The following is a 57,671-nucleotide window of genomic DNA, read 5'->3' on the forward strand; positions in this document are numbered from 1 at the left end:
CCTGATCTATTCGGCAGTTGTTTACACGAAGCGAATCGAGAAGGCTCCTGCCCTGACCCCTCAGCCCATCGACTGGAGGAGAACAAGCCTGATCGCGATCATGGCCTTTGTCTGGGTCTATTGTTCCGGCATTGGCGGCTACACCAACCAGGACTGGGATCATCATGGCCGAAACGCCATTTTTCACGACCTGATCACCTTCGACTGGCCGATTTACTATGATTTTCCGGTCGATTACCACTTTCGGGAATTAGCCGGGAAGCACTCGTCCTTAAATTACTATTTCACGTTCTGGCTGCCTGCAGCCTGTATCGGGAAAGTGTTTGGCTATCCGGTGGCCAGTGCGTTTTTAGTACTCTGGACGTACATCGGTATTCTGCTTTCATTCTACTACCTGAATCGCTTGTTCAGTTTCAACTACGCGCTGGTCTGCGTTGGGCTGTTTATTCTCTGGAGCGGGTTCGATCTGTTCGGGTACCTGCTGATCCGGCGGAGTCTGCCGCCCATTGATGCGCTTTCCGAAACGTACTACTATTATTTCTACACCTCCTTTACCGCCGATCTTTATAATCCGTTCAATCAGGCTGTTCCGGCCTGGCTGTTGACCCTGTACATCCTGAACGACGCCAAAAAATTACAGGTGTTACCCCTGGTTATTCTGTTCGCTTATTCGCCCTTCTGCTTTGTTGGGCTGGTGCTGGCGCACGGATTGTATTACCTGCTGGCAACGTACCGGGCCGGCAAAACCGTACAGGATTACGGCCAGGAAATTTTTCAGGCACTTTGGCGACCCGATACGCTGGGTGTACTGGTGATTCTGATCAGCTACGCGCTGTTTTACCAGGCGCATTCGGGCGCGGTACAGAACACTGTTTTCTGGGCCCGTTACCTGACTCGTGGCCCCGTTCTGAACACGCTACTGGTCGGTAGTTATGTCGTGACGTTTTTTCTGGAAGTGGGTGTCTATCTGGCGTTTATCTATTTCTTCGCTAAGTCGACCTATCGCGCCTATAGGCTCTGGTTCTGGCTGATTTTCGTAGTGCTTTTTCTGCTGCCCCTCTGGGTGATTGGCACCTGGAATGATTTAGCCTCGCGCGGGTCGATACCTTTCCTGACAGTGTTGCTCATCATGACGCTGACGGCTCTGATCGAGTTTTACGAAAAACAAGGTCGGCGTACGCAATTTTATGGCGTTCTATGCGTGCTCGTGCTTTCCTTCCAAACCCCCATTTACAGTCTGATTCGTAGCCTTTCGTTTACCGACAAGCCCATATTGCTCAACGCGGTCGGTTCGCTGGCCGACCCCCAGCTCGACGAAAATAACGATCCGGCGCACATGCTGAGCAGTGTCAATAATTTTTACTCCCACGATCCGAAGCAGTTTCTCTTTTATCGCTATCTGGCAAAGCGTTGATAGCAAAGTGACTAATACAAGGTGGTTTTGTACGACCCTGTAGGGGTCGAATATGTATAGGTAATCTCGCCTTCTATAATTATTCGACCCCTACAGGGTCGCACTACATCATTATAGCTCTAGTATGATAGTCTCCGCCGAAAATAAGTACTAGCAGCACCAACTGATCTTCAGTTGCCAGAGTGTATATTGTGGCATTTAATCTGTAGAAAATATGACTAAACCCACTCGTCGTAAGTTTTTAGAAAGCGGTGCGCTGGCCACTGCCGGTTTTTTGATCGTGCCGCGGCATGTGCTGGGCGGAAAAGCGTCGGATGGAAAGCGGATCATAGCGCCTTCCGATAAACTCAGTATCGCGGCTGTCGGTTGTGGCGGTAAAGCGGATGTAAACATCAGGCTGGCGTATAACAACGGTTCCGACAATGTCGTAGCCTTGTGCGACGTCGATGACCGACAGGCTAAAAAATACCGGGCTCAATTCGCCAGCGCGCCTTATTTTCAGGACTACCGGGAGATGTTCGATAAGGCTGGAAAGAGTTTCGATGCCGTTATCGTCAGCACGCCCGATCATATGCACGCACCCATCGCAATGGCGGCTATGCAACTGGGTAAGCACGTTTACGTAGAGAAACCGCTGACGCACGATATCTACGAAGCCCGCATGCTGACCGAAGCCGCCCGCAAATACAAAGTAGTGACTCAAATGGGTAACCAGGGTAGTTCGGGCGATGCGACGCGGATCATCGAAACGGCCATCGAGAAGAAGATGATCGGCCATGTGCACACAGTTTATTGCTGGACGAATCGACCGGTATGGCCGCAGGGCGTTGCATCACCAAAAGACAAAGGCGAATCGCAGCCCGTTCCGCCTGAAGTAAACTGGCCACTCTGGCTCGGTACAGCTCCGACGCGTCCGTATCACGACGCGTACATGCCTACCCGCTGGCGGGGGTATTGGGATTTCGGGACTGGTGCACTCGGCGACATGGGCTGTCATTTCATGGACGTGCCGTTTCGGGCGCTCAAACTCAAATACCCTACGTCGGTGGAGTGCAGCGTCGGGTCGGTGTACGCAGACTTCTTCAAGGAAGCGTTTTACGACGATGTCTGCCCGCCTTCGTCGGCCATCCACCTGACGTTTCCCTCAGACGATAAAAAAGTAAAAGAGATCAAGTTTTCGTGGTTCGATGGCGGAATCCGGCCCCAACTACCCGAAGGGGCCGCCTACGATGAAGTCTTTCGCGAAATCGATGGCGGCATCCTGTTCATCGGCACGAAAGGCATGCTGACGGGCGGTCTATTCGGTAACAATCCCAAACTACTACCGTCGGACAAATTTGCCGACAAAGCCCTGCCCGCACCCGAACGGCCACCGGTAGAAGGAAAAACGGAAGGACACCAGCAGCAGTGGGTAAAAGCCTGCAAGCAGGGCTACGGGGCTTATACGTCTTCGTCCTTCGATCAGTCGGGACCGCTGACGGAGACGGTGCTGATGGGTAACCTGGCAACCCGTTCGTATCTGGCCCGGGAGGACGGTAAGTTCACGGGCCGCAAAAAGCTCTTCTGGGATGGCGACAACATGAAAATCACCAACTTCGATTATGCCAACCAGTTCGTCAGGCGCCAATATAACGGCGGGTATACGTTGTAGGGTATGGGGAAAGGGCATGGGGCATAGGGAAATGGATAGGGTAGGGGGAGCAGAGTTTAGTATAACAACGGGTTCATCCTATCAATCCCCGCCCTATGCCCTGTGCTCCTTGCTTCTTAACCTGCCACCCTCTACATTAGTGGTTCACTCGTCCGCTGATGAGACGCTTTGTCCAACTTTTGCTGTTTCTGATAGGCAATTGCCTGTTGGCGCCCTGCCTGCTGGCTCAGCCATTGAGTAAGCAACCCATTGTATCGTTACCGGCCGATCAGGGACAGGTTTGGCTACAGGGCTATTTGGCTTATCTGCGGGATTCATCCGGTACGCGCACTCTTACGGACGTGAGCAGCCCGGCTCACGAAGCGACTTTTCAGCCTATAACTTCACCCGTTCCTAATTTCGGCGTCGTCACTGGCATACAAACGGCGAAGCCCGTCTGGTTACGCTTTCGATTGAAGAATTCAGCCCCACAACCACAAGCGTGGCTGGCCGAAATCGACTTCTGGTGTTTCGACGAGCTTCAGCTGTTTGTGGTCGACAGCGCGGGACGGGTATTGTCGACTTCGCCGGTCATGGGCTGGAAAATCCCGTCCACGCAGCGCATCCGGCACCATCGAAACTTCTGGTTTCCGTTTACCGTACCTGGCCAGCAAAGTGTAACGGCCTATCTGCGAGTGCTCAAACACCGCGGTACGCAGGTTGTTCCTGTCTCACTCGTGCGAGAATCGGCTTATGAGTCGACTGTTCAGAAGAGCTACCTGTTCTGGGGCGGCATTCTCTTTACACTAACGTTCGTAGCGTTGATGAGCCTGATTTTCTTCTTGAACACATTCAACCCCATTTATTCCAAATACATTTTCTGTCTGCTGGGGCTGGTCGGATTTTTCGTGATCAACAACGGCTTTTTGAATCAGTTTGCTTTCGAGGAGCAGTTCTGGATGCCCCGCCAGAACGTCTATTTTTTGTTTCCGCTGATTCTGTTCTACTCGCAGCTTGTCTTCGTGCGGGCTTTCCTGCCGCTGAAGCATACGCCCTCGCGACGTTTACACAAGATCGGAACGATTGTGCTTTGGTGTGGGCTTGTTTGCCTGATCGCCCTGACGTCTGAGTGGTTTATGTCTTTGTCGCCAACGCAGGAACTAGCGCTGATCCGTCTGTTTACCCTGCTTTACTGGCTGCCTATGCCGGTCATCGTGGCCTTCATCGTGATCAGTATTATCCGGAAATACCACGTTCAGGAAGCCTGGCTGTATCTGGTAGCCGTAGCGCCTTTTTACGCCCTGAACCTCGGGCTGGTGTTTGCCAATTTCGGCATCCTGCCAACGTATAAAGCGCTGGCTAATTTTGCGTATTATGCGCCGGCCGCTTTGTTCGAAGTGCTGGTACTGACCGTCGGGCTGGCTTACCGCTATAAAATAGACCGCGACCAGACCGAGCGACTCATCAAAGACCAGACCATTCAGCAGCAGCGAACCTACCAGGCCGAAGTACAGACATTGGCCCTGAAAAATAATCTGCTGGTCGAGAAAGAGCGTATAGCGCGCGATCTGCACGACAACGTGGGTGCGCACCTGGCTTTCGTCGTGACCAACCTGACGCATATCAGCGATCAGGCCGAAAAGCAACCCATGCTCAACGGTCGCCAATGGTCGGGCCAACTGCGAACGATCGTCAACTACACGCGCGAGGCCGTCAAACTCCTGCGCGAAACCATCTGGGCCATTCATCAGGAAAGCTTCACGGTAGAGGAGTTTTCGGATCGACTGAATCAATACATCAACCGGTACGTACACGAAACCGACGGCCTGCACGTCGACGTCGAGGTGACCGGTTCGCAGGTACAGCGGCTCAGTTCGACCCAGGTGCTGAACCTGTTCCGGATCGTGCAGGAAGCTCTCAACAACGTGATCAAACACGCACAGGCTACCCAGGCCAACGTCCGTCTACACGTTCATGCCAACGGGCATATCGACCTGCGCATCCACGACAACGGCCGGGGCTTCACCTGGCCGAATGCCACTATTTCCGAACCCCACTATGGCCTGCAAAACATGCAGACCCGCGCCCAGGAACTAGGTGGTACTTTCCGGGTCGTCGCTCATGAAGGCACGACCGTGGAAGTGCTGGTCTAGTGAGTAATCCCGTTGCTCTAAGGCCTCATTTTCGGTAAAATCTCCCCCTCAAAAGTTGGCTGAAGACACATTTTGTAATGGTTTTGGCTGTTCAATAACGCACTGGCCCTATGCACCTTAAGGAACACCCGCTTCAGCATCAACATATATAGCTTCAGCTGATGAGAGACGAGGCCCTGTCTTATGACCTCTGAGGTGGGGAAAGTGAGCCTTACATAGGCCCACCAGCCGATCCTTCACTAGCAACTACAATTCCAGGGGTTAGGTGGATGCCTATTAGGTCTGATTATCCTAAAGGCCCTTGGGGTGACTTGTGGTACAAGATAGATCGGATTATGGCGGTCAATGCTTTGTTCCCGGGAGTGGGTGTCTTACGAGCCTCCTCGGTAGCCTTCAAAGCAACAAATTTCAGAATAAGTCTAAGAGCTTTACAAGGAGCACCTCCAGCAACAAAAGCATACCATGCTCATCATATATTTGCCCGAAAATTTGAAGCACAATTTGCTCAAAGAGGAATAAATATCCATGAACCTAGATTTGGGGTTTGGTGGGAAGCTAGACCTCATCTCGATGCAGCAGCATACAATAGAGAATGGGAGAAGTTTTTCAGGACATACCCCAATGCTACAAGGGATGAAGTATTCCAGTTCAGCAAAAGTTTGATGGCTAAATACGATTTACAATTTCTTGGTTCTAGCTATATTCTCAAATGCGACCAGCGGATTTTTCACAATATGATGGGTTTTACGTTCTTTCAGATAAAACTGATAGGGGGGCAATTTTTGTCGAACCTGTTGAGAATGCTTCAACTTTTCCTTATCTGAAAATCATAAGAAATGGTCCTAGTACAGAGGAGCCCGTCCCGTTTACTATCAAAAAAGATGGAAAGTGGAAAGATCTGATATTCGGGGGATGGGCTAGCCTTTACTTTGTCAGCCCTAAATTTTACGATGTACTGAAGGATATGTCGGGAATTAGGTTCTATTCAACGCTTATCCTAGGCTCAAAAACAAAGCCAACGAATAGCACTTACCTCGGTTTGTCTGCTACGGGAAGAAGTGGCCCAATTATTAAAGAATGGTATACTGAGGAAGTAGTTACCCCCAGGATTTATTCCCGAACGGAAAGGCGTTTACTTTTCTCTTGAGAGTTGGGACGGAAGTGATTTCTTCATTCCAGAAGACACAGCAATGATTGTGACAACCGAAAAAGTGAAAACAGTTATTGAACAGAATAAGCTGACAAACGTCTCACTAACTAAGATTAGTGAATTTACTAATTTGGTTTTCTAGAGTCAGAGCAGAGTTTCAAGACTGTATCTTATGCTTAATTAAAGACTAACTTCCTGAATGGTGGATTGCACAGCATTATTCAGGAAGTTAATTTAAAGAGCTAAATCAGGTTTCTATACAAAGGTTTTGACTTACACAAACACGCGGCTCTTACTCTCCTTTATTCGTCTGCTTTACGAATAGGGAACCGTATTTTTTCGGAATTTTCAGCGTAACATCGACCTGATACGGAGCGCGGTCACCGCCAAGGATATGACGATAGAAATGCTGGTGTAGCATTTGGTAGAGATGAGTTATCTGACTCATCTCAAGTGACATAGCTTTCGATTTTGTCGGATAGACAGTTACTTTCTCTTCTTTCCCTTGTCATACTGCCATTGCTTCAGCCTGCGAAAGGCTCAATCAATGACTTGCATTTGACAATCCAATCCTACATGCTACTATTCCTATGAACCGATTCCATTCTGCTATCCTATTGAGTTGTTTGCCGCTGGCTGTAGGATTGACCATCCTGGCCTGTAATAGCAGCGACAGTGTTAATCCATCGACCGGTACGTCGACTAATCCGGGCAGTACGACTACTACAACGAGCACGACTGCAACTGTTGGTACGGGTGTTCCGGATGTGTATAAGAAAATTTACGGAGCGTCTCAGATTTACCTGGAGGGCGATTATGTCGTTATCAAATCGACAGGGCTACCCGACCATAAGACTCCTTATTACAAAGGAACCCAGTGGGAATCGACTCTGTACGTAAACGATACCCGTTCCGGTTTCAAGGCCAATTCCAACACGATCACATCCTTCAGTTACACGTTTAAGATTCCCAAAAGTCCGGCCGTGGCCGCTACGCACAAAGCCCTGCAGGCTGCTACAATTGGGGTTGCCATCAACGGAGTGCCTCTGTTCAACCAGTACCAGATGGAAAACCAGCTGCTGACCCCCGGCGCTGGCGAATATGTTTCCTTCGACCTGTACGGTGGGCATCCAACGCCTTTCAGTGAATACCATTACCATATCGAACCCAGTTATCTGACCGCCACCAAAGGAAGCAGCTCATTGATCGGATTCCTGCTGGATGGTTTTCCGCTCTATGGGCCCGTCGAGAACGGTAAAACTCTAACCAGCAGCGATCTGGATGCTTACCATGGTCATACGAGCGCAACCGCCGACTACCCCAATGGTATCTATCACTATCATACAACGGCCGACGCTCCGTACATCAATGGGAATGGTTATTATGGGACGGCGGGTACCTGGTCGAAATAAATGGTTAGGGCTGCTGGCGGGTGCCTGGATCGCCTGCCAGCCATCGCCCGAAGTAAACCACTACATCGATGCCCGTACCGTGCAGATTGAATCCAGAGAGGGGAGTAGTTTTATTCAAAACAAGCCCATCACGGGTGTTCTATTCTCAATCAACACCCAGGGCGATACGCTTTTCAGGGTGCCTTTCTTCGGGGGTAAAGAAAACGGGAAGGCTTTGTTTTTTTACCCGGGCAACCGCATTCGTGAGGAGCGCTTTTTTGTGAACGGATGGAAAGAAGGAACCCACCGGGGCTGGTACGAAAACGGCCGGCCTATGTTCGAGTATCATTTCCACGACGATTTGTTCGAGAGTAGTTATCGGGAGTGGTTTCCGAACGGAAAACTATTCCGGAACATGCACTACGAAAAAGGCCAGGAGTCGGGTGTACAGCAGAGTTGGTCTGTGACCGGAACGATAAAAATGAACTACGTTATCAAAAATGACAGGCGGTATGGCCTACTGGGTACCAAAAACTGCAGAAATATCTCGGCTGGCACAGCTGGTCAGTAGTTTGTTGGCAATGACTTTTTTTGCTATAGCCTGTCAGTCAGCTACGGACCGGTCATCTCAGGCGCTGCCCTACTATAATTCGCCGGATTTTACCCCTATTTTCCCTGAATCACAAACTGACCTGAAGAAAAAGGTTACCCACACTATCGGTCCGTTTTCCTTGACGGATCAGCATGGCCAGACGATCGACCAGCACGCTATTGAAGTCAAGATTCACGTTGCCAATTTTTTCTTTACGACTTGTGGTGCCATCTGTCCCCGCATGGTCAACAACATGAAACTGGTTGACAAAGCGTTTGGCCATGATCCGAGCCTGGTATTGCTTTCCTATAGTGTGATGCCCTGGACTGACGATGTCGCCCGGTTACAAAAATACGCGCTGGCTAAGGGCATTCGATCGCCCAACTGGCATCTCCTGACTGGTCCCAAATCAGCAATTTATCAATTGGCCCGTCAGTCGTATTTTGCCGAATCGGAATTAGGCTATACCAGAGATAGTACCGAATTTTTACATACCGAACACTGCCTGCTGGTCGATAAGCACAAGCGCATACGCGGTATTTACAATGGCACGCTTGAGCTGGAAATGCACCAACTGATCGCGGATATCCGGACCTTACAGCAGGAGGAGTGACTGGTTATCAGTAAACGTAGAGCAACAACCCTTCTGAAAAATGCCTGTAAACAATCTCATATGGACTAGTTTTTACCTATCTCGGCCAACACATCGGGGAAACCGTTAGTTGTCAGGATAACCATTTTCCCGACATCAGTCTACACGGTATGAATCAGGCTTTACTTAGCCATCGGACGCTGGGGGTTACGTTCTCCGGCGATACGACCTGCGTGCGCGTCTGGGCACCGCTTGCCCAGACCGTTGCCCTGCGCATTTTCAACAAAGACCTGACGGTGCCGCTGCAAAACGATGGCCACTACTGGCAAGCGTCCGTCGATCAGCTGGAGCCCGGCGATACCTACAAATTCATATTGAACGGAACCCTCGAACGGCCTGATCCGGCATCGATGGCGCAACCTGAGGGGGTGCATGGACCATCACAGGCGCTGGATACCAACCAGTTTAGTTGGACCGACACCGACTGGCGCAACCTGCCCCTGGAAGATTACCTGCTGTACGAACTCCATACCGGCACATTCACGCGCGAAGGCACGTTTGCAGGAATCGAAAACCGGCTCGATTATTTAGTAGAATTGGGGATCAATGCCATCGAAATCATGCCGGTGGCGCAGTTTCCAGGTACCCGCAACTGGGGCTACGACGGCGTTTGTCCGTATGCGGTACAAAATTCCTACGGGGGCGCTGCGGGTCTGCAACGGCTGGTAGACGCCTGCCACCGGCGGGGGGTAGCGGTGGTGCTCGATGTGGTATACAACCACATGGGGCCGGAAGGGAATTACTTCTCAGACTACGGTCCGTATTTTACGGCCAAATACCAGACGCCCTGGGGCCACGCACTCAACTTCGACGGCGACTACAGCGATAGCGTCCGGCGGTATTTCATCGAAAATGTGCTGATGTGGTTTCGGGATTTTCACATCGACGGGCTCCGCATCGACGCGGCTCACGCCATCCACGACGATCGGGAAACGCACCTGCTGCGGGAAATAAAAGAGTATGTCGATGAACTGATGCGGCAGACAGGCCGACCGCATTACCTGATCGTCGAGACGGATCAGAACGAAACTCGGTTTATTCAGACGCTGGCCGATCAGGGATATGGCATGGACGCCCAGTGGAACGACGAATTCCACCACGCTCTGCGCGTCACCGCCGGGGGCGAGCGAAAAGGCTACTATGCCGATTATAACGGCATTCAGCACCTGGCCAAATCCTATAAAGATGCATATGTCTACGATGGCGCTTATATGCCCCGCCGGGCACGCATCGTAGGGAAATCGACAGCGGGTCACGCGGGGCGGCAATTTGTGGTATTCTCACAGAACCACGACCATATCGGTAATCGCATGCTGGGCGAACGCCCAAGTCAGCTGGTCAGTTTCGAGATGCAGAAGCTAATGGCCGGTGCGGTGATGAGCAGCCCCTACCTGCCGATGCTGTTCATGGGCGAGGAATGGGGTGAACTCAATCCGTTTCTTTATTTTGTCAGCCACTCCGACCCGGCACTCATCGATGCGGTGCGGGAGGGCCGGAAGCGAGAATTCGCAGCTTTTCAGGGCACAGTCGAAGCGCCCGATCCGCAGGACGAACAGACGTTTGAGCGGTCGAAGCTGCAGTGGAAACAACTGGCGCAGGAGCCGCATAAAACGCTGTTTTGCTACTACCGCACTCTGCTTCGGCTCCGGAAAGAGTCGTCGTTGCGGCACCCCAACCGGGAGTCGGTAGCCGTTGTCGTCGACGAGACCCGGCAGACGCTTACCCTGTTTCGGCGGCATGAAGCGCTCCCTACCACGCGGGCTGCGGAAGGGCCGGAAACAGTAGTTTGTCTGATGAATTTTTCGAAAGAACCACAAACTATCACCCTGCCACTCAGCAATCAGCCCTGGCAGAAACTGATGGATTCTGCCGACCCGCAATGGCGTGGTCCTGTAGCCGCTCCCGCAACGGTTGTGGGCAATGAGTCGGTGGTGATCCAGGCCGAATCGATTCTCATTTATACCAACAAGTGAGTTTCGGAGAATTGACCCCTACTGATTCGGAAAGAGGATGGATCGGTTTATACACGGTTTCGATTTTGGGCACTGATCAGCCGCTGGATCACCACGATATGGCTGAACAACACGACCGGAACCACAAAGCCAGGCAACCAGACGTAGGGCCATTTCAGCAGACCGACATTAGGCTGTTCGAAAGCCAGCTGCTGAAAGGGTAGGGGTAAGGATAGAATTGCCTGAACAACGATATTTAGTACTAAGCCCAGTGCCAGCACGTTCCAGGTCAGTAGCCAGCGCCGGGCCAGTCGTTTCTGACCAACGAAATAATGAGCCACCAATGGCGCGGTCAGACCTGCCAAAATATCGTAATTGCGGCCCTCAAAGGTCATCAGCTGAGGAATTTGCTGCTGCATATAAAGACCATACAGCGTTAGCTCAACCGGCACGCGTACCGTGTGCAGCCGTGTGAGGTCTGCTAACAGAAGCTGGTACAGCCAGGCGCGGCTTTTCGGGTTAGTCAGTAAGCCGATGATGAGCAGGAGTGGTGGGGTCAGCACCAGTGCAAAGCCCGGCGGACGAGCATCGAGTTGCTGAAAGAAGTGATTGTAGGCCAAAACGCCCAGGCCCGCTAGCCAAAGTAAACTCAGGCCAAGGAATAAGCTGGCCTGTCGGATCGAAAGCCGGCGGATGGCGACAAACAGCAGACCCAGAGTTAGCATCGTGGTTGCTGTGAAAAATACATCCAGCCAGGCCGGTGTATCGTCCAGAAGGTGAGAAAGATTGGGGTGCATAAAATTCCTGATTACGGCAGGCGATGATGCCTGGCATGGCAAAGGAAAAGCCCCTGGCTTATCTGGAGAAGGCTGGCTATGGTTTCGTCGATGAATGGTACTGAAAAGCCAAATGAATGGTCAGGAGTTGGCCGAGGCTTCCAGCCAGTTTCTAAAATCAGCACTCCGATATCGACTGACGACAACCTCCTCATGGGGTGCCTGCCGGTGCAGGGCCGGTATCAGGGTAACGACGAGCTTGCGGTTACTGTCGCTCTGCACGGCCCGGACAGCCCCCAATCCAACTATAAACTGCCGACTAAGCTGAAAAAAATAATGCGGATCTAAGTTGGGCGTCAATTGGCTAAAGGCGGAATAACGTGTGGTGATCTGTTGACCATCGGTTTTAACCAGCAAAATCAATCCACCTGTCGAATAGAAATAAGCAAGTTGATCCATCGGCAACCGAAGGCGGCCATTGGGTACGTCGATATCCAGCAAAGCAGGCGTAGTGCGCGCAGGTATGTCGATCTCAGACTGACTGGTCTGTTGGGTAAAGAGGGAGTCGGTACGTTTTTGCCGTTCCGAGAAAGCCCGCAACAGATACAGCCCGGAATAGCCACCGTTTACGAGCGAGGCCAGGGTAACGCAAACGACGACTCCCTTGAGTACCGTGTAGGGCTCGGGCCAGTGCTGGGTATACACCCGTTGGGCCAGTGGGAAAACAAAGGCAAAGGTCAGCAGCGTAGCCACGCCCCCCAGCAGAATCTGGCTCATCAGCCGACGGGTCGGGTGCTGCCAGAAAGGCAACCGTTCATCGAGCCAGCGATAAACCGCCAGATTGACTTCCCAGCAGGAAAGCATCACCGTCGCAACGGTCAGAAAATACGGCCACGGAAATCGATAGCCTGGCTGACCCGGAAGTAGTTGGCTGAACACGACATGTGAAGCCACGAACGCAGCCACAGGAACAATCGTCAGCCGAAAGGCAAGGTGCTGCTGACGTGTAAGTGGGGACATGAGTAGTTGTCGAATCGGACTAAGCGGACTTGCTTTTGCACCACAAAAGTAGGCCTGATACGGGACAATTCGTTTAGCCATGGCGCCTTTCGATAGCGGCTGGATCACCGGATGCCCCGTCGGTGCGCTTCCGGGGAGCGGCCTGAAAGGTACAAAAGGGGGCTCATAGGATTCGATTTATACTTGATCGGCCTATACCTCACTTTTAAGGCCACCTTAAAGCATAGTAGAACAATTAGACTATTTTATTGTACATTTAACTTACTGGTATCTAACCATTACGGAGTGATGAAGCCCTTATCCCTGCGCATCGTGCTGGTAGACGATAACGAGGATTATCGTCGGTTACTACGCTGGTCCCTGAGCCGTGTGCTGGAGCGGATCACTATCGAAGAAATGACTACCGGTGAGCAACTCCTGGCTTGGCTGGCTGCTTATCGGAAGCGATCAGCTACGGAACCAGCCCACGACCCCTGCCAGGTGACCATCATTCTGCTGGATATGCACATGCCAGGCTTAAATGGACTGGAAACGCTGCAGTCCTTAGGCGACATGAGTGATCTGGTGACTATGCCGGTACTGATGCTGACCGCATCGACGGATTCGGCCCTCAAACAGCGAGCCTATCATCAGGGTATTCATCTGTATATCGTCAAACCCACCGGGCCTCATGGGTTCCACCGGATTATCGAAGCGGTTAAGCTCTGCTACCGGGACACGCTTCAACTGCGGGAGCAACTGACACTTCCCCGCATCGACATCAACCCCAACCTTAACTAGCAGTTTTGCTCATACCTGCGCTCGTTGAGCAAATACCGCTGTGCGTTTATACTTCGGCCTTCACGGTCAGTTAACAAACTGAATGCACCACTTTAGGAGCAATAAAAGCAGTTTGGGCCAAAGTAAATGCGACAAAATCCCAGACTGAATGCAAAGATTTGTTTTATGAGGCAATAAAGTTCTGATGTTAGCTTGTTATGATGGCAAAATACTCTTTCGGCTCGCGCGTGAGCGTTTTCATGAGACCATTCTATAGGCAACATAGCTATTCAATATGCCTGTCTTTTTAGGTGCAAAATCCTACAACAGTTAGTAAAAGCAACTTTTACATTTCGTTAGCATTCTTTTACAGGTCATTAACAGACGGCAGGATAGAAACTTTTAGCTTTACGGACCATCGCGTGGTTGAAATCCTTGAAAACAAAAAGTGTACTGATTAAGCCTACAAAAAACATGAAAAAGATCATTTATGCCCTAATCTTACCGCTGGTTGTGGTAAGCGGACTGGTATTTGCTAATCGTGAAATTAAAAATGAAGCTTCTAAAAAGTCAACCTCAAAGCCACTCTCGGCTGCTGACAGGAAAGCTGCATTGAAAAAATGGGAAGCTACCCCTGATGGTATAAAGTACAAAAAATGGGAAGCGTCTCCCGAAGGTAAAAAAGTGTATGCCGGTGAAGCTAAGATAAGGAAGCATATACGTGCTTTTACCAATATGGAGGGAGTTGTAACCTCTCTTTCTCTTCCGCCAGGCTCACGATTAGGTTTCGGAGTGATGGTGAAGATCGATGGTGACGATTATATTCTTAGTTTCGGGCCGGAAAAATCTGACAGGAATTTTTTAAACTTTAACAATGAATTTAAGCAATTGCATAGCCTGAAAGTTAACGACAAAATAAGTATAAAAAGCCATAGCGTATCGCACGCGCCCAAGTATTCATATCCAATAATATCAGGCGATTATATAGAACGAGATAGTGAAGTAATTTATAAACGTGCCCCTCGCAAAGGTGGTTGCTAAGTAAATTACATAATACATAGATGCTTTATTCTTACCGGTTGTTTTTTTACCTCCTGTGGGCAAAACCAAACAGGAGGTAAAAAAATATTATTAAATCTGAAACTAAAGACGTATCCACTTCCATGGTTCGACCCCAAATGTGAGTATACTGATTCTAACGGTACACGCCTGGTAATACAAAACAGCTTTCCCAAAGGTGGACTAGATACGCACCCAACGGGTGTACGATTTGGAAGGAGAATATTCTGAACACGCGTCATTAACGAAACAGATACTCTCGGTATGATGGAAAGAGCATTACCGACTTTAAGAAGTAAAGAACTACTTGGTGGCGCACTTACTTGAGAAGCTGACACGCTCTAACTACGGGAGCGACAGGCCCATCCCCGCATCGATATAGACCCAACCTTAACAGCGTTTTTGCTCATACCCGCGCTCGGTGAGCAAATATCGCTGTGCGTTTATACTTCCACCTTCACGGTTTCAAGCTGGCTACGTTCAATCGTTAAGTTGACTGAGCGGTCAGTTTTAGGCCGGGTTCTGTGAACGGTGTTTTTAGGAATAGTGAACAACTGGCCAGGCATCAGCTCGACTGTTTCGGTTTCCAGATCGATCAGTAGAATGCCCTCGACCTGGAGAAAGGTTTCATCCGAATCGGGGTGATAATGCCAGAAATAATTTTCGGTCATGACACTCACTTTCACCACATGGTCGTTGACAGTGGCTAGCGAGAAATTCGCGTAGGTCGTTACCGCCTGGGTGAGCGCTCGAATATCAATTGGGGTAAGTGAGGAAGCGGCCATATCGATGCATTAACGTTTGCTAAACATTAAACATACGGCAATTCATTCAGTAATTCGCTGAAACCGGCCTATACCCTCAAAATCGTAACCTTCGGTATCCCTTTATTACATGGCCATGGGCCTAATTATATATACGTCGGTTTTTCTTCGGCCGTGGTTTCGAAGAGGGTTACTCTGGGAAAGCGGGACAGGTCGATAGGTTTGTAGACAAAGCCGATATAAAATCCCCAAAACGTGACCAAAACGCCTGTGTAGGTAGCGATTCCCGGTAGGTTCAGGTCGGCCATGAAAACAACGTCCATCAGGCCATGAAAAAGTGCGCAGGCTAGCACGTTGCCGCGGGAGGAATTATACAGCCAGGTAAACAACAGGCCGCCAGCGAGTAAACTGAACAGCCATCCGATAAAACTGCCCGCTTCCATCTGGTTATACGTACCCAGCGGATTCAGAAAGAGCGGCCAGTGCCAGATGGCCCAAAAGAGCGTAAGGAGCAGGGTCGAGGTAAAAGCAGAATAATGAATCTGTAGCCGGGGTAACACAAACCCTCGCCAGCCGACTTCTTCTCCTAATCCAACAATGGCGATGTTGACCACTACATATATACTCGGTGGAAGAAAACTGAACTCGCCCGACGAAAATAGCCGATGCCAGTCGGGCGTTCGATGCTGGGTAACACAGACAAAGCCCGCGATTAGCAGGAGCATCATAAGGGGCGCCAGGAAAGCGACGCCCAGCCAGCGCACGTAACCGCGTCGGGACGTAACGCGCCCGAATAATGCCCGGATGCCACTAAACCCCCTTGTATGGATGGTTACCAGCAAAGCCGCCAACATCGGTCCCAGGCTGCCCAGCAGGTGAACGTAGGGTAGTTTGTCGACGGCTATACCCAGTGGTAGAAAATAAGGCGACCAGATGAGCCAGGTCAGGGCATAGGTCAATCCGAAAAAGAGCAGGAGCTGCCGATGAATTGAGTACGGAGATAGGTCTTCTTTCATAGCAAAGCACGCTGAACGCTGGCAGTCGGGACAAGGTCAGACGTCGGTGTTATTGACCGGAAAGTTAGGGGCGTATCCGGGTTTGCAGGCTGATAACCATCAGGCTGACAACTGACCTTACTTAGAATCCGGTACCTGCCGGACTCTCATCTTTGCTCGTCCTGCTCCCACCTTTCTGGCTTATGCTTGGCTATCTCACCGACAACGTCATTCATCACCTGCTCACAAGCCAGCGGTTCGGCCGCTTAGCCTGCGCTGTAAACGATGAAATCTCACTGGTTCCGGTCAACTGTCTGTTCGACGGTCAATTTGTTTATATTCATACCCGGGAGGGGACCAAAACGCGCCTGATCCGCCAGAACCCATCCGTATGCTTCGAGGTAGACGAACTGCTCTCGCCTTCACTGTGGCGGAGTGTGGTTGTTCGGGGCGTAGCCGAAGAGCTGACCGGCGACGATCGATTGTGGGCGCTGCAGCGATTAGGGGTCCGCCAGCTCCCGCTTTTCAGCGATGAAACACCATTGACCGACGAGAACCCGTCAGAAGCGACAGAGCCTCATCCGCTACCCGCGACTGTATTGTATCGAATTCATATCCAATCCAAAACGGGTCGGCACATTCAGCGTTAACTAATTTAACTGCATCGAAGCAATTCTTTTCCCAATAAGGTGATGACCACAAACCAGACCGACCCTCGCTCTACGATCAGCCCGGAAACCCTACAGGGTATCGATGCCTACTGGCGGGCCGCTAACTACCTGTCGGTGGGGCAAATGTACCTGCGCGACAACCCCCTACTACGGGAGCCGCTGAAGCCGGAACATATCAAAGCGATGCTGCTGGGCCACTGGGGTACCACGCCCGGCCAGAATTTTATTTATGCTCACCTGAACCGATTGATTCGGGAACGCGACCTGAACATGATCTACCTGTCCGGTCCTGGGCATGGGGGGCCGGCGCTGGTAGCCAACACCTATCTGGAAGGTACCTATAGTGAAGTGTATTCGGCCATTACCCAGGACGAAGCAGGTCTGAAAAAACTGTTTACCCAGTTTTCGTTTCCGGGCGGCATTCCCAGTCACGTTTCGCCGGAATGCCCGGGTTCCATCCACGAAGGGGGTGAGCTGGGCTACTCGCTCAGTCATGCCTTCGGGGCTGTTTTCGACAACCCGGACCTGATTGCGGCCTGTGTCGTGGGCGATGGCGAAGCTGAAACCGGTCCGCTGGCGACGGCCTGGCATTCAAATAAGTTCCTGAACCCGGCGACCGATGGGGCGGTGTTACCCATTCTGCACCTGAACGGGTATAAAATCGCGAATCCAACCGTTCTGGCCCGTATCAGCCACGAAGAGCTTCAGCAGTTGTTTCTCGGCTACGGCTGGACCCCGTACTTTGTCGAGGGCGACGACCCGACCGCCATGCATCAGGCGATGGCTGGGGTGCTCGACGAGATTTTCCGGTCAATTCACGACATTCAGCGAAACGCACGGGAGCAAGGGCAAACCGACCGGCCGCGCTGGCCCATGCTGGTGCTGCGCTCACCGAAAGGCTGGACTGGCCCCAAAGAAGTGAACGGTCTGCCGGTCGAGGGCACGTTTCGGGCGCATCAGGTGCCCATTACCGACCCCGCCACCAACCCAGCTCATCTGTCCCAACTGGAAGCCTGGCTGAAAAGCTACCGCCCTGGTGAACTGTTTGACGACACCGGTCGCTTAATACCCCAACTGCAGGAATTAGCTCCGGTTGGAAACCGGCGGATGGGCGCGAATCCGCACGCCAACGGGGGCCTGTTGCTCAAAGACCTGCGCCTGCCCGACTTCCGGGATTATGCAGTTGCGCTGACAAAACCTGGCAGTGTCAGCGAGTCCGACACGACGATCGTGGGTAAATTCCTGCGAGACATCATCGCCCTCAATTCAGCGCAGCGCAACTTCCGAATTTTTGGTCCCGACGAAACCCTGTCCAACAAACTGAACGCCGTTTTCGAGACGACGAACCGGCAGTGGGAAGGTGAGCAAATTCCTTCGGACGAATTTCTGGCGTCCGACGGCCGCGTGATGGAAATGCTGAGCGAACACCAGTGCGAGGGCTGGCTGGAAGGCTACCTGCTGACGGGCCGACATGGGCTGTTCAACAGCTACGAAGCCTTTATTCATATCGTGGATTCGATGTTCAACCAACACGCCAAGTGGTTGAAAGTAACCCTGGGCATTCCGTGGAGACGCAAACTGGCTTCGCTCAATTACCTACTGGCTTCGCACGTCTGGCGACAGGATCACAACGGGTTTACGCACCAGGACCCTGGCTTTATCGATCTGGTGGTCAATAAAAAAGCGGAAGTGGTGCGGGTATATCTGCCGCCCGATGCCAACTGCCTGCTGTCGGTGATGGACCATTGCCTGCGCTCGCGTCATTACGTCAACGTCGTGATCGCCGGCAAGCATCCGGCTCCGCAATGGCTGGATATGCCCTCCGCCGTTACGCATTGCACTCGTGGTATCGGAATCTGGACCTGGGCCAGCAACGATACCGGCTACGAACCCGACGTGGTCATGGCCTGCGCCGGCGACGTCCCTACGCTGGAAACGTTGGCTGCAGTTTCCCTACTACGCCGGGCGGTGCCAGATTTGAAAATTCGGGTCGTGAACGTAGTCGATCTGATGCGGCTTCAATCGGCCAGTGAACACCCGCATGGGCTGGATGATACGGCCTTTGACTTACTTTTTACCGAGAATAAACCCGTTATCTTTGCTTTTCATGGGTATCCGTGGTTGATTCATCGCCTGACCTACAAACGAACCAACCACCGGAACATTCACGTTCGGGGGTACAAGGAAGAAGGGACCATCACAACGCCGTTCGATATGACCGTGCTCAACGAGCTGGATCGCTATCATCTGGTACAGGATGTGATCGACCGGCTGCCTCTGCTCAGAAACCGATTGGCGTATCTGAAGCAGGAAATGCAGGATAAACTGATCGAACACCGGCAGTATATCAATACCTATGGCCAGGATATGCCCGAAGTGCGCAACTGGACCTGGAGCAATTGAAAAAGTTTTCGACAGGATTAGCCGCATTGACAGCATCTAGAACTAACCTACAGCCTGTCAATCCGGTTAATCCTGTCGAAAGCACGTTTAAGAGCGTATTATGACGAAATCCGTATTTATCGCGTCGGTAGAGCCGTACACGGGGAAATCTTTACTGGCGCTGGGGTTAGTGAATAGCCTGCTGGGAAAAACGCAGAAAGTGGGCTATTTCAAACCCATTATTACGCAGCAACTTCCGGGGCAGAAAGAAATTCACATCGAAGCCATTCTGGACTATTTTGCGCTGCCGCTCACTTACGAAGATACCTACGCATTTACCCGGCAGGAAGCCCTGCAGCATATGGAGTCGGAAGGGCGGGGCGAGATGTTGAACACCATCATCAGCAAGTACAAGAAACTGGAAGAAAACTGCGATTTTACTGTTATTGAAGGCAGTGATTTTCTGGGCGAAGGGATCGCCTTCGAATTCGAGTCGAATGTGGTCATTGCCAAAAACCTCGGCGCGCCCGTCCTGATCATCATTACCGGCGAAGGTAAATCGACCGCTCAGATCGTCAGCTCCGCCCTGAGTGCGCTACAGGGCTTCGAAAGCCGGGAGGTGCAGGTGCTGGGGATGGTGGCCAACCGGGTAAAGTCCGAGCAGGTAGAGGACGTCCGGGAGTTGCTCCGGATGCAGCTACCCACCGATATGATGCTCACCGTCATTCCGTGGGAAAAACAGCTGCAAAGCCCGACCATGAAAGAAATCCGGGATGCGCTGGGAGCCAAAGTGCTCATTGGCGAAAGCCTGCTTACCAACCAGGTCGACAACTTCGTGACGGGTGCCATGATGCTACCCAACTTTCTGAATTACATCAAGGAAAATGTGCTGATCGTAACTCCGGGCGACCGGGGCGACATCATCATCGGGGCGTTGCAGGCCAATCTGTCGGCCAATTACCCGAAAGTAGCGGGGATTGTGCTGACGGCGGGTACCGAACCCGACGAGCCCGTTACCCGCCTGATTGCGGGCCTTCAGACCGTTATTCCTATTCTGACGGTGCAGCAGGGCACTTTCGGCACAACGACCGCCATCGGAGCCATTCACTCCCGCATTACGGCCGACAATCGGAAGAAAATCGAACTGGCGATCAACGTATTCGAAACCTATGTCGACACGAAAGCGCTCGACGACCGGCTGGTTACCTATCAATCGGAAGGGATCACCCCGCACATGTTTCAGTACCAGCTCGTCAAAACGGCCCGAAGCCAGAAAAAACACATCGTTTTACCCGAAGGAAACGACGACCGGATTCTGAAAGCCGCGGCCCGGCTGGTTGCTCAGAACATCGTGGACCTGACTATTCTGGGCGACGAAGCCGAAATTATGGCTTCCGCCAAGCGACTGGGCTTAACCCTCGACACCAGCGTGGTAAACATCGTCAACCCGGCAACATCGGTAAACTATGAGGCTTACGCGGCTACACTGTACGAACTGCGTAAAGCCAAAAATGTGAACCTCGACATGGCCCGGGACATGATGCTGGACGTATCCTACTTCGGTACCATGATGGTCTACCAGGGGCATGCCGACGGGATGGTGTCGGGAGCCGTTCACACGACCCAGCACACCATCCGGCCGGCGTTGCAGTTTATCAAAACCAAACCGGGCGTGTCGCTGGTATCGTCGGTCTTTTTCATGTGTCTGCCCGACCGCGTGTCCGTTTTCGGCGACTGCGCGGTGAATCCCAATCCGACGGCGTCTCAACTGGCTGAAATTGCCATTTCGTCGGCCGAAAGCAGCGCCCGTTTTGGCATCGAGCCGCGCATTGCCATGCTCTCGTACTCGTCGGGAACGTCGGGCGAAGGCGAAGATGTGGAGAAAGTCCGGCAGGCCACGGCCCTCGTTCGGGAAAAGCGCCCCGATCTGAAAATTGAAGGACCCATTCAGTACGATGCAGCCGTAGATCCTCTGGTAGGCAGTCAGAAGCTACCCAACTCCGACGTGGCTGGCCGGGCCAGTGTACTGATTTTCCCGGATTTGAATACGGGCAACAATACCTACAAAGCCGTGCAGCGGGAAACGGGCGCGCTGGCTATTGGACCCATGCTGCAAGGACTCAATAAACCCATCAACGACCTGAGCCGGGGGTGTACGGTAGACGATGTATTCAATACGGTGGTCATCACCGCCATTCAGTGTCAGGATAGCCAATAGTATTTCGACGGGATCGACAGCCTGTTCAGGATAAAACCAGAACGGAAACCTGGTCCTTCTTAAAGCCTGTCGATCCTGCCAGAAACCCCAAAAGTATGTACATCCTAGTCATCAATGCGGGCAGCAGTTCCTTAAAATACCAGCTGTTCGATATGCCATCCGACACGCCCCTGTGCTCAGGACTCATTGAACGAATCGGTACGGATGCGGCTTTTATCCGCCACAAAATACTGACCACCGAGCCCGCCCGGACCGTGGAGCAGAAGGGTGCTATTCCCGACCATGCGGCCGGACTTCAGCAGATGCTGCAACTGTTGTCGGATGCTGAGATCGGTGTAATCCGTTCGGCCGATGACATTCGGGCTGTCGGCCACCGGGTTGTGCACGGGGGCGAACGCTTCGCCAAGGCTACGCTGATTACGCCCGCCGTCAAAGAAGCGATAAAAGCCCTGTTTCCGCTGGCTCCGCTGCATAATCCCATCAATTACCAGTGCATCGAAATTGCCGAAAAGACATTCCCGAATGCCCGGCAGATAGCGGTGTTCGATACGGCTTTTCATCAGACCATGCCGCCCTACGCGTTCCGATATGCCCTGCCCGAAGCGCTGTACGCCGAAGAAGGAATTCGGGTTTATGGATTTCACGGCACCAGCCATAAATATGTCAGCGAGAAAGCCGGTACCTGGCTGGGCAAACCTGATGCCAAACTCATTAGTATCCATCTGGGCAATGGCTGTAGTATGACCGCCGTACGGGCAGGCCAGTCGATCGACACGAGCATGGGGTTTAGCCCGCTGGCAGGCCTGGTTATGGGAACCCGTTCGGGCGATATCGACCCCGCCGTTATTTTCCACCTCATATCGATTGGCTACAGCCCCGACGAGGTGAATAACCTGCTCAACAAACAGTCGGGTATGCAGGGGCTGACGGGCCTCAACGACATGCGCGATATTCGAAAAGCGCTGGATGCCGGAAGTCGGGCGGCTGCTCTTGCGCTCGATATTTACGCCTACCGAATCCGAAAATACATTGGCGCGTATACCGCCGTGTTGAATGGGCTGGACGCTTTGATTTTTACTGCAGGCGTCGGCGAAAACGACAGCGCCATGCGCGAGCGCATCTGTCAATCCCTCGACGTGCTGAATATTCAGCTTGATCCCGCAAAAAACAGCGCGGTATCGGCCGACATCCGCGACGTTAGCCGGGCTGGGGGGGCGGTCAGGATTCTAGTGATTCCCACCAATGAAGAGCTGGAAATTGCCAATCAGAGTTACGCGCTGTTGTGTACGACCTAATATAATCTTATCGGTGCGGCCATACTCCGGTCCGAAAAAGAGCAGCAGAATTCCTGATAAGTCTATGGTCGTCTGTCTTTTCGTTGGTGCACCCATCTGGTGTAGCGACCGGAAGTGGACCTTCGACGCGTAGTCTATACGTGTTCCTGGCTAGTAGAAAATCGGTTCAGGAGCGTTTATTTACCAAATTGGTTTATTCGTATGCCTACGGGAGAATACAGCGTAGCATAACCGGTTCCGGTAGTGAAGAAGCGCGGCTGTTCCTGACCAGGCTAACCAATAGTGTGCTTTTCCAAACAATCACGAATGGACTATCGTCAATTAGGGAAGACCGACCTGAATGTATCTCTGCTCAGTTTTGGCGCGTCGCCACTGGGAAATGTGTTTAATGAGGTATCCGAAACGGAAAGCATACGGGCCGTGCATACCGCCATCGACCACGGCATTAATTTCTTCGATGTGGCTCCGTTTTACGGTGATACACTGGCCGAAAAGCGATTGGGAAAGGCACTGAAAGGAAAACGGAATTCAGTTTTTCTGGCCACGAAATGCTGTCGGTACGGAAACGGTATTTTCGATTTTTCCTATGAGCGGGTTCTGCGAAGCATCGATGAATCGCTGGAGCGGTTGCAGGTCGATTACGTCGACCTGCTGACCGTACACGACATTGAATTTGGCGACCTGCAACAGGTGTTGACCGAAGCTATTCCGGCGGCTCTGAAGGTCAAAGAGATGGGGAAAGCCCGCTATGTCGGCTTTTCGGGTTTGCCGGTGCGGTACCTGGCCCAGGTTGCGCGCGAGGTCACTGTCGACACGGTTTTGTCGTGGGGACATTATAACCTGCTGGAAGACGAAATTAATGACGAACTGGTACCCCTTTCGCTGGAGAAAGGATTTGGGCTGATGAATGCCGCTCCGCTGATGCAGCGAATTCTGTCGGATGCGCCCGTTCCTGTCTGGCAAAATTCTCCACAGGCGGTAAAAGACATGCAACCTAAACTGGTAACCTTGTGCCAGGAGTATGGGCTGGCGCTGAGTGATGTCGCATTAAATTATGCCGTGCTTCATCCCGTTATCGCCACCACCATCGTCGGCATATCCGAACAGCGACAGGTCGAGCAGAATTTGCGGGCCCTTCAAATTCACCTGCCCAGCGAGCTGCTTGAACGCATCGAAACGTTGGTAAGTCCGGTGAAAAATCAAATGTGGTTTGAAGGTAACCCAGCCAACAACCTTCCTAAAACTAATCGTATAGCATGAATAAGCAACCTGCCCTGGTGCTGGTCGAGCCCGGAAAAACAGAAGTGCGCACCATCGATATCCCGGTTCCCGGACCGGAAGAGGTGTTGCTTCAGGTCAACATGGTCGGTTTCTGCGGGGGTGATCTCAACGGGTTTCGTGGCCTGTTCGAATTACAGGAATACCCCAATGTGCTGGGGCATGAAGTAGGCGCTACGATTCTGGAAATAGGTAGTCAGGTGCCTGACCAGTTCCAACCCGGCATGCACGTCACGCTGAACCCGTACCTGAACTGTGGCGTCTGTCTTTCCTGCCGGAAAGGTCGTCCAAATGCCTGTCAGGATAATAAAACGATGGGCGTTCGCCGACCCGGCGCCATGACCCAGTTTATCAGTGTCCCCTGGCAGAAGCTCCATCCTTCCTCGCAGCTGTCGGTTCGGGAGTTGGCCCTGGTCGAGCCGCTTACGGTTGGTTTTCACGCCGTAACCCGAGGGCGCGTCACGGCAGGCGAAAAAGTAGCCGTCATCGGTTGTGGTATCGTCGGACTGGGAGCCGTCGCGGCAGCCGCCCACCGGGGCGCAGACGTGACGGCCATCGACATCGATGAGGCCAAGATGAAAACTGCCCGGCTGGCCGGGGCTGCTCATACCATCAACACCACGAACGTCGACTTGCACGAAGCCCTGCTGGCGATAACCGGCGGAGATGGTCCCGACGTGATCATCGAAGCTGTCGGGCATCCGGCGACCTATCGGGCGGCTGTCGAGGAGGTGGCTTATACCGGTCGGGTCGTTTACATTGGGTACGCCAAAAAGCCGGTCGATTATAACACGGGTGTATTCGTGCGGAAAGAGATCGAAATTCTGGGCTCACGCAATTGCCTCGGCGAATTTCCGGAGGTAATCGACTATCTCGAAAAGGGCAAATTTCCGGTCGATGCGGTCATTAGCCGGACGGTGAGTCTGGAAGACGCGGGCGCGGCCCTGGCCGAGTGGTCGGCAAATCCGGGACCGATCACGAAAATAATGGTGGATTTTGGTAACCTGACGAACTGATGAAATCCTGCGTTACGATTGCGCTCGTTCCGGCCATCAGAACCGGTCCGTGGATTTACTGGGATGAGTTGGAAACCAGCATGGCGAAAGCCGCAGCCCTGGGTTTCGACGCTGTCGAATTGTTTACGGCATCGGCCGATGCCGTTAGCGCCGGCCCCTTATCCGAACTGGCTCATCGGCTGGGGCTGACCGTGGCGGCCGTAGGAACCGGTGCTGGAAAAGTACTCCACGGACTGACCCTGACCGACCCCGACCCGCAGATCCGCGCCAGAGCCATCGCTTTCATTGCCGAAATGATTTCGTTTGGCGCATCGGTGGGGGCGCCGGCTATTATTGGCTCCATGCAGGGAAATGCGACGCCCGCCGTTGGCAAGGAGCAGGCGATCCAGTGGCTAACCGAAGGGCTGGATACGCTGGGCCCGTTAGCCGAAGCGCAGGGCGTAAAGCTCATCTACGAACCCCTCAACCGGTATGAAACGAACCTAGTTAACGACCTCCGGTCGGGCGTCGATTTGATCCGATCCCTGAAAACGAAACAGGTAGTTCTGCTGGCCGATCTGTTTCACATGAATATCGAAGAACCTTCGCTGGCCGACAGTATTCGCGCGGCTGGTGCTCATATTGGTCATGTTCACTTTGCTGACAGTAACCGACGCCCGATCGGTCTGGGGCATACGGCTATGAATGAGGTAGCCACTGCCCTGAACGAAATTGGCTACGAGGGGTATATTTCTGCCGAAGCGTTTCCTTATCCCGACCCCGACCAGGCGGCCCGGCAAACCATTCAATCGTTTAACACCTATTTCGGATAACTGACCGTTTAACTCTCCTGCTGTATGCAACGATTTTGTCTGGCACTCGACCTGAAAGATGATCCTGAACTGATAGCCGAATACGAACGATGGCATGCCCAGGGAAAAGGCTGGCCTGAGGTGCGGGCCAACGATCTGAAAGCTGGTATTCAGGATATCCAGATTTATCGGACGGGTAACCGGATGGTCATGATCCTGGAAACGGACGATGCCTTTACGTTCGGGAAAAAACAGGCGCTGGACGCCGACAATCCGCACGTTCAGGAGTGGGAACGCCTGATGTGGACCTTTCAGCAACCGCTACCCTGGGCCGAAGAAGGACAGAAATGGGTGCTGATGAACCAGATCTTTCAGTTCGAAAAAGACGTATAACCGATGGGTCAGCCCGAAGGGGCTCAGGCGAGTGATGGAGTTTGTCGGGGGCTGACACCGCTACTGGCTGGTTGCCGATCGACGCCCTTTGCCGTAAGTGCCTTCCTGAATCAGTCCTGAATCGTCGTATGCCCGATCCATAACACCGGACAAACCAGTGCCTCATTTTTTTTGCAAAAATTTTTGGTGTCGATATGACATTTAAAAATTTAGTGTCATTTTTACACTAATAAATATTACAATAGACATGTAACCTCTTGCTCTCTGGTTCGCCAGCGTTGGGGTTGGATCTTGTGTAGGTATAAACGAGAAAAGTAATAGTGTATAGTAGATAGGTTTGAATAATTAAGGCTACTAACCATCAGAGATTTCTACTGATCGGTTCTTCAATCATAGGTTAATAGTCAGTAAAACTCCACGGGATTCCCGTGGAGTTGTTCTTGAAAAGGTGAGCCTACCTCGTTTTTTGACACTAATAACTTTTTGGTTGTATAATTTGCTGTTTAGGTATAATTTTTATTATTTCAGACATACGAAATTACGTTCAATTTGATGGCTTCTGACGACCAGATCGTATGGCAATTATTTCGTGCGGGTGATAAGCAGGCGTTGGGTCGGTTGGCCGAACGCTGTTATCGCATGCTGAAACATTATGGCCTGAAATTTATGGTAGACGAAGCCATAGTCGAAGACTGTATACAGGAATTGTTTCTGCAACTCTGGCAGAATCGCCTGCAAATCAACGACACGGAGTCTGTCAGACATTATCTGCTAAAAGCGCTGAGACATCACATCCTTCAGTATCTACGGAAGAAACGGCTGAATCAGGAAGAAATAGACTGGGACGGTTCACTGGGTGAAGAAATGGATTCAGAAACCCTGTTGATTCAACAGGAATCGCTTACCTTACTGACAACCACGATACAAGCTCAGTTAGCCTCCTTACCCGCTCGCGAACGGGAAGCCCTTTACCTACGCTTTTACGAAAACTTATCCATACCCGAGATTGCCGAAGTGATGAACGTAAACCGACAATCGGTTTCTAACTTTCTGCAGAAAGCACTCAATAAGCTTCGTAGTCAGTGGCTTGTCCACACGTTTCTGACGGTTTGTATTTTTTTTCAAAAAAATTTGCTTTAAGTAGGGTATCGTTGGCGCGACTCTTCATACTATCAATGAAAATCGCAGAAAAGTACCAATGGCCCTTCCTTTCGAAAATTTTTCAACCGTCGAGGATTTTTTAGAAAACGACGCGTTCCGGGCCTGGGTCCTGAAACGACGGCCGGAAGATCAGGAAATCTGGCAGCAATGGCTGGCGGAGTACCCCGAAAAAAGAGCCCTTTATGAGCAGGCCGTAGCTACTTTCTTAGTGCTTCAGGGAGAGCAGGTCGCGATCACGGACCAACAGGTCAAAGCGAAAACAGAAGAACTGCTCCACCAGCTTACCAAAGCCCCTACGGTCGTCAGGCCACTGTTCGGCTGGGGGCGGTGGGCGGCTGCAGCCGCAGTAGTCGGATTGGCAATCTATTGGCAGTTCGGCAGCTCCCTTTCCAGGCCGTTCGCTGCCTTTCGTAAACAGGACGCCCAGGTTATTCGGGACGTCGGCTGGAAGATCGTAAAGAATGGAACCGGACAGCCAATGGTAGTGCTGTTGCCCGATAATTCATCAGTCCTGCTTTCTACGGGTAGCCAGTTACGGTTTCATAAACAGAACATTCACAAGCTTCGGGAAGTGTATCTGCAGGGAGAAGGATTTTTCGAAGTGAGTAAAAATCCGGCTAAACCATTCATCGTTTATACCGCCAACCTAACCACGAAGGTGCTGGGAACCAGCTTTCAGGTACATTCTTTCGACAAAGAAACGGCGGCCTTCGTGAAGGTGAAAACGGGTAAAGTTTCGGTTACACCGGCCTACGCTCCCGACAAACCCATACTGCTGACAAAGAACGAACAGCTCAGTCTGGAGACCAAAACGGATAAGTTCATCAAACGAGACATCGTACCGGCAAAGGGCAATTCGTCGGGTATAGTCAGTCAGCAGTTCACCTTCGAGTTTACGCCCGTATCGGAGATTTTCACGCTACTGGAAACCAGCTACAACATGCCGATTCGCTACGATCGCCAATTGCTGGCCCACTGCACGTTTACCGGTCAACTCAACGATGCTTCTTTTCTGGAAAAAATCAGGCTGATCTGTCTGACTATTGAATCGACGTTCGAAGTTGTTGATAACCAGGTCGTCATTCATAGCCATGGTTGTAGTTAGTTGTCCATTTTAACCTTTAAACCGCCGGCCTCTATGCTCTGAAAACTATCGCTTCTTAACTAGAAAGAGCGATAGTGCTACCAACACTATCGCTCAATTGTCCACAAATGTGTCTGATACACACATTATCTCTTTAGGTAGAGAAGGGACGTGTTTCTTGTCATTTCTTCCCAAAACAACAAAAACGCATAAATGTATGCAGTACCGTTTCATCAATCGCAATGTTTGGATCAGGATTATGAAAATTTCCAGCCTGCAATTCGTACTTGCCCTTACGTTAACGCATGTTGGCTTTGCGCTCGACGGCAGGGCGCAGGAACTGCTAAGCCGACGCATTAGCATATCCGCTCAGAATGAGGATGTCGAAGTGACAATCCGGCGCATCGAAAAGCAAGCCAACGTTCAGTTTCTTTTTAGCAGAGAGATCATTCAGTCGAAGCGAAAAGTAAATTATCAGGCTAAAAACGAACAGCTTTCGCAGGTATTGACGCAAATTCTGACTCCGCTCAACCTAAGTTACGAGGTGGTAGGGCAGCAGATCGTTATCCGAAGGGAGGGGGGTGTTCCGGCGACCATGCAGCAGGATAAGACCTCCGGCGACATCATCGTGGAGCCGGCACAGGATATCCAGATATCGGGCCGGGTTACGGGCGACAATGGCGAGGGGTTGCCTGGTGTCAATATCCAGATCAAGTCTACTCAGCGGGGAACGACGACCGACGGAAACGGTTCATACCGGATTAGTATCCCGGATCGAAATGCGGTCCTTGTTTTTTCCTTCATTGGCTACGTTAGCCAGGAAGTAGCCGTCGGTGCGCAGTCGACAGTGAATGTTACCTTAGCGTCTGACGATAAAACCCTCAACGAAGTGGTGGTTGTCGGATACGGGGTCCAGCGCAAACGCGATGTGACCGGCTCGGTGGTTTCCGTCAATGAAACTACCCTCAAGGAAGTACCCGCTCCGAACCTCGTCAACCAGTTGAAAGGCCGGGCCGCCGGGGTAACCGTCGTGAGTAACGGCTCAACGCCTGGTTCTCAGGGACAAATCCGTATCCGGGGTAACCGTACCCTGACGACCAGCTCTAATTCAGCCGATGGGCTGGACGGGCCGCTGGTGGTGGTTGATGGGATACCCTACGGCGGGCTCAATGACATTAACCCGGATGATATCGCCAGCCTGGAAATCCTGAAAGACGCGTCGGCGACGGCCATTTATGGGTCCAGAGGGTCGGGGGGCGTTATTCTGATCACGACCAAACGGGGCAAAATCGGCAAGCCTGTATTCAGCTACGACGGCTATCATGGTATCACCAACATCATGGGCAAGTTCAACGTGATGAATGGTCCGGAATATGCCCAGTTTAAAGACGATGCGACCAAATACAACCGTACCAGCCCCGGCACAACCGCTTACCCGCTCACCCAGAAAGAAAAGGATGCGCTGGCGGCTGGTATTTCGACCGACTGGCAGGATTTGCTGTACAAGCCTGGCTTCAATACCAACCATCAGCTGAGCATGGTCGGCGGAGTAGAGAACACCCAGTATTCGGTGGGGCTGGGTTATTTCAATGAGACGGGGATTATCCCCAGTCAGAAGTTTGAACGCTATACCATCCGGGCGACGATCGACCAGCGTATCGGCAAACGCATTAAGTTTGGATTGAATACCCTGAATACCCTTACCTATACGAATACACCGGGTGGTGGTGGCGTTCCGGGCGGGCTGGTGCGGTTGACACCCCTGGCCGCGCCGTACAATGCTGACGGGACGGTGAACCTGTTTCCGGCAGAAGGCTCCATCGATGCCGCCACGATCAGCCCGCTGACGATCATTACCAAAAAAGATTCGTATCTGGGCCGTACCCGATCCATTCGCACGTTTAACAGCCTATACGCCGAACTGGCTATTTTGCCCGGCCTGCGGTATCGGGTAAATGCCGGGTTGAACTACAGCCAGTCGAGCTACAATGGTTATAATGGACCATTGACCTATTTTAACACGGCTACGGTACAGTCATCTTCCAACGCTGAAATCAGTAATACCGAATACTGGGATATTAATCTTCAGCACCTGCTATACTACGACAAGACGATTGGTAAGCATAAATTCGGCGTTACCGGGCTGTACGAAATTACCAAAAACCACTCGCTGGGTAGCCGATTTACGGTAACCGGGGTTCCGGCCGATTACATCAAGACATCTAATTTCTCACTGGCTTCCGGCACGCCGGTTGCTCCTTCGGACTTTGGTAACTCGTTTTCCGAACTCGGTCTGCTTTCCTACATGGGTCGGGTAAACTACAGTTACAACGACCGCTATCTGCTGACGCTGACATTGAGACGCGATGGGTCTTCTACGTTATCGCCCGGTAATCAGTATTTTAACTACCCGGCTATCGGGGCAGGCTGGAATGTCATCGAGGAAAACTTCATGAAAAGCGCTCCTGTCATTTCGAACCTGAAACTACGGGGAAGCTGGGGTATTTCCGGTAACCGGAACGTGGGCGCTTACGCCACACTGGGGGCCCTGTCGGCGGGTTATTATAATTTCGGTACGGGAACGGCCGGCCAACAACTGGCCTACACGGTCACCAGTCTGCCGGCTACCGGCCTGGGCTGGCAATCGACCTCGCAGATCGACCTGGGCATTGACTTTGGCTTCCTGAATAACCGCATTACGGGTAGTGTCGACTGGTATCATCAGCAAACGAAAAACATTTTGCTGTCTGTACCGCTGCCAGCCAGCAATGGCGCTGGCTCGACCCTGAAAAACCTGGGACGGACGGAGGGCAAAGGCCTGGAAACCGCCTTGACGGTTGACATTTTCCGGAATCCGAAAGGGTTCAACTGGAGCGTCGATGCTACCTATTTCTTTAACCGGGAAAAAATTACGCAGTTGACCACGCCGGCTGAACTCTCCAACGTAGGGGCGGGCTGGTTTGTGGGGCAACCCCTTTCGGTGATCTATGATTACAAAAAGATTGGCATCTGGCAGACATCGGACAAAGAAAACGGAACCCTGGCCAAACAAACCTCACCGGTGCAGTATCCTGGACAGATCCGGGTCGAAGACCTGAATGGCGACGGAAAAATTGACGCCAACGACCGTCAGCTGCTGGGTAATTTTCAACCTGCCTGGGAGGGTGGTCTGACCAACCGGTTCAGCTTTAAAAACTTCGACCTGTCGATTGTCACCTTTGCCCGCATGGGTATGAAAGTGATCGTGCCGTATCTGACGGGTAATTCGACGGGGTCGGGCGGTTTTGCGTTCTTCAACCAGGGCCGGGTAAACCAGGTGAAAACCGATTACTGGACCGATACGAACCCCACCAATGCGTTTCCGGCACCCGACGCCGGTCAGGCAGTCGCCTGGTTTGGCTCGACCCTGGGGTACTACGACGGTTCGTTCATTAAAGTCAGAAGTATCAATTTGGGTTACACCTTCACCAGCGAGCTGATCCGGAAAATCGGAATGAGTTCGGCCCGGGTTTATTTCAACGCCACCAATCCGTTTATCCTTTATTCGCCACTGGTTCGTGACCACCTGGCGGTTGATCCGGAGGGAAATAGTTACGCCAGTGGACAATCGACGCTGAACCCGCAGGGGGCCGGCGACCGGGGTACGCCCGAACGGCAGATCGCCGTAAACCTGAACAACCCGCCCGTACGGCAATTCACGCTGGGTGTCAATCTTAAATTCTAACCTTGGAAGCGACTATGAAAGCCATAAAATTTTGCGCCGTGATCGGCCTTACGGCTCTACTGAGCACAGGATGCGAAAAAATATTACAGGAGAACCCCCAATCGCAGATTGTTCCTGCCTACTTCAACAGTCCGTCTGGGGTGCTGGGCGGTATTGCTGGTGTGTATAATGACATCCGGGGCCAGTGGGGCACCGAAGGATTCACCGTAGAAATGCAGGCTGGTACCGACGAGTTTATACAGGCTTCCAGTAGCGGAGGGGTGCCGCCCTATACCTATAACGGGCTGAATGGGAGTAATTTCGGGGCAGCCTGGGGAACGGCCTTTCAGGATATCAACACCATCAACGGCGTACTCAAATACGGCCAGACGATCGATCTGCCGGACGCTACCCGGAAACAATACCTGGCACAGGCCAAGTTTCTGCGGGCCTTCTGGTATTTTTATCTGGTGCAGACCTACGGAGATGTACCGCTCAGTACGGAATTCATTACAACACCCTCGCAGGCGGCCTCCCGCCAACCCGTAGCGCAGGTGTATGAGCTGATCCTTAAAGATTTGACCGAAGCGGCTGCCGATTTGCCTAACCAGCCTACAGCCCCGTTTTTAGGAAAAGCAGCCACCAAGCCCGTAGCTCAGTTGCTGTTGGCAAAAGCCTACCTGACCCGCGGCTGGCTGAATAATACGGCCGCTGATTTTACCCAGGCTGCTTCCATCTGTGCCGACATCATTGCCAACAAAGCTTCGTACGGTCTGGATTTATGGCAGGATTACGGCGATGCATTTGTCCCGGCCAACGACTACGGCAAAGAAACCATGTTTGTCAGCGATCACGTACTCGACCCGAAATATGGCTATTATAAGGTAGGCGCGGCCGAAGGGGGGGGCTTTGCCAATAATCTGTCGCCCTGGTTTACGAACTGGAATTACCCCAACTTCAGCGGCATCAACTCCTACAAAAGTGCTGCGGGCACGATTGTCAACAACGGCACGTCGCTGATGACCCGCGATTCACAATACGGTCGGCCCTACAGTCGCATGCGTCCCAATAGTTACAAATGGACCACTGGGGCCAATACCGGGAAAAATTATTTCCTGGATCAGGCCTTTACGAATCGGAGTGTCGATTCCCGGTTTATGAACTCGTTCTATACGGTTTATATTGCCAACATCTCCGTTACCAACACCGCTAATGCAGCCAATAACAGCCGGGGTATCGGTTACACCACAGTTGCGGGCGCGGATACGGCCGTTTGGATACCTGATTTTGAAGTAGCCGGAGCGCCACAGTTTGTCGGAACCCGTCCCTTCAAAGGAATTGTTGTTCCGCCCAGCTTATGGGACAATAACGTTTTCCCGGCGCTGAAGAAATTCATGGACCCTAGTCGGGGTGCTAACTTCAACGATCCATCGACCCGTCCCTGTGTGCTGTACCGCTTTGCCGATGTGTACCTGACGGGTGCCGAAGCGTACCTGAAGGCCGGCGATGCTACGAAAGCGGCTTCGCTGCTGAACGTGGTCAGACAACGGGCCGCATACCGAAAAACGAACACCGCTGCCCAGAATGCAGCTGCTGTTACGGCCATGACCATTACTCCGGCCGACGTAACGGTGGATTTTATTCTGGACGAGCGTAGCCGCGAACTCTTCGGCGAATGGCAACGGTGGCATGACCTGGTTCGTACGCGGTCGCTGGTCCGTCGTGTGAAAGCCTGGAATCCGGAAGCAGCTCCCTATATCCAGGATTTTCATATGCTGCGTCCTATTCCGCAAACGCAGCAAATCGATCGGGTGGTAGATGGGCCCAAGTTTCCGCAAAACCCTGGTTATTAGTCGATCAGGTTGCTTGCTGAGTCGCTTTTGACCACCGGTAGGGCCGGGCTACCGAAGCGGAGTTTTCGGTAGAAGCAGCTATCTGAATACTTATCAAAGTGTCCAGTTCCGGTAGCCTGGTCCTGCGTCGGATTAAAAGAAGTGAACACTACAAATTCCTATGAAGAAATACATTCTTGCCGTTGTTCTGATCACATGGTTTACCGGACTGTCAAACAGGGCGTTGGCGCAGGGTGCCACCCTGATCAATCCCATTCTGACCGGTTTTTACCCGGACCCCAGCATCGTGAAAGTCGGCCCGGATTATTACCTGGTCAACTCGACGTTTTCGTATTTCCCCGGTCTGCCGATTATGCACAGCAAAGACCTCAAAAATTGGCAGCAGATCGGTAATGTAATCGACCGTCCCGAACAGATGGACTTCATGGGTGAGCGCCTGACGCGGGGCCTTTTTGCTCCAGGTATTAGCTACTCGAAGGGAACCTATTACGTAACCTGCACTGACATCGACCATGATGGCAACTTTGTCGTGACGGCCAAAAATCCGGCTGGTCCCTGGAGCAATCCGGTGAAGCTTCCACAGGTACGCGGCATCGATCCGTCCATTTACTTTGACGAAGAGGCCGGCAAAGCGTACATCATCTACAATAGCGATGCCCCCGACCGGAAGCCGTTGTATTCGGGGCACCGGACCATCCGGATGTACGAATTCGATCCGGTGAAGCTGACCGTTGTTGGGGAAGAAAAACAACTGGTGAACGGGGGCGTCGATTTGTCTAAAAAGCCGGTCTGGATCGAGGGACCTCACATCCTGAAGCGGAACGGCTGGTACTACCTCTACGCAGCAGAGGGCGGTACGTCGGTTAATCACTCCGAAGTTGTGTTGCGCAGCAAAGATGTCTGGGGGCCTTACGTACCCTATGAAGGAAATCCGATCCTGACGCAGCGGGAGTTACCTGCCGACCGGAAAGACGCTATCACGTCGGCGGGTCATGCGCAGTTTGTGGAAGGGCCGGACGGAAAATGGTATTCGATTTTTCTGGCGGTACGTCCTTACGAAGGTGATTATTACAACACCGGTCGCGAAACCTTTATTGCGCCCCTGACCTGGAAAGACGACTGGCCGATGATCGAGCATGGCGAGAAGGCGATTGCGTATAGCTACCCAACGACCATCAAAGAAAGTAAACAGAAAGGTGCGTTGCCGCAGTCGGGTAATTTCGCCTACACGCTGACTTTTGACAAAGCACTTGACCCGTCCCTTCTGTTCATGCGTACCCACGATAAAAATTCGTATTCGCTGTCGAAGAAAGATGGGCTGACGCTCAAACTGAAGCCTGAAACCGTGATGGATATGGGCAATCCTGCCTTTATCGGGAAGCGCCAGCAGCACCTCAACAGCACCGCCGAAACGGAGCTGAGTTTTTCGCCTAAATCGGATAAAGAAAAAGCCGGTCTGGTGATCTTACAGGACGAAGGCCATTTCTATTTCCTGTGTAAATCGAAGGCGCAGGATAAAGAAGTGCTGCAACTCTACCAAAGCAAGCCCCGATCGAAGGAGATGGACTTGCTGACCGAGGTGCCGCTGGACGCTAAAGTGGGCAAAGTAGGCCTGCGTATTGCCTCGCAGGGCGATAGCTACCGTTTTCAGTACAGCACGGATGCAAAGAACTGGACCTTGCTGAAAGATAAAGTCGATGGCAAGTTCCTGAGTACCAAAGTTGCCGGGGGCTTTATCGGCTGTGTGTATGGCTTGTACGCTACGTCGTCGGGCGAGGCCAGTACCAATTCGGCTTCATTCCAGTACCTGAAATACCAGGGCGATGATCCGATGCTCAGACAGTAGACCATTTTGTCATCCCGACGAAGGAGGGACCTTCGCTAATAGCCGATTATTAAGGCTTCTACCCGAAGGTCCCTCCTTCGTCGGGATGACAAAAAATAAAGTATGTTCATTGACGATGAAGCTGTTAAGTATTCTGTCCTTATTATTGTTCAGCTTTCCGACGCTGGCACAGATGCAGTCGTTCCCGCTGCAGGAAGTCAGGCTGACGGGCGGGGCGTTTAAACAGGCGCAGGACGTCGACCTCAACTACATGCTGGCGCTCGATCCCGACAGGCTCCTGGCACCGTATCTGATCGATGCCGGGCTACCCCTAAAAGCCAATCGGTACGGCAATTGGGAGAGCTCGGGCCTGGATGGTCATATCGGTGGACATTATCTGTCGGCCCTGGCCATGATGTATGCCTCTACGGATAATCCTGAGGTGAAAAAACGCCTGGATTACATGATTTCTGAACTGGCCCGCTGTCAGGCCAAAAACGGCAATGGCTATGTAGGGGGCATTCCACAGGGCAAGCTCTTCTGGGAGCGTATCCATAAAGGCGATATCGACGGAAGCAGCTTCGGGCTGAATAACACGTGGGTACCGCTCTACAACATCCACAAGCTTTTCGCGGGCCTGCGTGATGCCTATGAATACGCAGATAACCAACAGGCTAAACAGGTATTGATCGGTCTGGGCGACTGGTTCATCGACCTCATCGCGCCCCTTTCCGACGATCAGATTCAGCAGGTGCTGCGTACCGAACACGGCGGCATCAACGAAACCTTTGCCGATCTGTACATCCTGACGAAAGACAAGAAATACCTCGAAACGGCGCAACGGATTTCCCACCGTGCGCTGCTGAATCCACTGCTCGAAAAACAGGACAAACTCACCGGGCTGCACGCCAACACCCAGATTCCAAAGGTGATTGGCTTTGAGAAAATAGCCACGCTTACGGGCAAATCCGACTGGTCGGACGCGGCTCAGTATTTCTGGCAGAATGTCTCGCAGACCCGTAGCGTGGCATTCGGGGGCAATAGTGTTCGGGAGCATTTCAACCCGACGAACGATTTCAGCCGGATGCTCCAGTCGAATCAGGGACCCGAAACCTGCAATTCGTACAACATGCTTCGGCTCAGCAAAGCGCTGTTTCTGGATAAGGCCGATCCTGGCTACCTGGATTTCTACGAACGGACGCTCTATAACCACATCCTGTCGACGCAGCACCCCGAGAAAGGCGGGTTCGTTTATTTCACGCCCATTCGGCCCAATCACTATCGGGTGTATTCGCAGCCCGAGACCAGCATGTGGTGCTGCGTAGGGTCGGGGCTGGAAAATCACACCAAATACGGCGAACTAATTTACAGTCACTCCGACAACGATCTGTTTGTCAACCTGTTTATTCCGTCTACGCTGAACTGGAAAGAAAAGAACGTTCAGCTGGTTCAGCAAACGGAGTTCCCATACCGAGACCAGGCTGAACTGGCGCTCAAACTGGCCAGACCGCAGACCTTCAGCCTGAACATCCGCTATCCGAAATGGGCCGATGGTGTTGAGATTCTGGTCAATGGGAAGCCGCAGTCAGTGACGAACAGCCCAGCCGCTTACGTAACCCTCCGCCGAAAATGGCAAACGGGCGATCGACTGACCGTCCGCTTCAGAACGTCGACGCATCTGGAATACCTGCCCGATGGGTCTAACTGGGCTGCTTTTGTGCATGGCCCGATCGTTCTGGCGGCTAAAACATCGACCCAAGACCTGACCGGGCTGTATGCCGACGATAGCCGAATGGGCCACGAAACGAAGGGGAAACTGTATCCGCTGACCAGTGCCTACGCGCTGGTAGGTGACCCGGCAACGTACCTGACCCGGCTAAAACCCGTTGAACCGCTTCGGTTCGGGCTGGATTCGCTGACGCTGCAGCCTTTTTATGAGGTCCACGATGCGCGCTATCAGATGTATTTTCAGACGTTTACACAAACCGCCTATAACGAACAAACCGCCCGGCTCAGACAGCAGGAAACAGAGGCTTTGGCGATCGAGGCAAAAACGGTCGATAAGGTCAATTGTGGTGAACAGCAGCCCGAAGTCGACCACGCTTATGCGGGCGAAAAAAGCGAATCGGGCTACGACGACGAGCAGTTCTGGAGACGTACCCGTTCGTTCATGTCGTATGAACTACAGAACAAAAATCAGGCGGGTAAATTTTTTGACATCAGTGCTTTAGATACCATCAATACAGAGGATATCACCTTCCTGCTCAACGGAAAGCCTGCTGATACAATCGTTCAGGAGGGCAAACGTATTCGACTGAAAGCGCCTAATGAGGAAACCGTTACGTTGAGAATCCTTACCCGGAACGGTAAAAACACACCCCGGTTTTCCCAAATCAGACTTGTAAGCCAATAAACACAAACGGATGCATTTCAGAATGATTAGAGCGAAAAATTTGTCGCTAACTTAAAAAGTGTCAATTTAACACTATTGAAAGAATCCGATTGGCCAGATCGATCTGGACCGACCCGCAAACGCGTAACAAAACCATCTAAACTCACTGCCTGAGTTTCACTCTATGAAAAAAACAATACAAAAAAGTTTCTGGCTGATTGCCACTGTCCTGATGAGTTATGCCGCTTCGGCGCAGTCTAATTTCAGCAGTAAAGTTATTGGAATAGGGGTGGTTGTCGCCGACCTTGAGCGCTCCCTGGACTTCTACGTGAATGGGATCGGTATGGTCAAAACGGGTAGCTTCACGATCAATGAAGACTTTGGCAAACGCTCGGGACTGACGAATGGCGTGGCGGTAGGGGTCACCATTCTGAAGCTCGAAAATAGCCCCGAAGCCACCGATTGGAAGCTGATGAGCTTTGGTAAAAAGGCGTCGCACCCAAAGCCGAAGTACATTCAGGATGATACGGGCATGCAGTACATCACGCTCAACGTGAAAGCCCTACGGCCCATCATCGACCGATTGACCCGGATGAAGGTACCGTTTCTGGGCAGTACGCCGACGCCCCTGAATGAAAAATCCCACTTTGTGTTTGTGCAGGATCCCGATGGGAATTTTATCGAACTGATCGGCCCACTGGAATAGCGTCAGAAAACGATGTAACCAACTGTTTGCATGAAGAGGGCACTTTTACGATTCGGACTATGGGGGATTGTCCTGCTGCTGATGCCATTCATCGCACCGGCGCAAACGGCGCACAACCCGATCATTTTCGCCGACGTTCCCGACCTGTCTATGATACGGGTGGGTAACACGTATTACATGAGCAGCACCACTATGCACATGAGTCCGGGGCTGCCCATCATGAAGTCGAAAGACCTGGTGAACTGGCAGTTGGTTAACTACGCGTACGACACCCTGGCCAGCGTCGATGCCCTGAATCTGACTAACGGCAAAAGCACCTACGGCCGGGGTTCGTGGGCCAGTAGCCTGCGTTTCCACAACGGTACGTATTACGTAAGCACGTTTGCCCAGACTACTGGTAAAACCTACATCTACACCACCAAAGACATTGAAAAAGGCCCCTGGAAAGAGGTTTCGTTTGGCCCGTCCTACCATGATCATTCCCTGTTTTTTGACGATGATGGGCGGGTCTATCTGATTTACGGCGCTGGCAAATTACGGCTGGTCGAACTGACAGCCGATGTTTCGGGCGTAAAACCCGGCACCACTGAGCAGGTCATCATCGAGAACGCCAGCACACCCTCGGGCACCGGCGGTGGCTTACCGGCCGAAGGCTCGCAACTGTTCAAGGTCAATGGAAAATACTATCTGTTCAACATCACCTGGCCACGTGGCGGTATGCGAACGGTGGTCATTCACCGGGCCGATAAGCTCACCGGTCCTTGGGAAGGTCGCATCGGTTTACAGGACCTCGGCGTGGCGCAGGGTGGCCTGATCGACACACCCGATGGAACATGGTACGCGTATCTGTTCCGCGATTTTGGGGGCGTAGGCCGCATTCCCTATCTGGTACCCGTCAAATGGGAAGACGGCTGGCCGGTAGTGGGTGTCAACGGAAAAGTACCCGAAACCCTCGATCTGCCTGCCAGCAACGGGTTGATACCCGGTATCGTGCATTCCGACGAATTTACCCGCAAGAAAGGCGAACGGGCATTGCCGCTGGTCTGGCAATGGAACCACAACCCCAACAACAGCCTCTGGTCTGTCAGCGAGCGGAAAGGCTATCTGCGGCTGAAGACCGGTCGAACCGATACGTCGTTTGTGATGGCCCGGAACACCCTCACCCAGCGAACCATCGGCCCCGAATCGGCAGGCGCTACCGCACTCGATGTATCGAATCTGAAGGATGGCGATTTCGCCGGGCTAAGCCTGCTGCAGAAGAATTATGGGCTGGTTGGCGTGAAGCGCGAGAACGGGCAAAATGCCATCGTCATGGTCAGTGCCAGGTCGGGCAAGCCAGTGGAGGTGCAGCGGGTTCCGCTCACCCAGAAGACGGTCTATCTGAAAGCCGAGTGTGACTTCAGGGATCGAAAAGACACTGCTCATTTCTTTTACAGCCTGGATGGCAAAGCCTGGACCGCCATCGGCGAACCACTGAAGATGCCCTACACTATCCCGCATTTTATGGGATATCGGTTCGGTCTGTTCAATTACGCCACTCAGCAGATAGGTGGTTTTGCCGATTTCGATTATTTCCGCATAAACGCTTCGATAAGCCATGAATAAGCCAGCACTACTTCTTAGCCTGATCCTGTTCTTCCTGGTTTTTTCAGCGAAGGCACAGGACAAAAAATTTTACATCTTCCTCTGCTTCGGCCAGTCAAACATGGAAGGAAACGCCAAAATTGAGCCGCAGGATACGGTGAATGTGAGCAGTCGATTCCAGGTAATGGAAGCGGTCGATTGCCCGGCGCTCAACCGAACAAAGGGGAACTGGTATACCGCTGTGCCACCCCTTTGCCGCTGCCGGACCGGACTAACGCCCGCCGATTATTTTGGCCGCGAACTGGTCGCCAATCTTCCTGAAAAGGTCCGGGTGGGCGTGATCAACGTAGCGATTGGTGGCTGCAAAATCGAGCTGTTCGACAAAGACCATTACGAGTCGTACGTTACGACGGTGCCGGGCTGGATGAAAAATTTCATTAAAGAATACGATGGAAAGCCGTACGCCCGACTGGTCGAGATGGCAAAGCTGGCCCAGAAAGACGGGGTCATCAAAGGCATTCTGCTGCATCAGGGCGAGTCGAATACGGGTGATACGCTATGGACTCAAAAGGTGAAAGTTGTTTACGATAACCTGATGCACGACCTGGATCTGAAACCCAAAAAAGTACCCCTGCTGGCGGGCGAGCTGGTCAATGCCGATCAGGATGGGAAATGTGCGAGCATGAACCGGATCATTGCCACACTCCCGCAAACCATCAAAAATGCACACGTGATTTCGTCGGCGGGCTGTACCGATTCAGCCGACAACCTGCATTTCAATGCGGCCGGATACCGGGAATTAGGGAAACGCTACGCCACCCAGATGCTGGCGTTACTCGGCTATAAACCGATTTCCGCCAACTAAACAGGTTATATTTTCTGTCATTTCGACGAAGGACAGAAATGAAAATAGTATAAAGATAAATCTGTTTATAATTTCTTGGAGATGAGTAGCTTATTCCGATATAGACAACGGGCGATAAAGGCCAGCTCTGCTCTTCTAAGCTTGCTGGTTGCCTGTCCGTTTGTCGTCAAATCGCAGGAAATTATCAGCCTGTATCCCGGCGCTGTGCCCAACGCGAAAGTCGCGAACGTTCAGGAAACGGGGGCGGCTACGGGCGTGTTTAAAGGCGTTACGAAACCCACGCTGGAAGTGTACCTGCCCGCCAAAGAAGTCGCTTCGGGGGCTGCTGTGGTCATCATTCCCGGCGGTGGTTACGGCGTTGTGGTATATCAGGGAGAAGGAGTCAATACAGCTAAGGAATTTGTCAAAAATGGAGTGGCGGCTTTTGTGCTGAAATACCGGTTGCCGAGTGATTCGATTATGGTCGATAAAACCATCGGGCCGTTGCAGGATGCCCAGCAGGCTATTAAACTGGTGCGCGAGAATGCGGCCAAATGGGGTATCGATGCCGGGAAAGTGGGAATTATGGGCTTCTCCGCGGGTGGGCATCTGGCCTCGACCGAAGCTACGCATTTCGAGAAAGCGCTGGTCGAAAACAGCAATAACACCAGCCTTCGCCCCGATTTTCAGATTCTGGTGTACCCGGTCATCAGTATGCAGGACAGCCTGACGCACCGCGATTCGCGCAACAATTTGCTGGGCAAAAATCCATCGAGAGCAACCATCGACCTGTACTCCAACGAGCGACAAATTACCCAAAATACCCCACCGGCTTACCTGACCCACGCGGCCGACGACAGACTGGTGGACGTCGATAACAGCATTGCTTACTTTGAGAAATTGAGGCATCAGAACATTGACGTGGAAATGCACCTCTACCCCAAAGGTGGGCATGGGTTTATCTTCCGGCAGCCGGGCTGGATGAACCCCCTGTTCGACTGGATGAAACGAAATAAATGGCTTACTAAATAAGCTCGACAATGCCTAAGGCCTTACTGCTTCGATTAGGTTTTTTTCTACTGACAGCGCTTGCTGGATTTGCGCAGCCAGCACCTCCCAAACCCGTTGGCCCGCTCCCCAGCGCAAATCAACTGCGTTGGCAAAAAATGGAATACTACGCCTTTATCCATTTCTCGATAAATACGTATACCGATATGGCCTGGGGCCTGGGTAATGAAGATCCGAAGTTGTTTAATCCTACCCAACTGGATTGTCGGCAATGGGCGCGCATCTGCAAAGAGGCCGGTATGAAAGGCATCATTTTTACGGCTAAACACCACAGTGGTTTTTGCCTCTGGCCCTCGAAATACACCGATTACTCCGTAAAAAATATCCCCTGGCGTAACGGAAAAGCCGACATCGTGCGGGACATGGCCAATGCCTGCAAAGAATACGGCTTGAAGTTCGGCGTGTACCTGTCGCCCTGGGACCGGAACCACGCCGACTATGGGAAACCCGCCTACATAACCTACTTCCGAAACCAGTTGCAGGAGCTGCTGACCAATTATGGAGACATTTTCGAGGTCTGGTTCGACGGCGCCAATGGCGGATCAGGCTATTATGGCGGAGCCAACGAAACCCGTAAAATCGACGCCAAAACATATTATGACTGGCCCACTACGTATAAGCTCGTCCGTAAACTCCAGCCCAACATCGTTATCTGGAATGACGGTGGTAATCGGGCCGACCTGCGCTGGGTAGGCACCGAAGCCGGATATGTAGGCGAAACAAACTGGAGTTTATTGAATGCAACCGGCGACGTGCCGGAGAAAATGCTACGGTACGGCGTCGAGAATGGCGATGTATGGGTGCCCGGTGAGGTAAACACATCGATTCGTCCCGAATGGTTTTACCACGAGCGGGAAGACAGCAAGGTTAAAACATTACCTCAACTGATGGATATCTATTACAATTCCATTGGTCGGAACGCCACGTTGCTGCTCAACTTTCCGATCATGCCCAACGGGCTGATCCACGAGAAGGACGAAAAAGCGGTACAGGGCTTTGCTAAAGCAGTTAAAGACGCCTTTGCGGTGAATCTGGCCAGAAATGCGCGCGCCACGGCCTCACACGTGCGGGAAAAAAGCGCGACGTATGAGGGCAGCAAAGCCATCGATGCCGATAAAGAGAGCTACTGGGCTACGGATGATGCCGTCCGCCAGGCATCGTTGGCCCTTGATTTTAAAAAGCCTACGGCTTTTAATCGGTTTCTGGTACAGGAGCCCATTCGGCTGGGGCAGCGAGTCAAAGCCTTTAGTGTAGAGGCATTTGTCGATGGAAACTGGAAAGAAATTGCCAGAGAAACGACGATTGGCTATAAGCGTATTCTGCGGTTTCCGACTGTAGAAGCTACCCAGCTCCGGCTGACGATTCTGGATGCCAAAGGCTCCCCGTTGATCTCGAATCTTGAAATCTACAACGCCCCCCTGATTCTGACGCCCCCGCTGATTACCCGCGATCAGGCTGGTGAGATTCACATCAGGCCCGGCGATGCCGAATCGGAGCTGTATTACACCCTCGACGGGAGTACGCCAACCGCAACCGCCAGCCATTACACGACTCCCGTAAAAACCGGCAGTGGCAAGATTGACATCAAGGCAATTGCTTACAATCCATACACGAGACAAAGCAGCATCGTCAGCGAGGAAAAATTCGATATAGCCCGCACCGCCTGGAAAATCATAAGTACTGACGCCAGGTCGGCCTATCAGGTTGTAGATGGCAATCCGGCCACGTCATGGCATCAGGCCAAAGGCCAAACGATGCCCGCAGACCTGGTTATCGATCTGGGTAAAGAAGAAAACCTGACCGGTTTTCGATACCTGCCTGCCCAAAACTGGTGGGAAGAAGCCAGCATCATTACTCACTACGAGTTTGACGTCTCGGTCGATAACAAAACCTGGAAACGAGTGAGTGAAGGCGAATTTTCAAACATTAAAAACAGCCCCTTCTGGCAAACCAAAACGTTCGAATCTACCAAAGCCCGGTACGTAAAATTGCGTGCGCTGAAAAATACGCAGGAGGGTTCGGCTTCGGGCTATGCCGAGGTTGACATGATTACCCAGTGACCGAGTTTTTGTCATCCCGACACCAGCAGGGATGACAAAAAGCAGTGAATCCTAAACCTTAATGAACGATGAACAGACCATTACTCCACCGAATAGGGCTTTTCTGGGCTTTATTCGGCCTATACCTGGGGGCAATAGCCCAACCGCCCCGTGGCCCGCTGGTTGTGTCGCCCCAGGTGAACGCCGATAAATCGGTTACGTTCCGCTACCTGGCCCCGCAGGCCAAAGAGGTCCGGCTGAGTGCGCAGTTTGAAAAAGCACCGCTGCCGATGACCAAAGATGCACAGGGCATCTGGAGCATAACGACCAGCCCCATCAAACCTGATATCTACCCCTACAGCTTCCAGGTCGATGGCATAACCGTCATGGACCCGGCCAACGTGGCGTTTTTCCCGAACGAACGGTTCAAGGCCAGCCTGGTCGACGTGCCCGGCGATACGCCCTTAATTCACGCTTTGAGAGACGTACCGCATGGTTCGGTCAACTACGAATACTACCCATCGCTGGAAGGAACGACGGGATCGCTGGTCGTGTATACCCCGCCGGGCTACGACAGCAATCCGGCGCAGAAATACCCGGTCTATTACCTCATCAGCGGCACAACCGATACCGAAGAGACCTTCTTTAAGGTCGGCAAAACCAACTGGATTCTGGATAATCTGATTGCGGAAGGGAAAGTCAAACCTATGATTGTCGTCATGCCGTACGGAAACATCGCAGCCCGGGTAGCCGAGCAGAAAGGGGGCGCCAAGCCCGCTGATCCGACCGTACGCGATGGCGACGATGCGGTCAAACGAGCCAATGATTTCGCAACCGATCTGGTGCGCAACGTCATTCCCTACACGGAGAAGGCGTACCGAGCCATTCCCAACCGCGATAACCGGGCCATCGGTGGGTTTTCGCGCGGGGGCGGGCAAACGCTCCGGACGGCTTTTGGCAACATGGATAAGTTTGCCTGGGTGTGTGCCTACAGTTCGTACCTGTCGCCCCAGGAAATGGAGAAAACCTTTCCGCAGATCGCTGGCAAGGCCAATGACACCAACAAGCAGTTGAAATTGCTCTGGGTGAGCGTAGGAAGCGACGATTTTCTCTACAAGGGTACAGTCGAATTCATGGATTACCTGAAAGCGAAGCAGGTGAACTACAAAAGCCTGATCACCGACGGCGGCCATACCTGGATGAACGTCAAGCACTACGTTGCCGAAACCACGCCTTTACTCTTCCGCTAACGTGAATTTTTGTCATCCCGAGGAACGAGGGATCTTCGGGTGGTACATAGGAGACTGCTACTACCGAAGGTCCCTCGTTCCTCGGGATGACAAAAAAATATAAAATAAAGCCCTTGCCATGAAACGTATCAACTACCTTTTATACGCCTATCTTTTTTCGGCGAGTACGCTGATGGCCCAGCAACGACCGCCAGCCATCAGTTCGCCCGACGTACACCCTGACCACAGCGTGACGTTCCGGTATTATTCGAAGAAAGCCAGCAAGGTAATGCTGAGCGGAGAGTTTCTGAAAGCACCCGTTGCCCTGACCAAGGATACGTCGGGCATCTGGAGTGTAACGGTGCCGCCGGTCAAGCCTGACATCTATCCCTATAGCTTCACCGTCGACAGCGTACAGCTTGCCGATCCGAACAACACCTACATCTTCGCCAACGAGCGCTTCAAGCGGAGCATTGTCGACATCCCCGGTGATCAGCCGCTGGTTCATTCGCTCCAGAACGTACCCCACGGGAAGATCAGCTACCGCTACTATAAGTCGGGTACGCTGGGTACTACGCGGCAGTTACTAGTGTACACGCCACCGGGATTCAATCCGGCAAGCAAAACGAAGTATCCGGTGCTGTACCTGATTCACGGCGGATCGGATACTGAAGAAACCTGGACCAAAGTGGGCCGTGCCAACCTGATTGCCGATAACCTGATTGCCCAGGGTAAAGCTAAACCAATGCTGATTGTGATGCCGTACGGCAATGTCCGCCCTGCGCCCATGCCCGACTTTACCAAAGACATGATAGCCGACATCGTTCCGTTCGTAGAGGCAAACTACCCAGTCCTGAAAGACAGCAAAAGCCGGGCGGTGGCCGGGTTTTCGGTGGGCGGTGGACAAACCCTGAACATCGGCCTGACCAACACCTATAAGTTTGCTTACATCTGTTCGTACGCCCCCTACACGGCCACCGAAGAGTTTCAGAAGAACTTTACCAACTGGACGCCGGATGCGGCCAAAATCAATAGCCAGCTGAAGTTATTCACCATCAGCGTAGGCACCGAGGATTTTCTGTACGAGCCGGTGAAAAAGAACATCGCTATGTTCGAAGAGAAGAAAATCCGGACGAAAAGCTACATCGTTCCCGGCGGTCATACCTGGATGAATTGCAAGCAATACCTGGCAACCACCCTCCAGGAGATCTTTAAGTGAGGATTGATTACAAAATACTTGATTATCAGTGTCTTATTGTCATCCCGACGATAGGAGGGATCTTCGGTAATTGGCGAAAAGTATCCTGATACCGAAGATCCCTCCTGCGTCGGGATGACAAAAAGGCGGACGGACAAAAACCGAGATGACAAAAAAATCCAGTAATATTTATCGTTTATCTAAACCCATAAACCAATGATTCGTAACTCGTTAGCAACCTTGTTTGCTGTGGCAGTCGTCAGTGCAAACTGTTTCTCGCAGGCCAGTCAACCGGCCATCGCGGAGGATTTTAAACCGTCTACCCTAAACCAGCCGGGGCAGGAGTACCCGCAGGTGAACTCGCAGGGCTACGCCCGTTTCCGGATAAAAGCCCCCAAAGCCGACAGTGTTCGGGTGAGCCTGGGGCTGGGCGGACGCGGAGGCACCATTCTCACCAAAGGGGAAGACGGTTTCTGGACCGGTACGACGGCCGGACCGATGGACGAAGGATTTCATTATTACAACGTAACGATCGACGGCGGGAAGTTCAACGATCCTGGTGCGATGAACTATTACGGGTCTATCCGGTGGGAGAGTGGAATTGAAATCCCGGCTCACGATCAGGCGTTCTACGCCCTGAAAGATGTTCCTCACGGGAATGTCCAGCAGGTTCTGTTTCCCTCCAAAAGCACCGGTACATCCCGCCGGGCCTTTGTCTATACGCCACCGGGCTACGACACCGATAAGTCGAAAAAATACCCGGTGCTCTACCTGCAGCATGGCTGGGGAGAAGATGAAACGGCCTGGAGCAACCAGGGGCACGCGAACCTGATCATGGACAATCTGATCGCCGAGGGGAAAATCAAGCCGTTTCTGATTGTGATGACTTACGGCATGACCAACGAAGTGAAATTTGGTAAGATACGGGAGTTTAAGATAGACCCCTTCCAAACGGTGCTGGTCGACGAACTGGTCCCGTACGTGGATGCTCATTTCCGCACGCTGACCAACCGCGACAACCGGGCCATGGCGGGCCTGTCGATGGGGGGTATGGAAACCAAAATGATTACCCTCAACAAGCCGGAGGTGTTTGGGTATTATGGCCTGCTCAGTGGGGGTGTCTATGCGCCCGAGGACCTCAAAGACAAGGCGAAACCAAAACTTGTTTTCCTGAGCTGCGGCAGTAAAGAACGGCCCGACGGCGTCAATAAGTCGGCTGCCGATCTGAAAGCTGCTGGCTACAATGCAGTTTCGTACGTTTCGGAAAATACAGCCCACGAATTTCTGACCTGGCGCCGTAGCCTGCACGAGATGGCCCCGATGTTGTTTAAGTAAGTTTTCTCGACAGGATTGACCGTCGGGCCTGTGTAAACTCTTAAAAATTTACATAAAGTGATTTTGTCATTCCGACGCAGGACCGGGCCGCCGGAGCGGGAATCTTCGGGTGAGCTAACAAAATACCCATTTAACGAAGATTCCCGCTCCGGTGGCCCGGTCCTGCGTCGGAATGACAAAAAAAGCTTTTGAACAGGTTCTGCTTAAGAAGTATCCTGTCAAGCCGAAGCGTCGGACCGGCTGTTCATCCTGTCAAAATATAAAAAACCTACTGATGATGTGTTCAATACAGACTCTATTGCCTGGTAAGGCTTGGTTGGTGCTCCTACTAACGATTGGCTGTCTGATGACGACTGAGCCAGCTTCGGCGCAAAAAAAGAAATCGGCTGGTCAGAACGGGGCTGCGGTTCAGTCTGGCAACTACCGAAACCTGTTTCGCGAAGCCGGTTATAAGCAGGCTGACATCGACGCGAAAGTGGCGAAGGCGTACCACGACGTTTTTGAGGGATCGAACAAAGTCTACTTCGAGGTGGGCGATACGATGGCGTATGTGTCGGACGTCAAAAACAAAGATGCCCGAACGGAAGGGCTTTCGTATGGCATGATGGTGGCGGTGCAGCTCGATAAGAAAGACGTGTTCGACCGGATCTGGCGCTGGTCGAAAAAATACCTGCAACACCAGAGCGGCCCCCGCGAGGCTTATTTTGCCTGGAGCATCAATCCGCAAACGATGAAGAAAAATGCCGAAGGATCAGCTTCGGATGGCGAACTGTATTACATCACCAGCCTGCTGTTTGCAGCCAACAAATGGGGCAACAACACGGGCATTCACTATTATAACGAAGCCCGGCGCATTCTGGATGCGATGTGGAAAAAAGACGGAACGGGCAACATTTATAACCTCATTAACACCGACGCCAAACAGATATCGTTTGTGCCCGAAGGGGCCAATTATAAATGGACCGACCCATCGTATCACCTGCCGGCCTTTTACGAAGTCTGGGCTACCTACGCCAAAGACGGACACGAGCAGTTTTACCGGGAATGCGCCGATACGTCGCGGGTTTTCCTGCACCGGGCCTGCCATCCGGTCACGGGTCTGAATGCCGATTATACGGAATTCAGCGGTAAACCGCACGATACCCGCTGGTCGCCGTCGGCTTTTCGGTACGATTCCTGGCGGGTGCCCATGAACATCGCGATGGACTACACCTGGTATGGCAAAGACAAAGCCTGGCAGGAAGATTACGCCGGCCGATTTCAGAATTTCCTGCGCTCCAAAGGCATCGATACGTTCGAGGATCAGTTCAACCTGGATGGTTCCCGCCCGGAATTTATTCTCCAGGCCGGACCCGTGAAGAAACTCCGTCACTCCATTGGTCTGGTGTCTACATCGGCTACGCTGTCGCTCGTTAACAAGGAAAAGAACAGCCTCGATTTTGTGCATGCGTTGTGGAACGCTAAACTGGAACCTTTCGATGATGGCTATTTCGACCCGTATTACGATGGGCTGATGTACCTGTTTGGCCTGATGCACCTGAGCGGTAAGTACCATATCATCAACCCGCAGACTCATTAATTGATAAAATAAGACTATTTTTTTTCATTCCGACGATAGGAGGAATCTTCGGTAATAGCTAAAAAATATCCTCATCCGAAGATTCCTCCTATCGTCGGAATGACAAAAACCTTGTTACGCCTAAATCCTGTATCATGAAAAAACGAATCGCTTTACTGCTGAGTGCGGTGGTGCTGAGCCTTGGGGCGCAGGCCCAGACCGCTGGCGTTCCGGCGCCGACTAATATTCCGGGGCAGAAATACCCGCAACTACTGCCCGACAACCGCGTCGCGTTTCGGGTCAAAGCCCCGGATGCCCAGAAAGTGCAGATGGATTTGGGTAAAAAATACGATATGGTGAAAGACACCAGTGGTTTCTGGACTGTAACAACCGACCCCATTCCTGAAGGATTTCACTACTACTCACTGGTTGTTGACGGGGTTCCGCTTTGCGACCCGTCGAGTCAGACATTCTACGGCATGGGCCGGATGGCGAGCGGCATCGACATTCCGGACAAGGATATGGCCTATTACCAGGCCCAGAACGTCCCGCATGGCCAGGTCCGTTCGGTTAATTACTATTCCGACATGACCAAAGCGTGGCGCCGGGCCAACGTCTACACGCCCCCCGGCTACGACGAGAATCCGAAAAAACGGTATCCGGTGCTGTATCTGCAACATGGTGCGGGCGAAGACGAAACCGGCTGGCCAAACCAGGGCAAAATGGATTTTATTCTGGATAACCTGATTGCGGAGGGGAAGGCAACTCCCATGATCGTGGTGATGGAGCGGGGCTACGCCACCGACCCCACCAGACCCGTCAGTACGTCCGGCAGCGGACCCGGCAATATGACCAGCAATGTTTTCCCGGAGGTGCTGGTCAAAGAAGTCATTCCGATGATTGATAAATCGTTCCGCACGCTGACGGATCGCAACAACCGGGCCATGGCGGGGCTGTCGATGGGGGGCTTCCAGACATTTCAGACTACGATGACCAACCTCGACAAATTTGCGTACATCGGCGGCTTCAGCGGAGCGGGTCGAATGCAGCCCGGCAGTGATATCAAGCAACTCTACGACGGGGCATGGGCCGATCCGGACGCGTTCAATAAAAAAATGAAAGTGGTTTACGTAAGTATCGGTACCAAAGAGCCGGAACGGATGTACACGGGCGTAAAGGGATTCCACGAAGCCCTGGAAAAGCAGGCATTCGGCACGTGTATTACGAGTCGCCGGGTACGTCGCACGAGTGGCAAACCTGGCGACGGTCACTGAAGCAGTACGCCGGTTTAATTTTCAAAAACTAACTTTTTTTGTCATTCCGACGCCAGGAGGAATCTTCGGATGAGGGTATTTTTCGGCTATTCCCGAAGATTCCTCCTGGCGTCGGAATGATAAAAAAACTCAACAAAAGAATTGGCACTAATCAAAAAAACGACACACACGAATGAAGCGATTTATATACGTACTGGTTACCGTAGGTTTGCTCGGCGCCAGCACCTACGCCCAGACCATTGAGAAGGAAGCCCCTACCGGATTCGACCAGGTGCGCACGGGCATTGCCACGGGGAAGCTGGATTCGATTCAGTACGTGTCGAAAACCGTAGGCACTACCCGGAAAGCGTTGATCTATACGCCACCGGGCTATTCCAAAAAGAAAAAATATCCGGTTCTGTATCTGCTGCACGGCATCGGGGGCGACGAAAAAGAATGGCTCCGGGGAGGCCAGCCACAGGTCATTCTGAACAATCTGTACGCCGACAAAAAACTGGAGCCCATGATTGTGGTGATGCCCAACGGGCGAGCCATGAAAGACGACCGGGCTACGGGAAATATCATGGCGCCCGACAAGGTTCAGGCCTTTGCGACCTTCGAGAAGGATTTGCTGACGGACCTGATTCCCTACATCGAAAAAAACTATTCGACGCTGACCGACCGGGAGCACCGCGCCATTGCGGGGCTGTCGATGGGGGGCGGGCAATCGCTGAACTTTGGGCTGGGTAATCTGGACAAATTCGCCTGGGTCGGTGGGTTTTCGTCAGCACCCAATACGAAACGTCCCGAAGAGCTGGTACCCAACCCGGAAGAAGCCAAAAAGAAACTCAAGCTGCTCTGGATCTCGTGCGGAGACAACGATGGACTGATCGGCTTCAGCAAACGCACCCATGACTATCTCTACCAGAACAACGTACCCCACATCTACTACGTTGAGCCGGGCGTCCATGACTTCAAAGTCTGGAAAAACGGGTTGTATATGTTCTCCCAATTCCTGTTCAAGCCGGTCGATGCCTCCACGTTGACAAAATACACGGTGCTTGGGTCGTCAGCATCGACCAATGTCCGTTCGGCCAGATACCCGCAGATTCTGCCTGATAACCGGGTCGTCTTTCGGGTCAAAGCGCCCGATGCGCAGAAAGTGCAGATCGACCTGGGCAAGAAGTACGACATGGCGAAAGATACGGCCGGATTCTGGAGCGTGACGACCGATTCAGTCAGTCGTGGTTTTCACTACTACTCCCTGCTGATCGATGGGGTACCCGTGGCCGATCCGGCGAGTGAATCGTTCTACGGCATGAGCCGCATGGCCAGCGGTATCGAAATTCCGGACAAAGACGGCGCCTACTACGCGATGAAGGACGTTCCACACGGCGACATTCGCATCAAACGCTACCTGTCGAAAGCCACGAATTCCTGGCGCGAAATGTACGTCTATACACCACCCGGCTACGACAAATCGAACTCAACATACCCGGTGCTGTATTTGCTGCACGGTGGGGGAGAGGACCAGCGGGGATGGGCCACACAGGGCAAAACGGACCTGATTCTGGATAACCTGATAGCCGCAGGAAAGGCGAAACCCATGCTGATCGTGATGCTCGACGGCAACGTGAGCAACGGGGGGCTGGCGGGCTTCAACGAGAACGCGCTGCGGGCTTTCGAAAACGAACTCAAACTGGGCGCGATTCCCTTTGTCGAAAGCAATTTCCGGGTCGAGACCGACGCGAAAAACCGGGCACTCGCCGGGCTGTCGTTGGGTGGTTTGCAGACGTTGTACGCGGGCATCAAAAATACCGGTCTGTTTTCGTCGCTCGGGGTCTTCAGCTCGGGCTGGTTTGCCAACAATCCCAAGTTGTCCGATCCGCAATATGCCTTCATGAAAGAGAACGTCAGCACCATCAACGGTAATCTGAAAAATCTCTGGATTTCGATGGGCGGTAAGGAAGACATCGCCTACCAGAACTGTCAGATCATGATGAAGAAGTTCGACGAGATGGGCGTCAAATATCAGTACAGCGAGTATGCGGGTGGGCATACCTGGCCCGTCTGGCGGCACGATCTATTCGGATTTTCACAATTACTTTTTAAATAAATGGTTAACTAAACCCCGATTTTTCACCATGAAAACGTTACTTTTTTCTTTATTCCTGGCAATTATCAGCCTGACGGCATTTGCTCAGAACCCGATTGATGGCAGCTGGAAAGGTAGCCGGGAAACACCAAACGGCACGTTTGAGGTCAACTATACTTTTAAGGTAGAAGGCAATAAATTGACAGGAACCTGGAAAACCCAATTTGGCGAATCACCCATACAGGAAGGTACTGTCGATGGCAAGAAGATCTCGTACACTATCTCCTTCAATGACCGTAAAATGAGTTATACGGGCGAATTGGTGTCTGACAAAGAGCTAGTTGTGAAAAGTGAGCGGGGTGAGATGAAGCTTGCCAAACAGTAAGGTTTGCTTTACCAGCGTTTTTTGTCATCCCGACGGCAGGAGAGATCTTTGGAGACTAGACTATAGTGCCTTCCCGAAGATCCCTCCTGCCGTCGGGATGACAAAAAGTTCGTCTGTTTAAATGCTCCACTGTAAAGAAAATAGCTCAGCTCGAAACGCAATCCGTTATGCTATCAAACAAATCCATCACTTCCCTGAGTACGGCGCTCTTGTTGCTGGCGAGCGCCACTACGGAGCACGGTAGCGCTATGGCGCAGACGATCCCCTCGCTGAAGGATAAATTTAAAAAAGACTTCCTGATCGGTACCGCGCTCAACAATGCCCAGATCGATGAACGGGACCCGCAAACTACCGCGTTTATCGAGCGCCAGTTCAATGCAGCAACGCCCGAGAACGTCATGAAGGCCGGGCCAATCCATCCGGCCTGGGATACATACAACTTTGAGATGGCGGACAAACTGGTGGAATTTGGCCGGAAACACAACATCAGGATCAACGGTCATACGCTGATCTGGCACAGCCAACTGCCCCTCTTCGTCCGGGGAATCCATAGTCAGGATTCGATCCGAACGTTTTTCACCAACCATATCAAAACCGTTGCCGGACGCTACGACGGGAAAGTGTTTTCGTGGGATGTTGTCAACGAAGCGCTCAATGAGGATGGAACCCTGCGGAAATCAGTTTTTCTGCAATACCTCGGCGACGATTATATCACGGAAGCATTTCGGCTGGCGCAACAGTCGTCGCCCAAATCGGAGCTGTACTACAACGATTACAACAACGAACAACCCGCCAAGCGGGCTGGCTGCATCAACCTGATCAAAAAAGTGCAGGCGGCTGGTGTGCGCATCGATGGCGTCGGCATTCAGGGGCACTGGCACGTCGGCAAAATACCCCTGGCCGACATTGAAGAAAGCATCAATCAATACGCGGCACTGGGCCTGAAAGTGATGTTTACCGAGCTGGATATCGAAGTGCTGCCCCGCAATTTTCAGGGGGCCGACGTAGGCCAGCGGATGGTGGCCAATGAGCAGTCGAATCCGTATGCTGCGGGCTTACCCGATTCGGTGCAACAGCAGTTAGCCGCCGATTACGAAGCCTTGTTCAGGCTGTTTCTGAAGCATAAGGACAAGATCAGCCGGGTTACGTTCTGGGGCGTCAACGATGGCGATAGCTGGCTGAACAACTGGCCAATCCGGGGCCGAACCAGCTATCCGCTGTTGTTCGACCGCAACAACCAGCCCAAACCCGCTTTCGGGAAGGTCATCGCCCTGACGAAGTGAGGCTCAGTTTAGTAATCTGTTTTTGTCATCCCGAGGAACGAGGGATCTTCGGGTAGTACGTAAAAGATTGCCGCTAGCGAAGGTCCCTCGTTTCTCGGGATGACAAAAACAATAGCAAGACAGAAGTTTAAACAGTTTATTAGAATGATATACCAATCTCTTATACAACGATCGTACAAAACCATCACGCTGGCCGCTCTGACGGGCTGCTCGCTAACCACACTTGCGCAGACCAACGGGGGGAAAACGCCGAAGGATAAGCCCCTTGTATCGCACATTTACACCGCTGACCCATCGGCCCACGTCTTTAACGGCAAAATTTATATCTATCCCTCCCACGACGTCGATGCGAAGAATGTCAAGGAGGACGATGAAGGTGGTCATTTCGCCATGCGCGACTACCACGTGTTGTCGATGGACAGGATCGGGGGCCCTGTGAAAGACAACGGCATCGCGCTCGACATCAAAGACATTCCCTGGGCGGGCCGCCAGCTGTGGGCGCCGGACGCGACCTACAAAAACGGCACGTATTACCTTTATTTTCCGGTGAAAGACAAGCAGGATGTGTTTCGGATCGGCGTAGCGACTAGCAAGAGCCCAACAGGCCCGTTCAAGCCGGAACCCACTCCCATTAAAGGAAGCTACAGCATCGACCCCACCGTTTTTCAGGATACCGACGGCAAGGCGTATCTGTATTTTGGTGGCATCTGGGGCGGTCAGTTGCAACGGTGGGATAAGAATCAATACAACCCCAAAGGTGCGTTGAAGCAGAAAGACCAGGTGGCTTACCTGCCCCGCGTAGCCCGGCTGAGCGCCGACATGAAATCATTCGCCGAGCCCGTTCGGGAGGTGCAGTTGCTGGATAAGGCGGGCAAACCGTTTCTGGAGAAAGACAATGACAAACGCTTTTTCGAAGCGGCCTGGCTACACAAATACAAGGGTAAGTACTATTTCTCGTACTCAACCGGCGATACGCACAATCTCTGCTACGCCATCGGCAACAATCCGTACGGTCCCTTTACGTATCAGGGTGTTCTGCTCAAACCCGTTCTCGGCTGGACCAACCACCACTCCATCGTACAGGTGGGCGACAAGTGGTACCTGTTCTACCACGACGTTCAGCTCTCCGGAAAAACCCACCTGCGGAATGTGAAAGTAACCGAGCTGACCTACAATCCCGACGGTACGATTAAGCCGATCGACGCGTATAAGTAAGCGTTCTTTTCGACAGGATGAACAGCCGGGCCGACGCTTCGGATTGACATGATTTGACGGCGATTTATTCTGTCATCCCGACGAAGGAGGGAACTTCGGGAATGGATATTTTACTGGTTGTAATCGAAGGTCCCTCCTTCGTCGGGATGACAAAAAGCTCCTTGCTAGTTATTCGCAAAATCTTAAACAGGTCCTTAACAACCCTGAAAATCCGAAGCGTCGGCCTGACTGTCAATCCTGTCAGAAAACCCTAAATCTTAACCTCATGAACAAACTCAGCTCCTATGCCCTGATTGCCCTGACAGTTGCCTTTGTGGCACCCGAAAAAGGGCTGAAAGATTACTACAAAAATTATTTCCCCATTGGAGTGGCCGTCAACCCCCGGATGGTGCAGCCTGGCCCCGATGCTGAGTTGATCAAGGCTCAGTTCAACAGCATGACGCCCGAAAATGCGATGAAAATGGGGCCGATCCATCCCGAAGAAAATCGCTACAACTGGAAGGATGCCGACGCCATTGCTGAATTCGCCCAGCAGAATAACATCAAACTGCGGGGACATACGCTTTGCTGGCACAATCAGACACCCCGCTGGCTGTTTACCGACTCGACCGGCAAAACCGTGAGCCGTGAGGTGTTGCTGGCCCGGCTGAAAAAGCACATTACCGACGTCATGGGGCGGTATAAAGGGAAGATTTACGCCTGGGATGTCGTCAACGAAGCCGTTCCGGATACCGGCAAGGGTGTGTACCGTAAGTCCAGATTCTACGAGATCATCGGGGAGGATTACATCGAAAAAGCGTTTCAGTACGCGCACGAAGCCGACCCATCGGCGCAGTTGTTTTACAACGATTACAATACGGAAAATGCCTCGAAGCGGGAGCGTATCTACCAGCTGCTGAAGAAACTGAAAGACAAAAAAGTACCCATCAATGGGGTAGGCTTACAGGCGCACTGGTCCATCTATGAACCGACCCGGCAGGAGCTGGAGGAATCGATTACCAAATTTGCCAGCCTGGGCCTGAAAATTCAGTTCACGGAAGTTGACATATCGGTGTATCCCAAAGAACACGAGCGCCGGGAACGTCGTGATACGGATAAGAGCGAGTTTACGCCGGAGATGGATGATAAACAGGCGGCTCATTACAAAATGCTGTTCGAGGTTTTCCGTAAACACCGCGATAAGATCACGGGCGTTACGTTCTGGAACCTGACCGACCGCTACTCCTGGCTGGATAATTTTCCGGTTCCGGGCCGCAAGGATTACCCGTTGCTGTTCGATCAGAACGGCAAGCCGAAGAAAGCCTACGAAAGCGTCGTGAAATTTTGAGCATGTAGCCAAAAGTAGTGTTCGACGGTACTGAACATGTCCAGATTCCGAAAAAATAACCGAATGTCCTTCCGATTCATCCGCACCATTAGTCTGTTCATGATCAGCCTGCATCTGTCGACGCCGATGCAGGCTCAGCTTCGTTTGCCCGCCCTGGTCAGCGATGGCATGGTGCTGCAACGG

Annotated in this window: 44 protein-coding genes (2 of these 44 running past the window's edge); 40 read left to right on the forward strand and 4 right to left on the reverse strand. The window is 52.3% G+C overall.

Features of this window, described 5'->3' with window-relative positions:
• The 8 genes from ACYVC2_RS16885 to treZ form a co-directional block, all read left to right on the forward strand.
• Positions 1 to 1,414 carry the 3' portion of a hypothetical protein gene (locus ACYVC2_RS16885; protein WP_461103785.1) on the forward strand. Its footprint begins 119 nt before the window's first position, so only the last 1,414 of its 1,533 coding nucleotides appear in the window; the start codon falls outside the window, past its left edge; it ends in the stop codon at positions 1,412 to 1,414.
• A gap of 214 nt (positions 1,415 to 1,628) precedes the next feature.
• Entirely contained in the window at positions 1,629 to 3,065 is a 1,437-nt protein-coding gene (locus ACYVC2_RS16890; RefSeq protein ID WP_461103787.1) for a Gfo/Idh/MocA family protein, read from the forward strand.
• A 158-nt stretch (positions 3,066 to 3,223) separates the two neighbouring features.
• Entirely contained in the window at positions 3,224 to 5,197 is a 1,974-nt protein-coding gene (locus ACYVC2_RS16895) for a sensor histidine kinase (protein ID WP_461103789.1), read from the forward strand.
• A 311-nt stretch (positions 5,198 to 5,508) separates the two neighbouring features.
• Entirely contained in the window at positions 5,509 to 6,021 is a 513-nt protein-coding gene (locus tag ACYVC2_RS16900) for a DUF2380 domain-containing protein (RefSeq protein WP_461103791.1), read from the forward strand.
• 916 nt (positions 6,022 to 6,937) lie between these two features.
• Positions 6,938 to 7,759 carry a YHYH protein gene (locus ACYVC2_RS16905; protein WP_461103793.1) on the forward strand — a complete coding sequence of 274 codons (822 nt, stop codon included), beginning with the start codon at positions 6,938 to 6,940 and terminating at the stop codon, positions 7,757 to 7,759.
• Positions 7,731 to 8,309 carry a toxin-antitoxin system YwqK family antitoxin gene (locus tag ACYVC2_RS16910; RefSeq protein WP_461103795.1) on the forward strand — a complete coding sequence of 193 codons (579 nt, stop codon included), beginning with the start codon at positions 7,731 to 7,733 and terminating at the stop codon, positions 8,307 to 8,309. Before ACYVC2_RS16905 ends, ACYVC2_RS16910 begins: the two co-directional genes overlap by 29 nt.
• Before the next feature lie 10 nt (positions 8,310 to 8,319).
• A complete protein-coding gene (locus ACYVC2_RS16915; protein ID WP_461103797.1) occupies positions 8,320 to 8,943 on the forward strand; it encodes an SCO family protein in 624 nt (207 codons plus the stop codon).
• A gap of 149 nt (positions 8,944 to 9,092) precedes the next feature.
• The gene (gene treZ, locus ACYVC2_RS16920; RefSeq protein ID WP_461103799.1) at positions 9,093 to 10,955 is read left to right on the forward strand and encodes a malto-oligosyltrehalose trehalohydrolase; all 1,863 of its coding nucleotides are present in this window, start codon (positions 9,093 to 9,095) and stop codon (positions 10,953 to 10,955) included.
• Between the two features lie 47 nt (positions 10,956 to 11,002).
• Here the strand turns inward: treZ and ACYVC2_RS16925 are convergent, their stop codons facing one another.
• Together ACYVC2_RS16925 and ACYVC2_RS16930 are read right to left on the reverse strand one after the other, a co-directional pair.
• Positions 11,003 to 11,731 (reverse strand): hypothetical protein, encoded by a 729-nt coding sequence (locus tag ACYVC2_RS16925; protein WP_461103801.1) that lies wholly within the window; start codon positions 11,729 to 11,731, stop codon positions 11,003 to 11,005.
• Between the two features lie 120 nt (positions 11,732 to 11,851).
• A complete protein-coding gene (locus tag ACYVC2_RS16930) occupies positions 11,852 to 12,730 on the reverse strand; it encodes a LytTR family DNA-binding domain-containing protein (RefSeq protein WP_461103803.1) in 879 nt (292 codons plus the stop codon).
• A gap of 288 nt (positions 12,731 to 13,018) precedes the next feature.
• Here ACYVC2_RS16930 and ACYVC2_RS16935 point away from each other — a divergent pair, with 288 nt between their 5' ends.
• Both ACYVC2_RS16935 and ACYVC2_RS16940 read left to right on the forward strand, forming a co-directional pair.
• Positions 13,019 to 13,510 (forward strand): response regulator, encoded by a 492-nt coding sequence (locus tag ACYVC2_RS16935; protein WP_461103805.1) that lies wholly within the window; start codon positions 13,019 to 13,021, stop codon positions 13,508 to 13,510.
• Between the two features lie 453 nt (positions 13,511 to 13,963).
• Positions 13,964 to 14,530, forward strand: coding sequence for a hypothetical protein (locus ACYVC2_RS16940; protein WP_461103807.1), 567 nt, complete (start codon positions 13,964 to 13,966; stop codon positions 14,528 to 14,530).
• 461 nt (positions 14,531 to 14,991) lie between these two features.
• Here the strand turns inward: ACYVC2_RS16940 and ACYVC2_RS16945 are convergent, their stop codons facing one another.
• A complete protein-coding gene (locus ACYVC2_RS16945; protein ID WP_461103809.1) occupies positions 14,992 to 15,333 on the reverse strand; it encodes a cupin domain-containing protein in 342 nt (113 codons plus the stop codon).
• A gap of 125 nt (positions 15,334 to 15,458) precedes the next feature.
• Positions 15,459 to 16,328 (reverse strand): CPBP family intramembrane glutamic endopeptidase, encoded by an 870-nt coding sequence (locus ACYVC2_RS16950; RefSeq protein ID WP_461103811.1) that lies wholly within the window; start codon positions 16,326 to 16,328, stop codon positions 15,459 to 15,461.
• Positions 16,329 to 16,510: 182 nt separating this feature from the next.
• On the opposite strand from ACYVC2_RS16950, the gene ACYVC2_RS16955 reads away from it, so the two are divergent.
• The 30 genes from ACYVC2_RS16955 to ACYVC2_RS17100 all read left to right on the forward strand — a co-directional run.
• A complete protein-coding gene (locus ACYVC2_RS16955; protein WP_461103813.1) occupies positions 16,511 to 16,957 on the forward strand; it encodes a pyridoxamine 5'-phosphate oxidase family protein in 447 nt (148 codons plus the stop codon).
• Between the two features lie 42 nt (positions 16,958 to 16,999).
• Positions 17,000 to 19,381 (forward strand): phosphoketolase family protein, encoded by a 2,382-nt coding sequence (locus ACYVC2_RS16960; protein WP_461103815.1) that lies wholly within the window; start codon positions 17,000 to 17,002, stop codon positions 19,379 to 19,381.
• A gap of 100 nt (positions 19,382 to 19,481) precedes the next feature.
• Positions 19,482 to 21,578, forward strand: coding sequence for a phosphate acetyltransferase (gene pta / locus ACYVC2_RS16965; RefSeq protein ID WP_461103817.1), 2,097 nt, complete (start codon positions 19,482 to 19,484; stop codon positions 21,576 to 21,578).
• 95 nt (positions 21,579 to 21,673) lie between these two features.
• Positions 21,674 to 22,873: an acetate/propionate family kinase gene (locus tag ACYVC2_RS16970; RefSeq protein ID WP_461103819.1), complete on the forward strand. Its 1,200-nt coding sequence runs from the start codon at positions 21,674 to 21,676 to the stop codon at positions 22,871 to 22,873.
• Between the two features lie 306 nt (positions 22,874 to 23,179).
• On the forward strand, positions 23,180 to 24,133 hold the full coding sequence (locus ACYVC2_RS16975; RefSeq protein WP_461103821.1) for an aldo/keto reductase: 954 nt from the start codon (positions 23,180 to 23,182) through the stop codon (positions 24,131 to 24,133).
• Entirely contained in the window at positions 24,130 to 25,167 is a 1,038-nt protein-coding gene (locus ACYVC2_RS16980) for a zinc-binding alcohol dehydrogenase family protein (RefSeq protein ID WP_461103823.1), read from the forward strand. Before ACYVC2_RS16975 ends, ACYVC2_RS16980 begins: the two co-directional genes overlap by 4 nt.
• Positions 25,167 to 25,979, forward strand: a complete 813-nt coding sequence (locus ACYVC2_RS16985) for a TIM barrel protein (RefSeq protein WP_461103825.1) — start codon at positions 25,167 to 25,169, stop codon at positions 25,977 to 25,979. Before ACYVC2_RS16980 ends, ACYVC2_RS16985 begins: the two co-directional genes overlap by 1 nt.
• A 24-nt stretch (positions 25,980 to 26,003) precedes the next feature.
• Positions 26,004 to 26,351 carry an L-rhamnose mutarotase gene (locus ACYVC2_RS16990; protein WP_461103827.1) on the forward strand — a complete coding sequence of 116 codons (348 nt, stop codon included), beginning with the start codon at positions 26,004 to 26,006 and terminating at the stop codon, positions 26,349 to 26,351.
• Positions 26,352 to 26,903: 552 nt separating this feature from the next.
• Complete coding sequence (locus tag ACYVC2_RS16995) at positions 26,904 to 27,491, forward strand: RNA polymerase sigma factor (protein WP_461103829.1); 588 nt, start codon at positions 26,904 to 26,906, stop codon at positions 27,489 to 27,491.
• Positions 27,492 to 27,549: 58 nt separating this feature from the next.
• On the forward strand, positions 27,550 to 28,617 hold the full coding sequence (locus ACYVC2_RS17000; RefSeq protein ID WP_461103831.1) for a FecR family protein: 1,068 nt from the start codon (positions 27,550 to 27,552) through the stop codon (positions 28,615 to 28,617).
• Positions 28,618 to 28,813: 196 nt separating this feature from the next.
• Positions 28,814 to 32,320 (forward strand): TonB-dependent receptor, encoded by a 3,507-nt coding sequence (locus ACYVC2_RS17005; RefSeq protein WP_461103833.1) that lies wholly within the window; start codon positions 28,814 to 28,816, stop codon positions 32,318 to 32,320.
• 14 nt (positions 32,321 to 32,334) lie between these two features.
• Positions 32,335 to 34,152, forward strand: a complete 1,818-nt coding sequence (locus tag ACYVC2_RS17010) for a RagB/SusD family nutrient uptake outer membrane protein (protein ID WP_461103835.1) — start codon at positions 32,335 to 32,337, stop codon at positions 34,150 to 34,152.
• 160 nt (positions 34,153 to 34,312) lie between these two features.
• Positions 34,313 to 35,998, forward strand: coding sequence for a glycoside hydrolase family 43 protein (locus tag ACYVC2_RS17015; RefSeq protein WP_461103837.1), 1,686 nt, complete (start codon positions 34,313 to 34,315; stop codon positions 35,996 to 35,998).
• 115 nt (positions 35,999 to 36,113) lie between these two features.
• Complete coding sequence (locus tag ACYVC2_RS17020; RefSeq protein WP_461103839.1) at positions 36,114 to 38,390, forward strand: glycoside hydrolase family 127 protein; 2,277 nt, start codon at positions 36,114 to 36,116, stop codon at positions 38,388 to 38,390.
• 163 nt (positions 38,391 to 38,553) lie between these two features.
• Positions 38,554 to 39,075 carry a VOC family protein gene (locus tag ACYVC2_RS17025; protein ID WP_461103841.1) on the forward strand — a complete coding sequence of 174 codons (522 nt, stop codon included), beginning with the start codon at positions 38,554 to 38,556 and terminating at the stop codon, positions 39,073 to 39,075.
• Between the two features lie 30 nt (positions 39,076 to 39,105).
• Positions 39,106 to 40,680 carry a glycoside hydrolase family 43 protein gene (locus tag ACYVC2_RS17030; RefSeq protein WP_461103843.1) on the forward strand — a complete coding sequence of 525 codons (1,575 nt, stop codon included), beginning with the start codon at positions 39,106 to 39,108 and terminating at the stop codon, positions 40,678 to 40,680.
• Positions 40,673 to 41,524 (forward strand): sialate O-acetylesterase, encoded by an 852-nt coding sequence (locus tag ACYVC2_RS17035; RefSeq protein WP_461103845.1) that lies wholly within the window; start codon positions 40,673 to 40,675, stop codon positions 41,522 to 41,524. The genes ACYVC2_RS17030 and ACYVC2_RS17035 overlap by 8 nt, the downstream gene beginning before the upstream one ends.
• 81 nt (positions 41,525 to 41,605) lie before the next feature.
• The gene (locus ACYVC2_RS17040; protein ID WP_461103847.1) at positions 41,606 to 42,535 is read left to right on the forward strand and encodes an alpha/beta hydrolase; all 930 of its coding nucleotides are present in this window, start codon (positions 41,606 to 41,608) and stop codon (positions 42,533 to 42,535) included.
• 8 nt (positions 42,536 to 42,543) lie between these two features.
• On the forward strand, positions 42,544 to 44,631 hold the full coding sequence (locus tag ACYVC2_RS17045) for an alpha-L-fucosidase (protein ID WP_461103849.1): 2,088 nt from the start codon (positions 42,544 to 42,546) through the stop codon (positions 44,629 to 44,631).
• Between the two features lie 68 nt (positions 44,632 to 44,699).
• On the forward strand, positions 44,700 to 45,860 hold the full coding sequence (locus tag ACYVC2_RS17050) for an alpha/beta hydrolase-fold protein (protein WP_461103851.1): 1,161 nt from the start codon (positions 44,700 to 44,702) through the stop codon (positions 45,858 to 45,860).
• Positions 45,861 to 45,978: 118 nt separating this feature from the next.
• Positions 45,979 to 47,058 (forward strand): alpha/beta hydrolase, encoded by a 1,080-nt coding sequence (locus tag ACYVC2_RS17055; RefSeq protein ID WP_461103853.1) that lies wholly within the window; start codon positions 45,979 to 45,981, stop codon positions 47,056 to 47,058.
• A 195-nt stretch (positions 47,059 to 47,253) separates the two neighbouring features.
• Complete coding sequence (locus ACYVC2_RS17060; protein WP_461103855.1) at positions 47,254 to 48,372, forward strand: alpha/beta hydrolase-fold protein; 1,119 nt, start codon at positions 47,254 to 47,256, stop codon at positions 48,370 to 48,372.
• 346 nt (positions 48,373 to 48,718) lie between these two features.
• Positions 48,719 to 49,951, forward strand: coding sequence for a glycosyl hydrolase family 8 (locus ACYVC2_RS17065; protein WP_461103857.1), 1,233 nt, complete (start codon positions 48,719 to 48,721; stop codon positions 49,949 to 49,951).
• A gap of 134 nt (positions 49,952 to 50,085) precedes the next feature.
• On the forward strand, positions 50,086 to 51,204 hold the full coding sequence (locus ACYVC2_RS17070; RefSeq protein WP_461103859.1) for an alpha/beta hydrolase-fold protein: 1,119 nt from the start codon (positions 50,086 to 50,088) through the stop codon (positions 51,202 to 51,204).
• 172 nt (positions 51,205 to 51,376) lie between these two features.
• On the forward strand, positions 51,377 to 53,299 hold the full coding sequence (locus tag ACYVC2_RS17075) for an alpha/beta hydrolase-fold protein (protein WP_461103861.1): 1,923 nt from the start codon (positions 51,377 to 51,379) through the stop codon (positions 53,297 to 53,299).
• A 28-nt stretch (positions 53,300 to 53,327) separates the two neighbouring features.
• Positions 53,328 to 53,663 (forward strand): hypothetical protein, encoded by a 336-nt coding sequence (locus ACYVC2_RS17080; protein ID WP_461103863.1) that lies wholly within the window; start codon positions 53,328 to 53,330, stop codon positions 53,661 to 53,663.
• A gap of 248 nt (positions 53,664 to 53,911) precedes the next feature.
• The gene (locus tag ACYVC2_RS17085) at positions 53,912 to 54,946 is read left to right on the forward strand and encodes an endo-1,4-beta-xylanase (RefSeq protein ID WP_461107168.1); all 1,035 of its coding nucleotides are present in this window, start codon (positions 53,912 to 53,914) and stop codon (positions 54,944 to 54,946) included.
• Between the two features lie 144 nt (positions 54,947 to 55,090).
• A complete protein-coding gene (locus ACYVC2_RS17090; RefSeq protein ID WP_461103865.1) occupies positions 55,091 to 56,161 on the forward strand; it encodes a glycoside hydrolase family 43 protein in 1,071 nt (356 codons plus the stop codon).
• Positions 56,162 to 56,426: 265 nt separating this feature from the next.
• A complete protein-coding gene (locus ACYVC2_RS17095; protein ID WP_461103867.1) occupies positions 56,427 to 57,488 on the forward strand; it encodes an endo-1,4-beta-xylanase in 1,062 nt (353 codons plus the stop codon).
• A 63-nt stretch (positions 57,489 to 57,551) separates the two neighbouring features.
• Positions 57,552 to 57,671: the beginning of a sialate O-acetylesterase gene (locus tag ACYVC2_RS17100; protein ID WP_461103869.1), read on the forward strand. Its footprint extends 1,824 nt past the window's final position; only the first 120 of its 1,944 coding nucleotides appear in the window; it begins with the start codon at positions 57,552 to 57,554; its stop codon lies beyond the right edge, outside the window.

It is taken from the genome of Spirosoma koreense, from assembly GCF_054777875.1.

Excerpts from the sequence above, each read along its gene's own strand:
- ACYVC2_RS16890 (WP_461103787.1), top strand. The coding sequence starts at position 1,629 with ATGACTAAACCCACTCGTCGTAAGTTTTTAGAAAGCGGTGCGCTGGCC.
- ACYVC2_RS16895 (WP_461103789.1), top strand. The coding sequence starts at position 3,224 with ATGAGACGCTTTGTCCAACTTTTGCTGTTTCTGATAGGCAATTGCCTG.
- ACYVC2_RS16905 (WP_461103793.1), top strand. The coding sequence starts at position 6,938 with ATGAACCGATTCCATTCTGCTATCCTATTGAGTTGTTTGCCGCTGGCT.
- ACYVC2_RS16910 (WP_461103795.1), top strand. The coding sequence starts at position 7,731 with ATGGGACGGCGGGTACCTGGTCGAAATAAATGGTTAGGGCTGCTGGCG.
- ACYVC2_RS16915 (WP_461103797.1), top strand. The coding sequence starts at position 8,320 with ATGACTTTTTTTGCTATAGCCTGTCAGTCAGCTACGGACCGGTCATCT.
- treZ (WP_461103799.1), top strand. The coding sequence starts at position 9,093 with ATGAATCAGGCTTTACTTAGCCATCGGACGCTGGGGGTTACGTTCTCC.
- ACYVC2_RS16925 (WP_461103801.1), bottom strand. The coding sequence starts at position 11,731 with ATGCACCCCAATCTTTCTCACCTTCTGGACGATACACCGGCCTGGCTG.
- ACYVC2_RS16930 (WP_461103803.1), bottom strand. The coding sequence starts at position 12,730 with ATGTCCCCACTTACACGTCAGCAGCACCTTGCCTTTCGGCTGACGATT.
- ACYVC2_RS16935 (WP_461103805.1), top strand. The coding sequence starts at position 13,019 with ATGAAGCCCTTATCCCTGCGCATCGTGCTGGTAGACGATAACGAGGAT.
- ACYVC2_RS16940 (WP_461103807.1), top strand. The coding sequence starts at position 13,964 with ATGAAAAAGATCATTTATGCCCTAATCTTACCGCTGGTTGTGGTAAGC.
- ACYVC2_RS16945 (WP_461103809.1), bottom strand. The coding sequence starts at position 15,333 with ATGGCCGCTTCCTCACTTACCCCAATTGATATTCGAGCGCTCACCCAG.
- ACYVC2_RS16950 (WP_461103811.1), bottom strand. The coding sequence starts at position 16,328 with ATGAAAGAAGACCTATCTCCGTACTCAATTCATCGGCAGCTCCTGCTC.
- ACYVC2_RS16955 (WP_461103813.1), top strand. The coding sequence starts at position 16,511 with ATGCTTGGCTATCTCACCGACAACGTCATTCATCACCTGCTCACAAGC.
- ACYVC2_RS16960 (WP_461103815.1), top strand. The coding sequence starts at position 17,000 with ATGACCACAAACCAGACCGACCCTCGCTCTACGATCAGCCCGGAAACC.
- pta (WP_461103817.1), top strand. The coding sequence starts at position 19,482 with ATGACGAAATCCGTATTTATCGCGTCGGTAGAGCCGTACACGGGGAAA.
- ACYVC2_RS16970 (WP_461103819.1), top strand. The coding sequence starts at position 21,674 with ATGTACATCCTAGTCATCAATGCGGGCAGCAGTTCCTTAAAATACCAG.
- ACYVC2_RS16975 (WP_461103821.1), top strand. The coding sequence starts at position 23,180 with ATGGACTATCGTCAATTAGGGAAGACCGACCTGAATGTATCTCTGCTC.
- ACYVC2_RS16980 (WP_461103823.1), top strand. The coding sequence starts at position 24,130 with ATGAATAAGCAACCTGCCCTGGTGCTGGTCGAGCCCGGAAAAACAGAA.
- ACYVC2_RS16985 (WP_461103825.1), top strand. The coding sequence starts at position 25,167 with ATGAAATCCTGCGTTACGATTGCGCTCGTTCCGGCCATCAGAACCGGT.
- ACYVC2_RS16990 (WP_461103827.1), top strand. The coding sequence starts at position 26,004 with ATGCAACGATTTTGTCTGGCACTCGACCTGAAAGATGATCCTGAACTG.
- ACYVC2_RS16995 (WP_461103829.1), top strand. The coding sequence starts at position 26,904 with ATGGCTTCTGACGACCAGATCGTATGGCAATTATTTCGTGCGGGTGAT.
- ACYVC2_RS17000 (WP_461103831.1), top strand. The coding sequence starts at position 27,550 with ATGGCCCTTCCTTTCGAAAATTTTTCAACCGTCGAGGATTTTTTAGAA.
- ACYVC2_RS17005 (WP_461103833.1), top strand. The coding sequence starts at position 28,814 with ATGCAGTACCGTTTCATCAATCGCAATGTTTGGATCAGGATTATGAAA.
- ACYVC2_RS17010 (WP_461103835.1), top strand. The coding sequence starts at position 32,335 with ATGAAAGCCATAAAATTTTGCGCCGTGATCGGCCTTACGGCTCTACTG.
- ACYVC2_RS17015 (WP_461103837.1), top strand. The coding sequence starts at position 34,313 with ATGAAGAAATACATTCTTGCCGTTGTTCTGATCACATGGTTTACCGGA.
- ACYVC2_RS17020 (WP_461103839.1), top strand. The coding sequence starts at position 36,114 with ATGAAGCTGTTAAGTATTCTGTCCTTATTATTGTTCAGCTTTCCGACG.
- ACYVC2_RS17025 (WP_461103841.1), top strand. The coding sequence starts at position 38,554 with ATGAAAAAAACAATACAAAAAAGTTTCTGGCTGATTGCCACTGTCCTG.
- ACYVC2_RS17030 (WP_461103843.1), top strand. The coding sequence starts at position 39,106 with ATGAAGAGGGCACTTTTACGATTCGGACTATGGGGGATTGTCCTGCTG.
- ACYVC2_RS17035 (WP_461103845.1), top strand. The coding sequence starts at position 40,673 with ATGAATAAGCCAGCACTACTTCTTAGCCTGATCCTGTTCTTCCTGGTT.
- ACYVC2_RS17040 (WP_461103847.1), top strand. The coding sequence starts at position 41,606 with ATGAGTAGCTTATTCCGATATAGACAACGGGCGATAAAGGCCAGCTCT.
- ACYVC2_RS17045 (WP_461103849.1), top strand. The coding sequence starts at position 42,544 with ATGCCTAAGGCCTTACTGCTTCGATTAGGTTTTTTTCTACTGACAGCG.
- ACYVC2_RS17050 (WP_461103851.1), top strand. The coding sequence starts at position 44,700 with ATGAACAGACCATTACTCCACCGAATAGGGCTTTTCTGGGCTTTATTC.
- ACYVC2_RS17055 (WP_461103853.1), top strand. The coding sequence starts at position 45,979 with ATGAAACGTATCAACTACCTTTTATACGCCTATCTTTTTTCGGCGAGT.
- ACYVC2_RS17060 (WP_461103855.1), top strand. The coding sequence starts at position 47,254 with ATGATTCGTAACTCGTTAGCAACCTTGTTTGCTGTGGCAGTCGTCAGT.
- ACYVC2_RS17065 (WP_461103857.1), top strand. The coding sequence starts at position 48,719 with ATGACGACTGAGCCAGCTTCGGCGCAAAAAAAGAAATCGGCTGGTCAG.
- ACYVC2_RS17070 (WP_461103859.1), top strand. The coding sequence starts at position 50,086 with ATGAAAAAACGAATCGCTTTACTGCTGAGTGCGGTGGTGCTGAGCCTT.
- ACYVC2_RS17075 (WP_461103861.1), top strand. The coding sequence starts at position 51,377 with ATGAAGCGATTTATATACGTACTGGTTACCGTAGGTTTGCTCGGCGCC.
- ACYVC2_RS17080 (WP_461103863.1), top strand. The coding sequence starts at position 53,328 with ATGAAAACGTTACTTTTTTCTTTATTCCTGGCAATTATCAGCCTGACG.
- ACYVC2_RS17085 (WP_461107168.1), top strand. The coding sequence starts at position 53,912 with ATGGCGCAGACGATCCCCTCGCTGAAGGATAAATTTAAAAAAGACTTC.
- ACYVC2_RS17090 (WP_461103865.1), top strand. The coding sequence starts at position 55,091 with ATGATATACCAATCTCTTATACAACGATCGTACAAAACCATCACGCTG.
- ACYVC2_RS17095 (WP_461103867.1), top strand. The coding sequence starts at position 56,427 with ATGAACAAACTCAGCTCCTATGCCCTGATTGCCCTGACAGTTGCCTTT.